This window comes from Streptomyces sp. NPDC092369 (assembly GCF_044755245.1).
GTDB lineage: Bacteria > Actinomycetota > Actinomycetes > Streptomycetales > Streptomycetaceae > Streptomyces.
Map to the genome: position 1 here is coordinate 115,343 of NZ_JBIVQP010000011.1, position 57,671 is coordinate 173,013.

Below are 57,671 nucleotides of genomic sequence, written 5' to 3' on the forward strand. Positions count from 1 at the left end.
ACCGCCGTGTGCGACACACCGGCCAGCCGGGCCACGTCCCGTGACGTCGGGCGCCCGGTGCCCGTGCTCCCGCTCTCCTCGGCACCACCCACGCCGTCCGCCGCCCTCACCCAGCCCGTCCCTGTCGATCACCGTCCACCCTATCGGCGGGGAGCGCCAGGGCACACGGGAGATCCTCCGGGCGTCGCGGGGTGGGCGTCGTGAACCAGCCCGGCTACCGCTCTGCCAGCCGGTCAGCCTACAAGGCGTTCCTCGGACCAGTTCCTCGTCGAGGTCGGTGAGCCGGTTGAAGCCGAACTGCCAGAGCCTCTGGTTGGGCGCGGCCGGGCCGAAGAACGGCGGGGACGGCGTGAGAACGGGAACAGCTCTTCTTCGGCTGGCAGTTCGCCACCAAGGCCGCGACGCCGACCGCGATCCCCGCGTACGCAGTCGACGTCTACGTCGACGCGATCACCGCGGATCCTCGCGCGCTGCGAGCGAGCTTCGCGAACTACCGGGCGCTGGACGAGACGATCGCGCAGAACGAGCAGCGCGGCAAGACCCGGCTGAGCCTGCCGGTGCTCGCCGTCGGCGGCGCCCTGTGGAGCGGCGAGAATGCCGCCCAGACGATGCGGCTGGTGGCCAACCGGTAGCGGCACGCCACACGGCTGAAAGGCGCACCGATGAATCTGTTACGAGCTCTCAGGACGGCGGCGTCTGATACTCGGAACGCCAGCCGACCGACAAGCCCCAGTGGATTCCGGTGCCGGCCGTGACCACGATCTTGACGTGCTTCCTGGCGCTGCGCAGGCCGATCTCGTTGTAGGTCTCAGAGGGGGCGGCCTCGCAGGGGATGGTGTAGGTGGACAATCCGCCGACGACTATTTTCGTTACCCCTTCACCGGCGCATTCGGTCGCCACCGCAACCGTCCCGCCCTCGATGCTGTCGATCACGGCCACCTCTTCCGACCCCGTCCTGTCCGCCAGGCGCACGAGGGCCTTGGTCGAGCCGGAGATGTCGGGGGGAGTTGACGGCAGAACGATGGCGGAGGGAGATCCGGAAGAGGTTGCGGAAGGTGGGGTTCTCCCAGGTGATTGCTGGCCGTTGTGTGCCGTGCAGCCGGCGCTGAGGGAGAGGCTCGCTGCCACGGCGATCGCCACGGCAGCGCGGGCCTTCAGCTGTCCCACGTGTACCAGCCCACCTTCCAGGGCGTGATGGAGGCTGACTTCATCCCCGACGGGGTCGTGTCCCCGGCGGGGGTCATGTCTGCCTCAAGGGATCGTAAGGGTCACCTCCCCAGCACTCAATGATCATCGCCCTAAGGGTGCGCAAAGAGGATTGGACGTGATGAGACGCTGACCTGCGGCAACCTGAAGCAGCGATGGGCAGGCAGCCCCGACCGCCTGCCCATCAGGTCGGGAGACAGCTCAGGTCCCCTCTCGCGCCCCGCTCGCGACGTCCTTGCGTGTCACCGCCAGATGGACGACCAGGCCGAGGATGACCGCGAGGAACAAGACGCTGGTGACGACGGTGCCCAGGCCCACTCCCCCGTCGCCGGTCGGCTGGGACAGGTAGTCGCCGATCGAGGCGCCGAGCGGGCGGGTGAGGATGTAGGCGATCCAGAAGCTCCACACCGCGTCCAGCCCAAGCGTGAAGTGCGCGAGCGCGACCGCGGCGATGGCCAGGCCGAACAACACCGCGGAGAGCCAGTAGCCGAGGTTCATACGCTCGGACACCAGGTCACCGGCCGCCGTACCGAGCGCGAAGGTGAACAGCACCGCCAGCCAGTAGAAGGACTCACGGCTCGTGGTGTCGATGCTGTGGATGGACAGGGTCCGCTCACGGCGGTACCAGACGACGAACACGATCGCGAGGAGGAGCGCGAACACCGTGGTGCTCGTCTCCAGCGGTACCCCCATGTTGTCGGTGAGGTTGTCGCTGATGAGAGTGCCGACCACGCTGATCAGGGCGACGGCGAGCCAGTAGACGCCCGCGCGGTAGGCGGTCGTACGGAACTGCACGACCAGGACGACGGCGAGCAGTGCACTCATCAGCACGGACACGCCCGTCAGGCCCAGGCCGGCCTTCTCGTTCAGGAGGTCGGCCGCCGTCTCGCCGACGGTCGTGCACAGGACCTTGATGATCCAGAAGTAGTCGGTGACCTCGGGGACCTTGTTCCACCGCAGGCGGGGAGAAGGCCGGGCGCCGGCCCTCGTGCCCGCTTCGGTGCCGGGTGTATCGGAGAGTTCATGGGTCATGGGGCGTGACGCTGCCAGGGGTTGCCTGAACGCATCCTGACTGCAACGCGGCGTACCGGACCTTCCACACCCACGGAGATCGCGAACGCCTCTGCCCCGGGGTCGCCCGGCACAACAACGAACTCCTGGCCTGACAGACGAGCTCACGCCGGAAGACCCGCACCCATCGAGGTCCGGGTCGCATGCGCCGAACAGGCCCTTGCCGGCCAGGACGACGCCGATCGCCGGCAAGCTGACAGGGAACTCGTCGGGACGTACTCCGGGCAGCGAGTGTGCGGAGCAACTCCGCTGCCGCGCACGCGGTTTCGGGGGCGTGCGGCCACTTCTGCGCTGAGGCTCCCTCCCGGGGGTACTCGCGCGGCATGACCGTCTATGGATTACACGCCTCGCACGAACAGGTGCCGCCCGCGGATCTGCTCGACGCCGTGGTGCACGCGGAACGTGCGGGCTTCACCGCCGCCATGTGCTCGGACCACTTCTCGCCGTGGAGCGTCCGTCAAGGGGAGTCCGGGTTCGCCTGGTCGTGGCTCGGCGCCGCCCTCCAGGCCACCGACCGGCTGCCGTTCGGTGTGGTGAACGCGCCCGGCCAGCGCTACCACCCCGCGATCGTCGCGCAGGCCGTCGCCAGTCTCGCGGCCATGTATCCGGCCAGGTTCTGGGTGGCGCTCGGCAGCGGTGAGGCCTCCAACGAGCACATCACAGGGGCGGGTTGGCCCCGCAAGGACGTCCGCACCGCGCGGCTGCGCGAGTGCGTCGACGTCATCCGGGCACTGCTGCGGGGCGAGGAGGTCAGCCACGACGGCCTGGTGACCGTTGACCGGGCTCGGCTGTGGACGCTGCCGCCGGACGTACCGCCGTTGATCGGAGCCGCGTGCAGCACGGCGACCGCGGCCTGGTGCGCCGAGTGGGCCGACGGCCTGATCACGGTCAACGCTCCGCGCCAACTGCTGCGCGAGATCGTGGACGCGTACCGGGACGCCGGCGGACGTGGGCCGCTGCATCTCCAGGTGCACCTGAGCTGGGCGCCAGGCGAGGACGAGGCCCGGGCGCTGGCGCACGACCAATGGCGCACCAACGTGCATGGACCCCCGGCCAGTTGGGATCTCGACACCGCGGAACTGTTCGACGTCGTCAGCGAGCACGTCACCCCCGAGCAGGTGGCGCGCTCGGTCAACATCTCCTCCGACCTGGGCCGGCACACCGCCTGGCTGCAGGAGTACGCGGAGCTCGGCTTCGACGCCGTGATGCTGCATCACGTGGGCCGCGAACAGGGCCCGTTCATCGACGCGTTCGGCGCCGAGGTACTGCCGCGACTCGACGTCACCCGCCCGCTTCCCGCCACGGTGAAGGAGTACCGATGCGTCTGACCCGTACGTCCGATCTGTGGTGGAAGAACGCGGTGGTGTACTGCCTGGACGTCGAGACGTACCAGGACGGCAACGGCGACGGGATCGGAGACTTCGCGGGCCTCACGCAGCGCATCGACCATCTGGAGCGTCTCGGCGTGACCTGCGTGTGGCTGATGCCCTTCTATCCGACGCGGGAGCGCGACGACGGGTACGACATCACGGACTTCTACGGTGTCGACCCCCGCCTGGGCACCCTCGGTGACTTCACCGAGTTCACCCGCACCGCCAAGGACCGCGGCATCCGTGTGATCGCCGACCTCGTCGTCAATCACACCTCCGAGGACCACCCCTGGTTCAAGGACGCCCGATCCGGCCGGGACTCCGCCCACCGCGACTGGTACGTCTGGGCGGACAAGCCCCCCGAGGACGGTCCCAAGGGTGTGGTCTTCCCCGATGCGGAGGACAGCCTGTGGGAGTACGACAAGGGCAGCGGCCAGTACTACCTGCACCGCTTCTACAAGCAGCAGCCCGACCTCAACGTCGCCAACCCCGAGGTCCGCGACGAGATAGCCCGCGTCATGGGGTTCTGGACACAGCTCGGGCTGTCCGGATTCCGGGTCGACGCCGTGCCCTTCCTGCTGGAGACGGACGGGCAGGCCGACGCCGGGGCACTGCCGGACCCGCACGACTACCTCGCCGACCTGCGCGCCTTCCTCGGCCGCCGCAACGGTGAGGCGGTGCTGCTCGGCGAGGTCAATCTGCCCTACGACGACACCGCCCGCTTCTTCGGCGACCCCGCCTCGGGCCGCGGCGACGAGCTCACCATGTGCTTCGACTTCATCGCCATGCAGCAGATGTACCTGTCGATGGCGCGCGAGGACGCCGGGCCGCTGGCCGCCGCGCTACGGGACCGCCCCGCGGCCCCGCGGGACGCCCACTGGGCCACGTTCGTGCGCAACCACGACGAACTCACCCTCGACAAGCTGAGCGACGCCGAACGGGCCGAGGTGTTCGCGTCCTTCGGCCCGGACAAGGACATGCAACTCTACGACCGGGGACTGCGCCGCAGGCTGCCGCCCATGGTCGAGGGCGACCGGCGCCGCATCGAACTCGCCTACAGCCTGCTGTTCACCCTGCCGGGTACCCCCGTGCTCTTCTACGGCGAGGAACTCGGCATGGGGGAGAACCTGGCCGCCGAAGGACGCCAAGCCGTACGGACGCCCATGCAATGGACCCCGGAGGCGGGCGCCGGCTTCTCCGATGCCCGCCCGGACGCCTTTCCCAATCCGCTGACCGACGGCGCGTTCGGACCCCAGAAGGTCAACGTGTACGAGCAGAGTCGCGACCCGGGCTCGCTGCTCAGCCGCATGCGGCTGTTCATCGAGCGCTACCGGGAGGCTCCCGAACTGGCCTGGGGCGACTACCGCCTCGTGGACACCGGGGAGCGAGCGGTCCTGGCGCACATCGCCCGCACCACCGACGGGACCGACGGGGCTGTCCTGGCGATGCACAATTTCGCGGGCGGGCCGGTCACCGTACGGCTGCGGCTGCCAGAGGCCGGGCCCGGCGGAAGGCTCATGGATCTGCTCGACGAAGGGCACGCCGGTCTCATCGTGGACGACGACGGCCTGCTCCGCGTCGAACTGCCCGCCTACGGTTATCGGTGGCTGCGCGTCGGCACTCCTGCCGACGACCCCGAAAGGGTCGCCTCCGACTGACGTCACGTCCGCCGGGAAAGCCTCCGGCCTTCATGTCCCGTTCGAACCGAGCTCGCAGGGCGACCGCCGCTCCTCCCCGCGTGTCCGCCGTGGAACGTTCCCCACTCCCCTATCGTCTACAGTTCAGTAGACCGTCTACAGAATTGTAGTCGCATGTCGGGAGCCGCCGTTCCGCCGCGTCCGACAGCCGGAAGAAGGACGAAGGGCACTGGATGATGACCGCAGCCGTACACCTGTCGTCACAGCTCGCCGTCAATGTGCTGGATGCGCGGTCACTGCTGTCCGCCTTCGGAGTGCTCGGCGTGGGTGTGGTGCTGTTCGCCGAGACCGGGCTGCTGATCGGCTTCTTCCTCCCCGGCGACTCACTGCTGTTCACGGCCGGTCTGCTGTGCACCGGCACCGCCGACCGCGGCCTGAAGTTGTCGCTCGCGCCGCTTCTGGTCGCCGCGGCGGTGGGAGCGCTGGCGGGCTCGCAGTGCGGATATCTCCTGGGACGCAGAGCGGGCGGCGCCCTGCTGGCCCGTAGCCGCTCGGCCCGCCTGCGCGAGGGGGCGAAACGCGCGGAGGAACTCCTGGAGGGCTACGGGTACGCCAAGGCGATCGTGCTGGCCCGCTTCGTGCCCGTGGTGCGCACAGTCCTCAATCCGATGGCGGGCGCCCTGGGAGTGCCGGTGCGGACGTTCACCCTCTGGCAGGTGGTCGGCGGGCTGGTGTGGAGCATGGGTCTGACGCTGGCGGGGTACGCCCTGGGCTCCTCCGTGCCGAACATCGACCGGTATCTGCTGCCGATCGTCGCGGTGATCGTGGCGCTGTCACTCATTCCGCTCGCCTCCGAGATGTACCGCTCACGCCGGGCCTCAAAGGCAGCGGCGAGGCAGAGGGAGACACCCGGATGATCCTCGCCTTCGACGGCTCGTCGGTCGACGGCTCGGCGTACACCGACATGGTGCATCTCGCCCAGGAGGCTCCGACCTGGCTGGACGACTCGGTGTCGGCCTGGTCGACGTACGGACTCGCCGTGTTCGGGATGCTCATGGCGATCGGCTGGTGGCGCGCCCGACGGGTCGGCGCTGTCGCGTCGGTGACAGCACTCGCCGTGCCGTTCGTCGTTGTCGTGGCCTACGGGGTGGATACCGCGCTGAAGGTGCTGGTGCGCGAGGACCGGCCCTGCCAGAGCCTGGGGGTGACCACGCTGGAGGCGTGTCCGGCACCCGGCGACTGGTCCTTCCCCAGCAACCACGCGGCCATCGCCGCCGCGGCCGCCGTCGCCCTGCTGTTCGTCTCCCGCCGGCTCGGAGCTGTCGCCGCGGTGGCCGCGGGTGCGATGGCTGCCGCGCGCGTCTGGGTCGGCGCGCACTATCCCCATGACGTGCTGGCGGGTGTCGTGGTGGGCGCCCTCGTTTCGCTCCTCGCCATGCCTGCGCTGCACCGGCATGCGGAGATGCCGGCTCTGAGACTCACGGCAACCCGTCTGCGTCCGCTGCTGGTGGTCGCCGTACGAGACGTGGTGACATCCCCAAACTGACCGGCGGCTACGGCCTCGGCGCATGGACGGCCTTCAACGTACCGACCATGACCGTGGTGGGCCGCGACGGCAGACCCTCGCGCAGCACAAGAGCGGAAGGAGGACCATGCGTCAGACCATCCTGGTCGTCGAGGACGATCACGGCCTGCGTGACGTCCTGATGCGCGGACTGCGCGACGAGGACTTCGACACCGTGCCCGCGCCGGACGGCGCCACCGCTCTGCGGCTGGCCGGGGCCGACATCTCCGCCGCCGTGCTCGACATCGGACTGCCCGACGCCGACGGGCGGGACGTGTGCCAGGCGATGCGTGCGAACGGGTTCCTCTCCCCCATCATCTTCCTGACCGCTCATCACCGGCTGCCCGACCGGCTGGCCGGGTTCTCCGCCGGAGGCGACGACTACCTGCCCAAGCCGTTCCATCTCGCCGAACTCGCCGCCCGCCTGCGGGCCGCCCTCAAACGGGCCGCGCCGCCATCTGCCGCCACAGCCGGAGACCTGTTCCTGGACGCCGTCCGGCACACGGCCGGCGTCCGAGGCACCCGGGTCGATCTGACACCCACCGAGTTCCGTCTCCTGGCCGCACTCATGACGGCCGACGGCGGTATCGTGCGCCGCCGCGAACTGGTCCGGGCGGCCTGGCCCGAGGGCGCCCAAGTCCATGACAACACCCTCGACCAGTACCTCACGCGGCTGCGCCGCAAGCTGCGCGAGGCGGGCAGCGACCGGACGATCGGCACGGCCCGCGGAATCGGCCACCGCCTGACATGAGCGGATTCCACCCACGGCCCGTCTCCCTCAGCCGGCTGGCGCCCCGCACACTGCGCGGCCGGCTCTCGCTCGTCGCCCTCACCACGGCCGCACTGCTGATGCTGGTCCTCACCGTCGCCTTCAACGTCGTGGCCGGCCACCGCCTCCAGCACCAGGCGGACGACGAACTGCGTACCCGCGCCGCGGCCGTCGCGACGACCATCGACACCAGCGGCAGGACGGTACGTGTCCTGGAGACCTCCCACGACGAACTCCTCGACACCAACGTGTGGATCTACGCCGGCCGGCACCTGTTGGAACAGCCTCCGAAAGCCGGCCACTTGACCCGGGTCGCCGACGCCCTCGCCGGGCAGGGCGGGCGACGGTGCGTCACCGCCGACGTCCGCGGCCCTCTCCGGCTGTGCTCGCAGCCAGTGCCCGGTGGCGGGAGCGAGGCCTCGGTGGTCACGGCGTTGGACCTCTCCCCCTACCGGAGTTCGGCCGACACGCTGCTCCTGGGATCGATCGCCCTGGACGTCGTGATGCTCGCCTGCACCTACGCCCTGACCCGGCTCGCGGTAGGTCGTGCGATGCGCCCCGTCCGCACGATGACCGACCAGGCCACCCAGTGGAGCGCCGTCACCTCCGAGGAACGCTTCGGCAACACGGGACACCCGGCCGAACTCGCAGGCCTCGGCACGTCGTTGGACGCGATTCTGGACCGTATCCGCACCCTGCTGCGCCACGAGCGGCAGCTCACCGGAGAACTCTCGCACGAGCTGCGTACGCCCCTGAGCCGCATCATCGCCGAACTCGACTGGTGGCAGAGCCGTCCGCGTAGCGACGCCCAGACCCGCGCCACCCACAAGGTCATCACGGATGCCGCCGAGTCCATGCGCACCATCTGCGACACCCTCCTGGACGACGCCCGGGGCGGCACACTCTCCGCACCGGGCACCTCGAAGGTCCTGCCCGCACTGCGGCGCCTCACCCAAGTCCTGGACACGCCCGACCACTTGACTGTCACCACCGACGGCCCGCAACTGGAGGCCGGAGTCCCGCCGGCCCTGCTCGAACGCATCGTCAGCCCGCTCCTGGCCAACGCGTCCCGCTACGCCCGCTCCGGCATCGCCGTACGCGCGTACCGCGCACGCGGTGGCGTACGGGTGGACATCGTCGACGACGGGCCCGGCGTACCGGCCCCCTTCGCAGGACAGCTCTTCGAACCCGGTCAACGCGCCGATCCCGGCGACGGACACCACGGAGCGGGCCTGGGACTGCCATTGGCGCGACGCCTCGCCCGCTCCGCCGGCGGCGACGTGATCTACGACCCCGCGCACACACCGGGGGCCCGGTTCGTGATCACTCTGCCTGCCGCCTGACGCCGAGCCCTCCCCCGTGTCACAGCACGACGTCGTGCCTGATGTCCTTGCGAGAGGCGGCCAGGTAGCCGACGAAGCCGAGAATGGCCACCGTCCAGGACAGCGTGACCGGCCCCAGACCCAGGTCGAGTCCGCCTCGACCACGGCCGACGGCCATCCAGTCGGCGACAGAGGCACCGAGCGGGCGAGTGATGACGTAGGCCGCCCAGAACGCGACCACCGCGTTCAGACCGCCCCATCGGTGAGCCGCGGCCGGAACCGCTATCGCCGCGGCGTACAGGATCGCGGAGCCCAGGTAGCCGAGGCCCATCGTGGCGGTGAGATCCCCGGCGGCGGTGCCCAGTGCGAACGTGGCCAGCACAGCGGCCCAGTAGAAGATCTCTCGGCGCCGGGTGCGGATGCTGTGGATCGACAGCGTGCCCTCGCTGCGGTACCAGAGGGCGAAGACGGCGGCCAGCGCGGCAATGAAGAACGGTGTCGACAGCGCGTACGGCACTCCGAGCCCGACGTGCAGGACGTCGGCGGCCATCGTGCCGAACACACTGACCATGACGATCGCCGTCCAGTAGATCCAGGCCAGGTACCGACGAGCGGCGAACTGCACCACCAGAGCGGCGACCAGACCGATGCCGCCGAGGCCCACAGCAGGGATCGGACCGAACACGTGGGCCAGATAGTCGGAGGCCGTCTCACCCATACCGGTCGTCAGCACCTTGATGATCCAGAAGTAGACGGTCACCTCCGGCACCTTGCTCGCCGCGTGCAGTCCATGGCGCAAAGGCCGGTTGTCCGTGAGGTGATCAGTCGTCATGTCACGCACGATGACACGACGTCCGACGGTTGCCCCAGACCCCTTTGCCAGAGCTTTGGCGCTTCTGGTGCCTGAGTTTTCCGAGGCGGGTCCGAGCCTGAACACAACCTGAACGCAATGGCAGATGTGCTGGTCAGCGGCGCGTTCCGGTGATATCCCCGGTCTGCCCGCACTGCCGGAGCGGAGGGGTCGCCGGGATCACCGGCGGTCCCGATCGGACGATGTGGAGGCGCACGAAAAGTGTCCCTCCACATCGTCGGGGGTGGCGGCGGTCAGTTCTTGCCGAGGAGCCGCCAGATCTGGTTCCTCTTGGTGCTCAGTACGCTCGCCGCGTCGCAGGTCCACTGGTGGACCAGCGCGCCGGCGGTGGTCGAGACGCCGGTGACGTCGACGCACTTGCCGCTGTGGACGGCGACCAGTTGGTAGTCGTGGCTGTTGCCGAGCGCGGTGACGGGGTTGAGGGTGAACTGCTGGTTGGTGGCGCCGTTGCAGGTGTACTGGATGACGGCGGCGCCGTCGGCGGTGGACGCCCCCGAGGCGTCCAGGCACTTGCCGCTCAGCTCGTTGACCACGGTGTAGGTGTTGGTCCTGCCGCTCACCGGCTTGAGGTCGAGCATCTGCTGGTAGCCGCCCTCGCAGTAGTACTGCTGGTACTGCGTGCCGTTGGCGGTACTGACACCCGTGTCGTCCAGGCACTGGCCGCTGTTCTGGCTGACGGCGACCGTGGAGACGGTGGTGTTGGACGGGGGCAGCAGGGTGACGGTGTAGCCGTCCTTGGCGTTCGTCCACGGCAGGCTCACCGAGGCGGCGTTGCCGCTGACCGTGAGGGTGGTGTCGGAGATCGTCTCAGGGCCGGTCACTGCTCCCCCGCTGTTGTACGGGATGCGCTGGACGACGGCACGGACCTGGCCGTTCGTCACGACGGACGTGGTGTTGAGCCCGGTCAGGTTGACGGTGACGGTGCCCGTGTTGCCGCTGCTGCCGAGCAACACCTTGGCGTTTCCCGCCGAGTTGTCCTTGGTGGCCAGGCCGTCGGTGCCGGTGCCGGGGGTGAGCTTGACGATGTTGCCGGTCTGCGAGCCGTAGTAGCGGTACATGAACCACTCGCCTAGCGGCAGGTACTGGCCCGCGCTGTTCTTGGTGAGCAGGTTGGCCTCGTTGTCGTGCAGCGCGGTGCCGGAAGCCCAGTTGCCGCGCAGTCCGTCGGCGCCGGCGCGCTCCAGGCGGCCGATGAACCAGGCGCCGCCGCCCGGGGACTGCATGGACAGGGTCGCGTACTCGTTGATCTGGTAGGCGCGGGTGTGGGTCAACCCGGCCGCCGCGAGGGTGGAGTCGGCGCGGCCGACGTCGGTGGCGGGGTCCCCGGGTTCGTCGTGCCAGCTGTAGATGTCGGGGGCGACGTTGTTCGCCTTGATGTAGGTCAGGTACGTCGTCCACCAGCTGTTGGAGGAGTTCGGCTGGCCGGCGATGCTGGGACCGACGATGAGCTGGGCGGGGAAGGCGGCGCGCACCTTGGCGTAGAACCGCGACCACATCTGGAGGTACTGCGTCTGTGACGCGCCCCAGAAGCCGCTGCCGTCGGGCTCGTTCCACAGGTCCCACTGGACCGTCATGTTGTTGGCCTTGACGTCACTGATGAGCTGGGTGACGAAGGCGTCGAACTGGGTCCAGTCGCCGTTGTCTCCGGGCCAGCCCTGAGTGGTGGTGCCGTCGGCGCCCCACAGGTCGTGCGGGAGGAGGACGAAGGTGCCGCCGAGGGCGGCGGTGCGCTTGTACTGAGCGAGAGTCGAGGCCCAGCGGGTCTGGTAGTCGGCGAGGCTGGTGGCGTAGCCGCCGTTGTTGAGCTGGGCGCCGCCGGCTCGCATGAAGTGCCACTTGATGTCGGTGAAGAAGTGGTCCTGCGGCAGCGAGCCGCCCGGGGTCATCCCGTAGATCATGCCGGAGGCGTGGTAGGTGGGGGCGCCGCCGGCGGTGGAGAAGTCGACGGTGACGGAGGTGTCGGCGGCCTGCGACGGGGTGGCGGGAAGGAGGGTTCCGGCCAGTGCGGCGAGCAGGGTGACGAGGGCCGCGGCCGCTCGGCGGCCGGGGTGGTGTCCGCGTGGTGTTCCGGGTGGCGCTGTGGGGTGCATGGCGGCTCCTGTGTGAGGGGGTGCTCCCTGGGCGGGGGCCGCCCAGGTCGTCTGTCAGCCGCCGATGGCCTCGACTGTCTCGGCCCGTCGCAGTTCGTGGGCCTCGGCGAGCAGGAGATAGCTGCTGGCGGTCCAGGTGTAGGCGCGGTCGCGCAGTCCCGCGCCGGTGAGGGCGTCGAAGTTCTCGGCGAAGCCCGACGTCTCGCACAGGGCGCGGAAGCGGGCGCTGATCTCGTCCGCGAGCCGGTCGTGTCCTGCGCGGCGCAGGCCGTCCTCGATCAGGACCGTGGACGGGGCCCAGATCGGGCCGCGCCAGTAGCCGTCGTCCAAGTAGTGCGGTGACGTGGGCAGTTCGGTGGCAAGGCCGTGCGCGGTGAGGTGGGCCTCGATGCGGCCCGCCAGGGCGGCACCGATGTGGTCGGGCAGGTGCTCGCCGAGCGCGACGGGCATCAGGTCGAGCAGGCTGGAGCTGGTCCAGGTGGCCCCGCTCTGTGCCGAGCGGGCGACGAACCGGTCACCGGTCCACAGCTCGTCGAGCAGCGCCGCCTGCGTCGCGTCGACTGTCCGGGTCCACTTGCGCGCGTCGTCCTTCCGCCCCAACTCCTCTGCCAGTTCGGCGAGTTCGCGGAGTTGGAGGACGAGGAAGGCGGACAGGTCGGCGCTGACGATCACGCGCTCGGGGTCGAAGGTGGTGGCGTTGTCCCAGCCGCTGTCGTTGCCGTGCTGGTAGTGCGGGAGGGCGGCACCGGGCGCGCGCCGCATGGTGAGCCAGAAGTCCGTCCAGCGGACCAGCCGGCCGTACACCTCGGTCAACTCCCGCTGCCCCAGCGGCTCGGGAAGCCGTCGGCGCAGGTGGCGCAGGGCCCACCCGTGGATGGGCGGCTTGACGAAGTTGTGCAGGATCTCCGAGTGCGCCACCGAGTCGGGCAGCGCACCGGTCTCGTCCTGGTGGTCGAAGGGCAGCGAGAACTGGTCCAGGGCGAGCCCGGGCGAACCGGGCGCCAGGGCAAGGGCGTTGAAGCAGTGGTCCCAGCTCCACACCTTGTCCATCCAGTGCTTGGACATCAGCACGGCGGGCCGGGTGACGAAGCCCCGCGGCCGGACCGTCGCCGACCAGAGCACGTAGGCGGCGAGTTCGGCGGCGGGAGTCTCGGAGGTACGCCAGGGCGCGACCGAGTCGGCGAAGGCTGCGAAGGCGGCACGCGCGGTGTCGACGACCTGGTCGAAGGGTGTCGAGGACCGGTAGGGGCGGCGCGCGGTCTCGTACTCCTCGACCGCGGCCTCCCAGACCGTGCCGGTCTCGGCGCCGATCGTGACACCTCGCGCGGCGCTGCCCAGACTCTGCGTGCCGGACGCCTCGGTCACGGTCCCCGACAGCACCGTGACGCGGTAGCGGCGGCCGGTCTCGTACGAGGTGAACACGTAGGCGCCCGTGCCGGGTTCGGGGTAGAAGTAGGTGCCGCTGAACGGGGTCAGCACGGTCGCCGCCGCGCCGATGTGCAGAGCCGGTCCGCTGCCGCGCAGGCGTACGGTGTCCGGTGATTCGTAGGCGAGATCGATACGGCCTGCGGCGCCGGTCCAGCTGAGCAGGCCCGGCGTCGCGTGCGGTGTGGTGGCGGCGCGCCTGCCGGTGGCCGGGTCGAGCGGGACGAGGCGCAGCACGGCGTGCATGCCGTTCTGGTGCGAGACGAGGTGCAGGTCTTCGGCGTACGTCTTCTCCGCCACCACGGGTGAGATGCCGAACCACGACCCGCTCGTGCTGAACGGGATGTCGTGGACGGAGAAGGCCGGGCCGGACAGGGCGGCGGTCATGCAGTGTGACTCGTTTCTGGGGCAGGGGTGATCGGCACGTGAGCAGGGGTGCTCGGCCGGCCGACTGACAGGCGGCTGGAAGGGGGACGGGGTGGCGGTGTCAGTCCTTGACGGCGCCGGCTGTCACACCGGCGGCGACGTAGCGCTGGGCGAGGACGAGGATCACCGCGGCGGGCAGCGAGGCCACGACGGCGGTCGCCATGATGGCGTTCCACTCCTGGTTGTTGTTGCCGATGTAGTGGTAGATGCCGAGGGTGATCGGCTCGTGGGCGCCGCCGTTGGCGAGGGTGCTGGCGAAGACGAAGTCGGACCAGGACCACAGGAACGCGAACAGCGACACCGTGACGACGGAGTTGCGGCTCATGGGCAGCACGATCGACCAGAAGGTGCGCACGGGCCCGGCCCCGTCCGTCTTCGCGGCCTGGAGGAGTTCGCCGGGGATGCCGGACATGAACGCGGTGAAGATCAGCACGGCGAACGGCACGGCGAGCGTCGAGTCGGCGACGATCAGGCCTGGCACCGATTGGAGCAGGCCGAGGCTGAGGTAGATGGCGTAGAAGCCCATCGCCATGATGATGCCGGGGATCATCTGGGCGACCAGGAAGAGGAAGCTGAGCACGCCGCCGCCGCGGGGGCGGAGTTTGGCCAGGGCGTAGCCGGCCGGTGCGGCCAGGGCCACCGTCAGTACGACCGTGCCCAGACCGATGACGAGGCTGGTGCCGAGGTAGGGCAACTGCTGGTCCAGGACGGCGCGGTAGCCCTCCAGGGTGCCGTGCAGGGGGATCAGGTCGGGCGGGCTCTTGCGCATGTCCTGGTCGCGGGTGAAGGACACGTTGAGCATCCAGTAGACCGGGAAGAGCATCACCGCGGTGAACAGGACGCCGAGGGCCGTCTGCCACCACGTGCGGCTGGTGCGCCGGTTCGCCACCGTGCCGTTCGTGACCGTCCTCTTCATGACCGTGCTCTTCATGACAGTGCCTGCTTCCGCTGGACCCTGACGTAGACCAGTCCGAACACCAGGGCGGCGACCACGAGCAGATTGCCGACGGCCGCTCCGGGGCCGAAGGCGGGCAGCATGTTGCCGAAGCCGAGCCGGTAGGACCAGGTGGCGAAGGTGGTGGAGGAGTCGGCGGGGCCGCCCTTGGTCATGATCCAGATGATGTCGAAGACCTTGAGTGTGTAGACCAGGCCGAGGAGGAGGGTGATCGCGGACACCGGGCGCAGCAGCGGGAAGGTGATCCGCCAGAACCGCTGCCAGGCGTTCGCCCCGTCGAGGGCGGCGGCCTCGTAGAGGCTCGCGGGGATGGACTGCAGCCCGCTGTGCAGCACCACCAGGTTGAACGGGACGCCGATCCAGATGTTCGCGATGATCACCGAAGTCAGCGACCAGCCCGGTGCGGTCAGCCAGTTGACCGGATCGACGCCGACAGCGTGCAGGGCCGAATTGACCACGCCGGAGTCGCTGTTGAGCATCCACGACCAGGTGGACGCCGACACGATCAGCGGCAGCAGCCACGGTACGAGGAAGAGGGCCCGCAGGGTCGCGGAGAGCCGGAAGCGCTGGTTGAAGAAGACCGCGAGGGCCAGGCCGATGGCGTATTGGAAGAACAGGCACACGGCCGTGAAGACCACGGTGTGCAGCAGGGCAGGGGCGAAGGTCGGATCGTCGATGACGGTGCGGTAGTTGGCCAGGCCCGTGAAGGGCGCGTCGCCCTGGACGAAGGACCGGACCGTGTAGTTGCGCAGGCTCAGGTCGATGTTGCGGTAGAGGGGATAGGCGTAGAAGAGGACGAGGTAGAGGGTGACCGGGGTGAGGAAGCCCCAGGCGGCCCACTGCTGGGAGGTGGGGCGGCGGCGTGCCCGTGGCGGTGCGGTGGGGGCCGCACCGCCGGCGTGGCGCACGGGCCGCCGGTGCGGCACTTTGGTCGTATGGCTCATCAACGGGCTCTGATCCCTGGCTACTTGACGGCGGACTGCGCCGCGGCCAGCGCGTCCTTCGGTGACTGCGAACCGCTGAGCGCGGACTGGACCGCCTTCCACAACTGCTCGGAGATCTTCGGGTACTTGGTGCCCAGGTCGTCACTGGTGCGCCCCTTGGCCGCCTTGACCGCGTCGACCCAGGGCTTCAACTCGGCGTTCGCCGCGACCTGTTTGCCCTGCACCTCGGAGGTGGGCGCCACGTAGGACAGCGTGGTGTCGGTGGTGAGGAGGTTGTCGGTACTGGTCAGGCAGGTCACGATCTTCTGGGAGGTGGCGTAGCGGTCGGTCTTGCTCTGGACGGGGATGGTGACGAACTCGCCGCCGGTCGGGGCGGACGCGCTGCCGCCGTCAGCGGCGGGGACGGGGACGACGCCGTAGTCGAAGCCTGCCTTCGCGGCGTTGGCGAGCTGCCAGGTGCCGTTCTCGCCGAACGCGTAGTCGCCGCCGGCGAACTCCTGCCAGCTGGTCGTCTGGGTGTTGTTGAGGACCGAGTTGGGGGCGTATCCGTTCTTCAGCCAGTCCTTCCACAACGTCAGCGCGGAGACGGCCTGTTCGGAGTCGAGCGCGGTCAGCTGGGCGCCCGATCCCCAGTACCAGGGCAGGAACTGGAAGGTGCCCTCCTCCGTGCCGATCGCGGAGAACGTGATGCCCTTCTTGCCGGCCTTCTTGACCTTCGCGAGCGCCGCGGTGAGCGACTTCCAGTCCTTGACCGAGGCGATGTCGACCCCGGCCTCCTTCAGCACCTTCTTGTTGTAGTAGAGGGCGAGGGTGTTGGCGCCGATCGGCGTGCCGTATGTCTTGCCGCCGGTCTGTCCGGCCGCGAGGAGGTTGGCGTCCACCTTCGAGGTGTCCAGCTTGTTGTCCTCGGTCGTGGTCAGGACGCCGGCCTCGGCCAGGGTCGACACCACCGGGTTGTCGACGATGAGGACGTCGGCGGAGTTGTCCTGCTGGGCGGCGAGCAGCGCCTTGTTCGACAGGTCGCTGGTGTCGAACGCGGTCCGCTTGATCTTCACCCCGGCCTTGGTGCCGCAGGTGTCGAGCAGCTTTGCCCAGTCGGAGGTCTTGTCGAACTGCGGGTAGGGGTCCCAGATCGTGTACGTGCCGCTGTCGGCGGCCTTGGTGCCGGCGCTGCCCGAGCCGGAGGAACAGGCGGTGGCGGTGCCGGCGACGGCGAGGACGGTCACGGTCGCTGCGGTGATTCGGAGCCGTCTGACGGAGCTGTGCATTGCGCGTTCCTTCGTTTTTGGCACGGGTGTGCCGCGGGAGGGTGACGAGGGGGGAAGCGGGCATGCCGGACAGCCACGGCGAGCGGTGAGGTCGGCTCGTACGGCGAGAGGGACGCGCGCCGTCCGTGGTCAGAAGGTGGTGCCGACGGCAGACGTCAGGAGGCGTCGACCGACGGTGTGGCGGTGGCGGGCCCCGTGCTGGCGCGGAGCGAGATGGGCGGCGTGAGCAGGTGGTGCCGGGGCGGTGCGTCGGGGTGGTCGAGACGTTCGACGAGGAGGTCGACGGCGTGGCGGCCCATCTCCTCCGCCGGTACGTCCGCCGCGGTGAGCTGCGGGGTCACCGTCTCCGCCCACCGGCTTGCCACGACTCCGGTGACGGAGAAATCGCGCGGTACGTGCCGGCCGGCCTGGGCGAGCCCCCGGTACAGGCCGCCGAGCGCTGCCTCGTTGAGGGTGACCAGGGCCGTGGTGGCCGGGTCGTCGTGCAGGATCTGTTCCAGGCAGGCCTGGCCGGACGCGGCGTCGTCCCCGCAGCGGTACGTGCGCACGGTCAGCCCGCGTTCGGCCGCGGCCTTCGTGAAGCCGTCCACGCCGCGGTGGGCGGACTCGTATCCGGCCCGCCACAGCTGCTCGGGGCGGTTGACGAAGGCGACCTTGCGGTGGCCGAGGTCGGCGAGGTGATGGACGCAGGCCGCCGCCAGCGCGGTGTGGTCCAGGCCGACCCACCAGGTGCCTTCGGGGTGCGCGGTGCGGCCGATGGCGACGGAGGGGAAGTCGAGGGCGGCGAGGTGATCGACCCGGTCGTCCTCCAGTCTGATCTCCATCAGGATCGCGCCGTCGACGCGCCGCTCCCCCAGCAGCCGCTGGAACGAGCGGTCGCTGTCGACACCGCTGGGAGACAGCAGTACGTCGTAGTCCCGGGCCGCGGCCGCCTCCACCACGCTGCCGATGAAGTCGAGCTGCATCCCGGTGTAATGGTTGCCGGCCGGCGGGAAGACCAGGCCGATCGTGCTGGTCCGGCCGTTGGCCAGGGCGCGCGCACTGGCGTTGGGCCGGTAGCCCAGTTCGTCGATGACCCGCTGGATCTTGCGGCGGGTGTCCTCCGACACGGAACGCTTGCCGCTCAGCGCATAGGACACGGTGCTCCGCGAGACACCGGCCCGTCGGGCGATCTCACCGATGTTCACGGGCACTCCTTGGAGGGATCGAACCGGTTCGATTCGGCGGAACCGACTGTCGAACCGGTTCGCGTGAAGTGAAGGTAGGAACAACCCCGGCGACTGTCAACACCTCTGGCAGCACTTCTCGTAACGGCCACGAAATCCCGTACTGCAGGCCGCAACTCCCTGTGCCGGAGGTATTGCTAGCGGATTTCCGCGGTGCTAGCTTCCCGACCCACCAGTATCGAACCGGTTCGACCACCGTCGCCGTACGTAGTCCCGGTCCCGACAGGGCGAGTTCGCGAACCGCGTCCCTCCGACCGGCAAGGAAGGGGAGCCGCCGCTGTCAGGGGCGGGGCGGGCGCGTGACGGTGTTGAGGTAGAAGGCGTCGATGCTCTGCACGGCACGCTCGAACTCGTCCAGGTTGACGGGCTTGCTCACGTAGGCGTTGGCATGGCTGCTGCAGGCACCGGCGACGTCGTCAGGAGCAGTCGAGGTGGTGAGCACGACTACGGGGATGGTCTGGAGGTCCTCGTCCGCCTTGAGGATCCGCAGGAGGTCACGTCCGTTCATCCGAGGCATGTTCAGGTCCAGGACGATCAGATCGGGGCGCGCGCTGGCGGCATTGCGCAGATGTTCCAGCGCGGCGACTCCGTCGGTGACCTGGACCAGGTTGCGGGCTCCGCGTTCGCTGAGGGCTTCCTCGATGAGCAGGGCATCGGCCATGTCGTCTTCGACGAGGAGAACGTCGAAGGGCCGTGCGGGGGTGGTCATCATCGGATGCTCCAGGGGTGCTTCGTGAGAGTGGTGGAAGAGACCCGGCCAACGGCGGCGCGCACCCTGCCGGGTCAGACCGCAGGCGGCCCCGATCTGCGGGTAACCGGCGCCCGCGCGGGCCGCGGACACAGCGGCGGCGCGTTGGAGACGTTCGGCGGCCTGCTGGAGTTGGTCCAACAGGTGCAGATGAGTCAACGCCTGCGTTGCGTCCCCCTCCCGAGAGGACGGGGCATCGCCCAGCAGTTGGAAGGCGAGACGCCGGGCAAGGCGGTCGACCACGGCGTCCGCGACGGCTGCCGTCTCCTCGGGGGTGGTCTGCAAAGCGAAGTCCTTGCCAGGCATGGCCCGACCCTAGGCCCAGGGCTGATCGTTCGACAACCGTTGTTGTCGAGCACCCTCTACAGTGACCGCTGCCCCCGTAAGTTGCAGGCGGCCATCACAGCGGAGGGGTACTCGGGATGAGCGGGAGCACGAGAGCACGTGCGGGGGCCTTCTCCACCTGGACGACCCGCCGGTGGCTGCGCGTCGGGGCGGTCGTTTCGCTGACGGCTCTGACTCTCCTGGGAGTGACGGGAGCATGGATGCTGCACCGCACGGCATCCATCAGCGCAAATCTCGTGAACGTGAAATCTCCGGCCCTGAGCACGGCGCTGCAACTCGAATCGGCGGTGCTCAACCAGGAGACCGGTATCCGCGGCTACGGCCTCACCGGCACCGCCGACTTCCTCACCCCCTACCGGCAGGGGCTCACCGACCAGGCGACCAGCACCGCACGCCTGACAAGGCTTCTCCACGGTGACGAGGCCGGCCTCATGGACCTCAAGGCAGTACGGGATGCCGCGGAGACCTGGCAGTCGAAGATCGCCCGCCCGATCGCCGCCGCACCAGCCGGAATTCCCTCACCCCTGGCCGCCGAACGCGCCGCGCAAGGAAAGAAGGACTTCGACGCGCTCCGTGCCGCCCTGGCCGGCCAACAGAAGCGGCTGCGTGCCGAGCGGGCACAGGCCGCAGCAGACCTCTCGTCCACGATGACACTGCGGAACTGGGTCTTCGCCGCGATCGCGGCCGTCATCGCGGCCCTGAGCGTGCTGGTCTTCGAAGGACTGCGCCGCGGCATCACCGCGCCCCTGGGGCAACTCGGGGCGGACGCCATCGCCATCGCCAACGGTGACTCCGGCCATCCCATTACCCCCACCGGGCCCGCGGACCTGCGCCGGCTCAGCGGCGAGATCGACTTCATGCGTCGGCGCCTGGTACGGGAGTTGGCGTTCGCCGAAGAGGCCCGGGTGAGGCTCCACGCACAGGCGGCCGACCTGCAACGCTCCAATGCCGAACTGGAGCAGTTCGCGTACGTCGCTTCCCACGACCTTCAGGAGCCGCTGCGCAAGGTCTCCAGCTTCACCCAGCTCCTCCAGCGCCGCTACGGCGGCCAACTCGACGCCCGAGCCGACCAGTACATCGACTACGCAGTCGACGGCGCGAACCGCATGCAGGTCCTCATCAGCGACCTCCTGGACTTCTCCCGCGTCGGCCGCGTCCACCACGAACTCCACGAAGTCGACCTCGCCACGGTGCTACGACAGACCCTGTCCTCCCTGAGCGTGAGCATCGAGGAGAGCGGGGCGACCATCACTCACGATCCGCTGCCTTCACTGATCGCCGACACCACGCAGATGGGCATGCTCTGGCAGAACCTGCTCGGCAACGCCGTCAAATTCCGCCGCCCCGACCAGCCACCCGAGATCCACATCTCAGCCGCCGAGGAAGGCCCGTTGTGGCGGTTCTCGGTGACCGACAACGGCATCGGCATCGGTCCGGAGTACATCGACAAGGTGTTCGTCATCTTCCAGCGGCTGCACACCAGGGACGCCTACGACGGCAGCGGCATCGGCCTGGCCATGTGCAAGAAGATCGTCGAATTCCACGGCGGCGCCATCTCCGTGGACCCGGATTACCGGGACGGCACCCGCATCACCTTCACCCTCGCCAGCAAGCCCCCCAAAGCGATAGACCCCGCGGCCATGCCTGAAGCCACTCGCGCCGACACCGGGCAAGGACCCTGACCCCTCAACCGCGCCAATTCGCTTCGCACGCACAGAGGTTGTCCGGTTGTGTACGCGCCCGCCGCCGTCCTCCGCAGGCGCTGCAGGCCCATGAACAACGGTCCGCCGACTCGCCCGCGGCCGACCGGCGACACCGCAGGGTCCCCAGCGGCTGTCCGACCGCGAACCGCTCGCCGAGGGGCTGTGCACGTAACCCGGCCCATCGCTGGTCGTCGTCCACGTCCCACCGCTCGACCAGCGCGTTCAGCGGCTCGTCTCGTACCTGGTCAGGACCACGCCTCCGGGAAACGTCCGTGTCTCCACCAGGTTCAGGTTCGTCCCGTTGTCCAGCGCGGCGAAGAACGGATTGCCGCCGCCCACCAGAACCGGATGGGTGACGATCGCGTACTCGTCGATCAGTCCGGCCCGCATCGCCGCCCCTGCGATCGCTGCGCCCCCGACCCTCATCGGCCCACCGTCCTCGGCCTTCAGCCGAGTGATCTCCTCAACCGCGTCGCCGGTGACCAGGCGAGTGTTCCAGTCGACCTTGTCGAGCGTCGAGGAGAACACCACCTTCGGGGTGTCGCGCCAGTTCCGCGCGAACTCGATCTGCGCTGGGGTGGCATCCGGCTGCTGGTCGCCGGTCGGCCAGTAGGAGCTCATGGTCTGCCACAGCTTGCGCCCGTACAGGAACAGGCTGATCGCCCGTTCCTCGTCGAGCCACCACTGGAACAGCTCGTCGCTCGGACTGCTCCAGCTGAGGTCGTCGCCGGGCGCGGCGACATAGCCGTCCAGGGACAGGTTCATGCCGTAGAGCAGTCTGCGCATGGCGCCGGCCTTCCGTCAGGTGGGGCTGGGAAGTCTAGACGGGCCTTGACGCCGCATCCGACTCGGCGCCTGGAGGGGCGGCGTTCACACGCCGTGGTCCAGCTCCAGCTCCCGCTTGAGGTTGCGCAGGGTCGTCTCGATGTTGCGAGCCTGGTACTCGGCGAACGTCTTGCCCGAGGTGGCGATCCGGTCGAAGACGTTGGCCACGAACGTCGGCCACGACCGCCGATCATCCGTCCAGGTCTCCGTCACCCGCGTGCCCTCACCGGCCGGCTCGAAGCGGTACTCCCAGGTGGCGATCGGGCCACGCAGACGCGGGCGGGTACGCCCGATGGCGTGGACACGGAAAGCGAAACTGCTGCCCGGATCGGCCGCCGTGACCGTGCATCGCGTCACCCAGCGGAACCCGCCGCGCTTGTTGCGCCCGACGAACGTGGTGCCCAGCGTGGCGTTCCCGTTCGGGCCCGTTACCGTGCCCAGGTTCTCCGGGCTCCACCGCCCCATGTCCCCAAGGCGGCTCACGGCCCGGTAGGCGGCCTCCGGCGGAACGCCGATGACGATGCTGTCGCTCACGGTGAACACTCGGGTCACTGCGTCGCCTCCTGCCGAGAACACGAAATTACCGCCGAGTAGGAATCATGGCATGCGCCCGACGAAGCCGAAGGAAGCGGGCAGCGGCGAAGGGTCAGGGGGACAGCGCGGACCATGCCTGCCACGCCGTGTGAAGGTCGGTGTGCCAGTGCAGGCGTCCGTCCTCGGCCGTGTGGGAGCGAAGCAGGTCCGGGGCCAGCAGGTGGATGGTGCGGGGGCCGTCCGGCCAGGGCGGTAGCGGCAGGAACTCGTCCATGGACAGCCACAGTTGCCGCAGGTCGAGTACGACGACCGTCGCCTCACCACAGCGAGCGGTCAGCTCCGCCCGCAGGACACCGCTCGAGACCGCGGTCAGCCGGCCCGCCGCCGCGCACCACACCTGAGTGCCCGAAACCGCGAGGACCCGGACACGGAAGAGTGCTGACATGTGCTCCGTCCTCTCTCGACTGGTCTCCACTGCTCTCGAGTGCGTAAAGCACTGGGGCATTGCTGAGGGGCGGGACTGTTGTCCCGCCCCTCATCTCCTCCCCGTCACAGGAGTCGTAGGGCCGGACACCACGTCGTCGGGTTTCCGGCCTGGCTGGAGGCCCGTCAGCTGGTGGGCATGAGGACGGTGTCGATGATGTAGACGTTGGCGTTGGCGGTCTTGACGTTGCCGCAGACGACCTTGGCGGAGTCGTTGACGGTGTACGACTCGCCCGAGCCGGCCGTGGTGACCTTGGCCTTCTCCAGGGTGTCGAAGGAGCCCTTCTCCAGGTCCTTGGGGGTGAGCTGCTGACCGACGACGTGGTAGGTGAGGATCTTGGTCAGCTGTGCCTTGTCGGCCAGGACCTTGTCGAGGGTGTCCTTCGGGATCTTGGCGAAGGCGTCGTTGGTGGGGGCGAACACCGTGATGTTCTGGGCGTTGTTGAGGGTGTCGACCAGACCGGCCTTCTTCACCGCCGCCACCAGCGTGGACAGGGCGGGGTTGTTGGAGGCGGCGGTGGCGACCGGGTCCTGGGCCATGCCGTCGAAGGAGCCGGAACCGCTCTTGGGGACGGCCGCGCAACCGGGGCCGAAGGGCTGGTCGGACGTCGTCGCACCGGCACCCGCCATGCTGTCGTCCGATGCGGACGCGGAGGCCTTGCTGGACGTGTCGGACTTCGCGGAGTCGGAGTCACTGCCGTTGTCGCCGCAGGCGCTGAGGGCGAACGGGAGGACGGCCGCGGCGGCGATGACGACGGCGGTACGACGGATACGGGTGTTCATGGTCAGTCTCCTGATGCGCACGCGGCGTGTGCCGCATGCAGACGGGGATGAGGAAGATCATTCGAGTTCAGGCGGACCGGCTGGAGGAAACCGTGAATTCCGCAGGGATTGCGGAGTGTTCGCGATTTCATCTCGTCCTCGGTCACATGGGGAATCCGGCCCAGATGGCCTGCCGGATTGGCCGTTTGCCCGATCGGATGAATCTTTTTCTCAGACCAATCCGCGGTAGGACCTGCTACGGATATATGAGAGTCCCGAATATGTGTCGGCCAGTTGCCCCGGTGAGGGGACTCCAAATCGCCAGGTCTCCCATGCAGATGACCAGTACCCAGCCATCAGAAATCTCAAGAGCCGTCCCAAATCCCCCGGCAGGTTTCTGCGCCGTGACATGAACGCGTGTCGCCGAACACCCTCTCTGCACGGCGCTGTTCGGGCCACCGCAGTCTCCGTCCCCACCGCAGACACACAATGATTCAGTCACCGGTAGCCGTCAGCGGGCGGCCTTCCGGTGACGGGTGAGGACAGCCGCGCCGACCCGTTCCACCGACAGGCACTCCAGTTCCGTATGAGGGCCGTCGGTGGGGAAGAGCCGCTCTCCCGTGCCCAGGACGCTGGGGAAGGTCAGCAGCCGGTACTCGTCGATCAGGTCCTCGGCCATGAGTTGGCGCACAAGGCTGAGGCTGCCGGTGATGACCACGTCGCGAGGTTCGCGCTTGACGGCGTCGACGAGGTCGCCCGCGAGGACCCGCGAGTTCGCCCACGCCTCGGTGTCCGCGTCGGAGAGCATGCGGGAGGCGACGAGTTTCGGGACCGCGTTCATGCGCTGGGCGAAGGGGTCTTCGCGTCCGGGCCACAGTCGCGAGAAGAGCTGCCAGGTCGCGCGCCCGAGCAGCAGGACCCCGTCGTCCAGGGTGCGGCCGAGCCGGAACTTGTCCCCGGCGACGGCTTCGGGGCCGTAGCGAAACGCCCAACCGCCCAGCGGCGTGCCCGCGGAGCCGTCGGGGTCGGACACGATCCCGTCCAGGGTGATGAACTCGATGACGATGACGCTCACGGTGAATCCTTCCGATCGGATGCTCACCGGTACATACCGGCGGAACCTCCCGGACTCATCGCTCCCGTGAGAAATCGTCGGAGAGAATCTGCCGCGGCACCTCGAAGGCGTCGAAGACGCGCGGGTCGGCGAAGACGACGTTGTGCCTGACCTGGCCGCCGGTGACGGTGAGGACCTGGAGGGTGTGCAGCCGGTGCCCGCCCGGCTCAGGCGCGTACGCCGCGAGCGTCGGCTGCCCGTTCGCCGTGAGTTCCCGTACGAGCCAGCCGGTTCCGCGCATGCGGAAGACGCGGGCCAGGAAGCGGCCGTAGTCGCCGCTGCCCCGATACCACAGCGGGACCGGCGGCATCTCCAGGACAGCGTCGTCGGCCAGCAGCCGCACCAGTGCGGGCACATCGGCTGCCTCGAACGCCCGCATGTACCGCTGGACCACCGCCCTCGCCTCGGGATCGTCCGGCTCGCGCACCTCTTCGAGATCGGCCGCACCCGCGGCGGCGGCCCGTGCGCGTTGCAGCGTGCTGTTGACCGCCGCGACGGTGGTCCCCAACTGCTCGGCGACCTCGGCCGCGCTGAACTCCAGCACGTCCCGCAGCACCAGCACGGCGCGCTGCCGCGCCGGGACGGCCTGGACCGCCGCCACCCACGCCAGGCGCAGGTCGGCCCGTGCCTGCACATCGAAACGCGCGTCGGGAAACGGCTCGATCCAAGGCACCTCGAGGGCCGGCGTCAACGGCGCCTCCGGATCGGTGCTCGGCGTGCCGAGCCCGGACGGCAGCGGGCGCCGGCCGCGCCCCTCCAGCGCGGTCAGACAAGCGTTGGTCGCGATCCGGTACAGCCACGTCCGCACCGAGGCGCGCGCCGGGTCGTACCGCTCCCGGGCCTTCCAGGCGCGAAGCAACGTCTCCTGAACCACGTCCTCGGCCTCGTGGAACGAGCCCAGCATCCGGTAGCAGAACGTCAGCAACTCACCCCGGAACGGCTCGAAGTCCATCAGCGCATCATGCCGCACGCCGATCTCGACCCGCCCAACCCGGGCACCTCACTCGCCGGTCTCGCCGTCGATGAGAACACCGTGACCGTTCACTTCCCACTACGGTCCACCGTGCGCTGGAAGTACGGGGGCGAGGCGACGTCCATCGAACGGACGCTGTCAGGCGGGACGGCGCCCCGCACCCGAGGCGTGTCGGCAGTTCCATGGGATCGACCGGCCGGCACGTATTGCAATCTAGAGGTTATTGCGAACCTTTCGCAATAGTGGCCCTCGGATATCGGGCCATCCCCCGCGTATTCGGCCAGCAGTTGCCGTCGTGTTCGACACCGCGCTTGTCGGTGTCATGCCGCTCCGGAGCGGCGGCGGACCAGGCCGAACGCCGACCCTGCGGCGAGCAGAACCGCGAGTGCCGCGTAGCCATGGGTGAGAGTGGTGAGCGTGGCGACTGCCGCGACCAGCAACGGGCCGCCCGCATCACCGAGTTCGCGACCCAGTTCGGCGGCGCCCATCGTCTGGCCGAGGCGCTCGGTGGGTGTGGAGGCAGCGAGTGCCGCGAAGCCGAGCGGCGTGATCAGACCGGTGCCGATGCCGATCAGGGCCGCGCCGGTCAGTACACCGGTCAGGCCGGGAAGCATGGCGCAGCCCAGTCCGGCAGCGGTCAGCAGCAGTCCGGCGGTGAGGCCGCTGCGGATCGTCAGCCGTCCGTCGTCCAGGGCGTGCCCGGCCCGGGGCTGGACGATCGCCGCGCACATGGCGAGTACGGACACCGCGGCGCCCGTGGCCACGGTGCCCAGACCCGCCGTACGGCCGGAGACCGGGAGGAAGCCCACACCGACCGAGAGGGCGGCGGTCGCCGCCGCCAGTGCGGCGGTCGGAGCGAGGAACGCCGGATCGGCCAGCCGCCTCGCAAGGTCAAGTACCGTCTGCCGCGCCTTGGGCAGCGGCGGTACGACGGGCACGGCGAGCGCGGCCCAGGCGGCGACCGCCGCGCCGAGCACCGCCAGGACGATGAACAGCAGTCGCAGGCTCTCGGCCCACACCAGGACGCCGCCGAGCAGCGGTCCCAGGGTGTAGCCGATCGACTTGTAGAAGCCGTAACTGCCAAACGCCCGCCCGTGTTTCGCGGCCGGATTGAGGCGGGCCACCAACGCGGAGGCGGAAGGGGAGAACGCGGAAGCGGAGGCACCCTGTCCGAGGCGCGCCGCCCACAGCCAGCCGGGGCTGTCCGCCACGGCGTACACCGCGGAGGCCACGGCAAAGGCGACCAGGCCGCCGAGCAGCACCGGACGGGCGCCGATGCGGTCGGCGAGCGTGCCGAAGACCGGCTTGAGCAGCACCTCGGCGCCGTCGTACAGGGCCAGCAGGCCGCCGAGCACCATGAGGGAGGTGACGGCGTCGTCGGAATATCCGCCCAGGTTGGCGGCGATGCCGTGCGCGCCGAAGGCGGTGGTGAACCCTGCCGCGTACAGCGGCCACATCTGCCGGGCCGGTGCGCCTTGGGAGGCTGCCGGCGTGGTCATCGATCCTGCCCCTTTGTCTCGTGCAGGGCGCGGAAGACCTGCTCGGCGTAGTCGTCGCGGACGGTGACGCACTGCTTGAGGCGTGCCGCGGCCTCGGCGGTCTCCGGGGCGCCGAACACGTGGCGGTCGGTGAGGTCGCGGTGCCGGCGGCGCAGCCGTTCCAGGGACTGTTCCTCTTCCTCCCGCTCCCGCCAGACCGCGACCCGGTGCCGCGAGGGGCCTGCGGGGAGCTTGATCACGAGGGCCGGCCGGCGACTCCCCGGTTCGGCGTTCTTCTTCGTCACGCTGCGGAAAGTAGCAGGCGTTGCATTCATCGGCGCAGGTGACCGGATCGAGCGTCGGGCGCCAGGGGCTATTCGCCGGTGGTGCCGTCGATGGCCTCGCGGAGGATGTCCGCGTGGCCGACATGGCGGGCGTACTCCTCGATCACGTGCTCCAGGACGAACCGCACGTCGGTGTCGCCGAATTCCGGGTTCGGCACGATGCGCGCGAGGTCGACGGTCACCTTCGCGAACACCTGCCGCGACTCCTCGCACGCCTTCAGGTAGTCCGCGTAGACGTCCCTGGCCGGCGTGGCGTCCGACTCGTCGTACCACTCACCACCGTCAGCGGTCGTGTAGGTCCGATACGGGGAGAAACGAGGCCTCGTGCCGGCCAGCGTCCGTTGGAACCAGGCGCGTTCAACTCCCTGCAGATGACGCATGAGCCCCAGCGGGGTCAACGCCGACGATCCCACGGGGCATATCCGCAGTTGTGCGTCCGAGAGGCCCTCGCACTTCCACAGGAAGGTCGCTCGGTGGTAGTCGAGATTCGAGGCGATAACCTCCAACCACGGGCCCGACAGCGCACGTTCGGGCCGGACGATCTTCTGGACGACAGAGTCGCTCACGCTGGGGTCTCCCTACGGGGCATCAGGCTTTGCCTAGTTCGTGCGTGCCGACGAGCCGAGGATCGGGCGACGCCTGTACCAGCGTCTCTCTTCTCTGACACGCGCACCCAAGAAGACCTGGCGTCGTATCGGAACTCATCGCTCGGCAGCGGACTCGGCATGATTCGGCGTGGCACCCGAGACCGTCACCCGCAATCGGTCCAGGCCGAACCGCTCCCGCAGCATCGCGGCGGCTGCCGTGCTGCACGACCTGATCCGTACCGGACGGCTCTTGCTGAAAGGAGCCGTCCGGTGTCGGACACGGACGGGTCGTGGAATCCATGACGGAACAGGAGACCCGTCGGCTACGACGGGCACGCTTCGAAGGACTGGCGCATGTGGTGACGGAACCGCTGCACCGGTATCTGTTGCGACGAAAGGCCCCTGACATGGTCGAGGACGTCCTGTCCGAGACGATGCTGGTGCTGTGGCGTCGCGTCGACCATGTACCCGGGCTCAGGAACGGGTCCCTGCCCGATCGCGATGAAGTGCTCCCTTGGTGTTACGGGGTGGCGCGGGGCTGCCTGGCCAACGCCCGCCGTGCGCACGGACGCAGGGTCCGTCTCGTGGAGCGGCTGATGAGTGTTCAGCAGGCACCTGCGTCCGCAGTCGCCGATCACAGCGACCTGCATGCCGCGCTGGACGCACTCGGGGAACTGGATCGCGAGGTGATACGGCTGTGGGCGTGGGAGGAGTTGGCGCCGCGGCAGATCGCGGAGGCGACCGGAATGACGTCCAACGCGGTGAGCATGCGGCTGCACCGGGCGAAAAAGAAAATCGCCGACCAGCTCCAGGCGCGGCGAAAGAACGCCGAACTCGCCGGACACAAGATGAGTGAAGGAAGGAGCGGTCAGTGAATGACAACGAGTTGCTGACCCTACTGAGGGATGCGGATCCCGTACTCACCTCACGAGCTCCGCTGCCGGACATCAATCGTCTTGTGGAGGCTGCCATGAAGACCAACTCCGTAGCAACGTCGGAAAACACCGACCTCAACACCGCGAATTCCACCTCGAAGTTCACCGCGGGAAGGGGCCGCCAGCGGTTCTTCGGGATCGCGGCGGCTGCCGTGCTGCTCCTCGGGGGTGGCGTCTCCGCGGGAGTCGCGGCAAAGGCCGGAGACGGTCACGCGAGCGAAGCCGTCAAGCAGCTGAATCTCACCGTCACCGGAAACGGCAACGGAAAGTGCCAGGCGCCTGTTCCCGACCAACTGGCGGGCTACCCGACGCTTTTCTACGGGACGGTCACCTCCGTGAAGGGGCCCCTTATCACCCTCCACGTCGATCATTGGCTGCGCGGCGGTGGCCCGCGCACCATCGTGGTGAGCAATGACCCGGACTTCCCGGAGAACCTGACCTTCACGGTCGGCGAGCATTACATCGTGGCCGCCGAAAGCGACGGCTCCATTCCTTCCTGCGGTGCGAACTGGGTCTCGGACGAGACCTGGGAGCAGTTCAGCGACGCATTCGGAAAGTAGCGACACGCTTCGACCGCCCGGTCCCGGACACCACGACGATCTCGTCGTGGTGTCCGCCGCGCCCGCGCCGGGTGCGGATCGCCTCGTACGCGGAAGAGGCTTCCGTGGTCATGGCCGCGGGTTCCTCTTTCGGTCTCGGGGCCGCTCACAGCGAGCGGGCGACAAGTTCCTTCATGACCTCGTTGGCCCCGCCGTAGATGCGCTGGATCCGGCCGTCGGTGAACAGCCGGGCGATCGGGTACTCGGCCATGTAGCCGTAGCCGCCGTGCAGTTGGAGGCAGCGGTCCACCACCTCGGTCTGTCGGTCGGTGATCCAGTACTTGGCCATCGAGGCGGTGGCGGCGTCCAGCTCTCCGTTCAGGTGGCGCTGGACGCAGTCGTCGAGGAAGACCCGGGCCACCCGCGCGGTCGTGGCACAGTCCGCCAACTCGAAGCGGGTGTTCTGCAGTTCGAACAGTGCTCGCCCGAAGGCCTGCCGTTCCTTGGTGTAAGCGACCGTGGTGTCCACGGCGGCCTCCAGCCACGCCAGTCCGATCGCGGCGATCAGCAGCCGTTCCTGCGGCAGTTGCTCCATCAGCTGCACGAAGCCGAGGCCTTCGCGGGAGCCGAGCAGGTTCGTCGCGGGGACGCGCAGCTCGTCGAAGAACAGCTCCGCGGTGTCGGTGCTGTGCTGGCCGATCTTCTTCAGTACCCGGCCGCGTTGAAAGCCTGGCGTCTCCTCGTCCACTTCGGCGGCCAGCAGCGAGATGCCGCGGGCGCCCTGGTCCGGGTCGGTCTTGGCCGCGATGAGCACCAGGCCGGCGTTGTGACCGTTGGTGATGAATGTCTTCGCGCCGCTGATCAGGTACTCGTCGCCCGCGCGGACCGCCCGGGTCTGGATGCCCTGGAGGTCGGATCCGGTGCCCGGTTCGGTCATGGCGATCGCGCCGAGCAGTTCGCCGCTCGCCATCCTGGGCAGCCAGCGGCGCTTGTGCTCCTCGGCGGCAAAGGCGTTGACGTAGTGGGCCACGATGCCCGAGTGGACGATCATGGGCATGGCTCCGGCGCCTGATCTCATCTGCTCCTCGATCAGCACGGTCTCATGAGCGATCGTCCCTCCTCCGCCGCCGTACTCCTCCGGGATCGACGCGCACAGCAGGCCCAGCTCACCCGCCCGCCGCCACAGCTCCTTCGCGGGGAATCCCTGTCGGGCGAACTCCTCCTCGCGCGGCGCCGCCTCCTTGGTGAAGAAGGTGCGGGCCAGGTCGCGTACGGCGTCCAGCTCGTCGGTCAGCCATGGGGACCGGTATGCCGTCGTGGTCATGCGACATCCTCGCAATCTTCACAGTGCCCTAATGACGATTAACATCATGCACTAAACCCCTTGTTGTCAAGGCTAGAAATGGATGACAATCAACCTAGCGATGATTAACAGGAGAGGGTTGGGATGTCCGCCTACCAGCAGATTCGTTATGAGCTGACCGGCCGAGTGGCGACCATCACGCTCGACCGCCCCGCGGCACGCAACGGCTACACCCTTCGCATGGCGCAGGAGCTGCGGGACGCCTTCGCGCACGCCGACGCCGACGAGGAGGTGCGGGTCGTCGTCCTCACCGGTGCCGGACGGGACTTCTGTGTCGGCGCCGACCTCTCAGGAGGCGGCTTCGACGTCGACGCAGAGGGCGAGAACGATCTGCCGCCTCTGGAACTGGAGCCCGCCGGCAGTGTCTCCGCCCGCATGTTCGCGATGAACAAGCCCGTGATCGCCGCGCTCAACGGCGCCTCGGTGGGGGCGGGCGCGACCGTGCCACTGGCCGCCGACTTCCGGCTGGCGGCTCACGACAGCAGGTTCGGCTTCCCGTTCACCCGGCGCGGTATCGCCCCCGAGGGCGGATCCACCTGGTTCCTGCCCCGCCTGGTGGGGCTGTCCACCGCCCTGGACTGGACGCTCACCGGACGGGTGTTCGGTGCGGAGGAGGCGCTGCGCTCGGGACTGCTGCACAGCGTTCACGAGCCCGAGGCGCTTGTCGACGCGGCTTACGCACTCGCGCACGAGATCGCGGAGCACACCGCTCCGGTGGCCGTCGCGATCACCCGGCAGATGATCTATCGTGTGTCGGCGCTCGACTCACCCGACCAAGCCCACCGACTGGAGACCCAACTGGTGTCCGCACTGACTCTCAGCGCAGACGCCGTGGAAGGTGTCACCTCGTTCCTGGAACGCCGGCCGCCGAAGTTCCCGGGCCGGATCGACGACGGCCTTCCGAGCTTCCTGCCATGGGCGGGTGACAAGTGAGCCCACCCGCCGGCGCCGTCCCCCGGCCGGGAAAGCCGACGCGACGCGACCAGTTGGGGGCGATCGCCGCCGGGCTCTTCGCGCGCGACGGCTACCACAACGTCTCCGTCCAGGACATCGCCGCGGCCGCCGGGCTCAGCGGACCGGCGCTCTACCGCCACTTCCGGGGAAAGCAAGCGGTGCTCGCCCATGTCCTGCGCGCCGGCCTCGACGAGGCAAGGCGGACGCTGGACGGCTGCACCGGGAGCGACACCGGCCAGGAACTAGCCGAGGCCTACGCGCAGTTGGCCGCTTTCGTAGTCGCATGGCCGGAGTTCGGCATCCTCTGGCGACGCGAGCGCCGGCACCTCGCGCCGGACGACGCCATCGAGGTGAGGAAGCGCGCCGTGGGAATCGGCGCGCCATTGATCCGCGCGCTACGCGACCAGCGCCCCGAGTTGGAGCCCTCCGAGGCGTCTCTGCTCACCTGGGGGGCGCTCAGCGTCCTGGGGAGCGTCTCCGACCACCGCGTCCGGCTGCCGCGAACGGCCTTCGAGGAAGTCCTCACGGCAATCGCCCTCAACACCCTGGCGACCGACCTGACCACTGCCTCCGCACCGCGGCAGGCCCCGGCGACCAGCCCGTCCCTGCTGCTGGACGCCCGGCGTGAACAACTGCTCGCCGTGTCGGCCCGGCTCTTCCGGGAGCACGGTTTCCACGCGGTGACCATGGAGCACATCGGCGCCGCGGCGGGCATGGCCGGGCCCAGCATCTACACCCACTTCGCGGGGAAGATCGACCTGCTCCAGACCGCCGCGAGCCGAATCCGGGAACGCCTGCGGCAGAACGTCACAGCCGCACAGGCGGCCGGGCTGCCCGCGAGCGACACTCTCGACCTGCTGGTCGTCTCCTACGTCGAGACGGTGCTGGACTACCGGGAACTGGTCGCCGCCTACTTCGCCGAAGGCCACAACCTGCCCGAGCGCGACCGCACGGAGCTGCGGCGCTTCCAGCGGGCTGTCGCCGCGTACTGGGCGGAGGTGACGCAGGCGGCAGCGCCTAGCCCGGACCCGCGGGAGGTTCAGGTCCGCGTCCATGCCGCGTTCGCCGTCGTCAACGACCTGGCGCAGACCGGCCAGTTCACCTCACGCCCGGCCTTGGCAGGGGAGCTTCGCGCCCTCATGCACGCGGTCCTCACCAAGGGATAGCGCCGGCCCGCAGCAGCACAGGCACCGGGTTCCGTATGCCGTGCGACAGAGGCCGCTCAGGCGCCGCGGGTGATCGCGCCGTGCATGGTCGCGCCGTACGTGCGTGTCTTGGTGTGCAGGGCGAACTGTGCGTCGTCGTACTGCTCCTTGAGCGTTGCGACGAGGTCTGCGACCGTCGTGCTCCGTTTGACGACGCCGATGCCCTGGCCTGAGCCCCAGACGTCCCTCCACGCCTTCGGCTTCGCGGTGTCGCTCGTGCCGAAGTCCATGGCGGACGGACCCGACTCGGAGAGGTTGTCCGGGTCGAGTCCGGCGGCGGAGATGCTGCCGCGCAGGTAGTTGCCGTGGACGCCGGTGAACAGGTTGCTGTAGACGATGTCCTTGGCGGCACTGTCGACGATCATCTGCTTGTACGCGGTCGAATTGTTCGCCTCATTGGTGGAGAGGAATGCGGAGCCCACGTACGCGAGGTCCGCGCCCGCGGCCAGCGCGGCCAGGATGGAGCGGCCGTGGGCGATCGCGCCCGACATCAGCAGCGGACCGTCGAACCATTCCCGGATTTCCTGCACGAGGGCGAAGGGTGAGTGTGTGCCGGCGTGGCCGCCGGCCCCGGCGGCCACGCCGATCACACCGTCGGCGCCCTTCTCGATGGCCTTGTGCGCGAACTCGTTGCTGATGACGTCGTGGAGCACGACGCCTCCGTAGGAGTGCACCGCGTCGTTGATCTCCGGCCGTGCGCCGAGCGACGTGATGACGATCGGCACCTGGTGCTTCACGATCACGTCCATGTCGCGCTCGAGGCGGTCGTTGGAGCGGTGCACGATCTGGTTCACCGCGAACGGGGCGACGACGGCGTGCGGGTGCGCGGCCGCGTAGGACGCGTTCTCCTCTGTGATGCGCTCGATCCAGTCGGACAGGAGCGAGGCGGGCCGCGCGTTGAGGGCCGGGAACGAGCCGATGACCCCGGCCTGGCACTGGGCCATGACCAGCTCGGGGCCGGAGGCGATGAACAGCGGCGCGCCCACGACGGGAACCGTGAGGGGCAGCGCGAGAACAGGGGGCAACGGCATGAGGAGTCCTTCAGCGGATTGGGGATCGGCCCTGTGGCGGGCGCGGCTCGGTTCAAAGGCCGCCCCGCACAGAGTCCTGCGTGCGGGGTCCGGTACGGATCAGGCCCTGCCGGTGGCAACGGTGTGCTCGGTGTACATCGCCTCGATCTTCGCGGCGTAGTGCTCGTGGATGGGCCCGCGGCGCGTCTTGCGGGTGTGGGTGACGAACTCGCTGCCGGGCTGCCAGTCGTCGGTGAGCACGATGTGGGCGCGGACCTGTTCGGGCCGGGACAGGACCGAGTTGGCCGCGGCCAATCCCGTCTCGATCGCCGCCAGGACCACGGGATGCCGGCACAGTTCGCCAGGTCCGCCGTCCAGGCCGTGCCGTGCCGCGAAGGCGGTGACCGCCTCGGGATCGGGCACCAGCAGCGCGGCCACGAAGGGGCGAGCGTCGCCGATCACGACCGCGTGCGCGAGCAGCGGAGAGTGGGAGAGGACGGCTCCCTCGATGACGGAGGGCGACAGGTTCTTGCCGCCCGTGCTGATCATCAGGTCCTTCTTGCGGTCCACCAGGGTGATCGCGCCGGTCGGGTCGATGGTGGCGACATCCCCGGTCCGCAGCCAGCCCTCGGCGGTGAACGCGGCGGCGGTCTTCTCGGGGGCGCCCCGGTAGCCGCGCATGACGATCTCACCGCGCACCAGCAACTCGCCGTCCGCGGCGATCGAAGCTTCCACGCCGGGCAGCGGGCGGCCCACCGAGGCCACCGGGGCCTCACCGGGAGGCGAGTAGGTCGCCATGCCCGACAGCTCGGACATGCCCAGGCCATTGCTCACCGGGATGCCCAGGCCACGCAGGTTCAGCAGCAGACTCGCCGCGATCGGCGCCGCGCCCGAGGCCGCCACCCGCAATCGGTCCAGGCCGAACCGCTCCCGCAGCGGTGCCAGCTCTCTGGAGTCCAACGCCGCCCAGCGGTCGGCGAGTTCGGCGGTGAGCCGGCCGCGCTCGACGGCCTCGGCGTAGCGCAGGCCGAGACCGGGAGCCTCGGACAGTGCCTGTCGGCGTACCTCGTCGGGCTCGCTGTCCGCCGCCCGCTCCAGTGCCGCCCGGAGGCCGTTGTAGAGGCGTTGCCAGATCTGCGGCACCGCTCCGAAGACCTGGGGGTGGACGTCGGCGAGGGCGGCGGCGATGTCACGGGGCTTGTCGACGGTCGTCAGTTCCGTTCCCGCGGTCATCTGCGTGTAGTGCGAGGACCAGCGGTCGGCCATATGAGCGGACGGCAGGAAGGAGATCATCCGGTCGCCGGCGGTGATTCCGAGCCGCTCGTTGGCGGCCGCGCACTGGGCGATTTCGGCCCGGTGCGTGATCTCGACGCCCTTGGGCTGCCCGGTCGTACCGGAGGTGTAGATCAGCGTGAGCACGTCGTCCGGCTGCACGGAGTGCCAGATCGCCTCGAAGTCGAACCCCTCGGCCTCGCGGGAGGAGACGTCGTCCAGCGACAGGGTCCCGGGGAAGGCGCCGTCGACGGTGACGACCGTCGCGTCCACCGCGCGAGCAGGATGGTCGAGCACGGGCAGGAAGCACTCCTCCGTGATCACCAGTCTGGTCCGCGAGTCCGTGAGCAGGTGGGCGACCTGCTGGGGAGAGGAGGTGTTGTAGACCGAGAACGGGATTGCCCCGAGATGGAGGACGGCGGTGTCGGCGACATGGAATTCGGGCCGGTTGCGCAGCATGAGCGCGACCGTGTCGCCGCGGCGTACGCCGAGGGCCGTCAGCCCCTCGGCGAGCGCCCGGACGCGGTCGGCGTACTCCGACCAGAGCAGCGTCGTCGTGTCACCGACGGTACGCAGGGCGACCTGGCCTGCCTGGAGTGCGGCGGTCCGCTGGAACGCCTCACAGAACGTCCGGGGTTTGGTCGGCATCACCGGGCAGCTCCTTCGCTGTCGGGAAGATCGGGCTTGCTCGTGTGGACGCCGAGCGAGGCGGCGGGGCACGGCCGTGAGACACCGGCGGACTTCTTCGCGGAGTGGTACGGCAGGCCTGCTCTCCGCGACTCCGGCTGTCACGGGGCACACGCCGGGCGGCGGACATGGCAACACTGTCACCTCATTATTGGTGACCCGTCAATAGCTGCCGGGCGATTTCACTCCAGTTTATTGGCGGGTCGTCAATAAGACGCTCGGGTGACGACGCCCCAGTTCGGCACCCCACACCCGCAGTCGTCGTCACCGCAGCCAACCCGATGCCGATCAACTCCTTCACCCGCCCCCTGCCCAGGTCGCCCCGCGGAATCCCCTGACGCCGGAGGCGACGCCCGGCGCGCTGCGGCTTCCGCTGACGGTCGTCGACGGGGACCGTGAAAAGATGCGGCCGTGACAGCCTCTTCCTCCGCCGAAGGCCGGCCACGGATCCGAATGGAGCCGGAAGCCCGCCGCGGCCAGATCATCGCCTGCGCACGCCGCGCCTTCGGCGAGAAGCCCTACGGCGCGGTCTCACTGGCGGACATCGCACGCGAGGCGGGTGTCACCCGGGGCCTGGTCAACCACTACTTCGGCGGCAAGCGAGAGCTGTACCTGGAAGTGCTGCGCGAGATGGTCGCGGTGCCCGACTACGTACTGGAGCGGCTGCCCAAGGGCACCCTCCAGGAGCGGGTGAACGGCGTCGTCGACCGCTTCCTCAGCGTCGTCGACCGCAACCGCGGCATGTGGCTCGTCACCGTCGACGCGCTGTCGCACGGCCATGACCCCGACGTCGACGCCGTCATGCGGGAGGCGGAGGAGGTGACCGTCGACCAGACCCTGCGCGCGCTCGGCATCGACCCGGACACGGACGAGGCGCTGCGGGGCATGTGCCGGGCGTTCGCCGCGATGACACGGTCCGCGACCAACGAGTGGCTCAACCGCGGCACCCTGAGCCGGGAGCAGACGTTCACTCTCCTGGAGCGCACCCTCCTGCTGATCATCACGGAGTTCGGGCCGGAGAGCCGCGCGAAGTGACGGTGCGCGGGCCGGTGTGATCCCGCAGTTTTCGACGTACCCCCTGCGTACAGGACTTCCCGACACGCGGAGCCCCGCACTCTCGGCTACCCCCGCCGACCTCTCACGCCTCCTATTGTCGGGTCGCCAATAACGTGTTACGTTCCCGAATACGATCCCGGCGGCACCGCGCAGCCGGCGTGATCGCCTCGTACATCACCGCCGGGAAGGCGTACGGCATCGGGTCACTGCCCGCTTTCACGCACACCAAGGACGGTCGGGTGACCGCCGACGACCCGACCAAGGTCTCCTCAGGCGCCGTTCCGTAGCGGAGGACTCAAACAGCCGTTCGCCGACCCGACCATCACCGCAAAGCGAGGAACGACATGACCACGCCGACCAGCCTGCCGACGATGCAGGAGACGACGTACGACGTCGACGGAAAGAAGATCTTCGTTGCGGAGACGGGCGACGGCCCGCCGGTGGTGATGCTGCACGGCGGCGGCCCGGGCGCCTCCGGCGTCTCCAACTACACGCGCAACATCGCCGAGTTGGCCGAGAGGTACCGGGTCATCGTGCCCGACATGCCCGGCTACGGCCGCAGCAGCAAGGGCGTCGACAGCGCCGACCCCGTCGGGTACCTGTCCCGCCACATCCGCGGCCTGCTCGACGAACTCGGCCTGGACAAGGCCCACTTGGTCGGCAACTCCTACGGCGGCGCCTGTGCCCTGCGCCTGGCCCTGGACACTCCCCACCGGGTCGACCGCATGCTGCTGATGGGGCCGGCCGGCGTCGGCACCACCCGCACCGTGCCCACCCGCGGCGCCAGGAGCCTGCTCACCTACTACACCGGCGAGGGACCGTCCCGGCTGAAGCTGGAGACGTTCATCCGCAACTACCTCGTCTTCAACGCCGCCAGTGTCCCGGACTCCGCCATCGAAGACCGTTACCAGGCCAGCATCGACCCCGAGGTCATCGCTTCGCCCCCCACCAAGCTTCCCTCCGGGCCGGGCGCACTGCGCATCCTGTGGAAGTCGGACTTCACCCGCGACCCGCGCCTGAGCCGGCTGTCCGTGCCCACCCTCGTGCTGTGGGGTGCCGAGGACAAGGTCAACCGCCCCTCCGGTGCTCGCATGCTGGCCGACCGCATGCCCAACTGCGATCTGTACATGGTGGCCAACACCGGGCACTGGGTGCAGTTCGAGCAGCCCGACCTGTTCAACCGCCTCTGCTCCGACTTCCTTGGAGGCCACCGATGAACACGTATGAGAGGCACGACGCCCCGTCGGTCTTCGGAGCCGTCCACCTCGGCTACATGATCATCGAGACCAACCGCTTCGCCGACTGGCAGCGGTTCGGCACCGACGCCATCGGCATGCATCACGACGCGCTCTCCCGCGACCTGATGCGCTTCCGCCTCGATGACCAGGAGTGCCGCTTCCTGCTGCGGCGCGGCCCCGCCGAAGACGTCGTCACCACCGGCTGGCACATCGACGACCACGCCTCCTTCGAACAGATCGAGGCCCGCATCCGTGCCCACGGCGTGCCCCTCGTCGTCGGAACCGACGAGGAAGCCGCCCTGCGCGGTGTCGAACGCCTGCTGCGCTTTCCCGGCCCCAAAGGCATCACCCAGGAGATCTACACCACCCCGGTGAAGTCCGCGGAGCCCCTACGGATGCTCGCCTCCGGCTTCGTCACCGGCGATGCCGGCATCGGACACATCGCCCTGACCTCCACCAGGCCGACGCAGATCCGCAGCTACTTCAACACCGTCTTCGACGCCCGCCTGACCGACTACATCGACGAGACCATGAGCGGCCTCAAAGTCAAGATCCGCTTCCTTCGCGTCAACGAACGCCATCACACCATCGCGGTGGGCAACGCCCGCCGCCTGCCGATCGACCCGATCCGCACCCGTGTGCAGCACCTCAACGTCCAGGCCGCCACTCTCGACGACGTCGCCCAGAGCTACCAGCGCGTCCACGAAATGGGCTTCGGCTCACTGACCGTCGGCCAGCACACCAACGACCGTGAACTCTCCTACTACGCCCGCACCCCCTCCGGCTTCGACTGGGAAGTCGGCTGGAACCCCGTCGTCGTCGACGAAGCGACGTGGGAACCCAGCACCCATCAGGGCATCAGCGTCTGGGGACACCTCCCGGTCGGCGAGACCATCCTCGACAAACTCGCCCAGTTCCGGACCGGCGCCCTCTCCCTCGCCCATCCCGAGAACACCGTCCCCGCCCTGAGCGGTACCGGCATCGCCGACGACTGACGCTCTCGGCGGGGAAACCGGGCAGTAGCAGTACATGACGTCCTCACCGCGTTTCACGCTGGCCTCGATCACACTTGATGCACCGAACGCCCACGACTTGGCTCGGTTCTACCGAAGCCTGCTGGGGTGGCCGATGCAGAAGGAGGAGCCGGGCTGGAGCGAGATCGCACCACCTGACGGCGGTACCGGGCTGTCGTTCCAGACAGAGCCGCTCTTCACCCCTCCGCGGTGGCCGTCCGAGCTGTCCGGGCAGCAGATGATGATGCACATGGACATCGAGGTGAGCGATCTTTCATCGGCCGTCGACCATGCTGTTGCCCTGGGAGCGACCGTGGCCGACTTCCAGCCTCAGGCCGAGGTACGCGTCCTGTTCGACCCTGCGGGCCACCCGTTCTGTTTGTTCACGCGCTCCGAGCCCACCCTCTGACCGGACCCCGACCGCGGAGGGCAGCCGAGCCCGGCAAAGGTGCGCTTCAGATGGGTCGGATGCGCTGCCTGGGGTAGCCGGACCATGGAAACCGATCAATCGATTTCCATGCCCCAGGTAAGGACGAGCCGTGCCGCGAGCGCGTGAAGAAACCCGTTTCAGACATCCGCGGCACGAGCGCCGAGGAGAGGCCCGACTACCAGGCGTGGCAGCGACACTCGTCGCCATCGCGCTGTACCTCCTCCTGCCCCAGCGACTCCTCATCGCACCCCGCTATGTCCTGCCCGCCCTGGAGTGCCTGCTGCTCATACCCCTCATCGCGATCAACCCACGCCGGCTGACGCGCCAGACGCGGGCGTTCCGCGTCCTGTCGCTGACGCTTGTAGCCGTGATCGGGGCGAGCAATCTCGCCGCGCTGGGCACTCTGGTCCATGAGCTGGTGTCCGCCGAAGTGAAGGACGGCCGGGCGCTGTTGGTGGCCTCGCTGCAGATCTGGCTCACCAACATCATCGTCTTCGGCCTGGCCTATTGGGAGTTGGACCGTGGCGGCCCCGTCAGCCGGACCCAAGTACCCCGCGCGGAGCTGCCGCTGGCGGACTTCCGCTTCTCGCAGGACGAGAACGCAGGCGCCGTCCAAGAGGTCTCCGACGGCTCCAGCAAGACATCCGACTGGGTGCCCACGCTGATGGACTACCTCTACGTGTCGGTGACCAACTCCACGGCGTTCAGCCCTACGGACACCATGCCCCTCTCCTCACGCGCCAAGTTCCTGATGAGCGTGGAGAGTGTCGCCGCTCTCCTGACGTCGCTCCTCGTGATCGCCCGCGCGGTCAGCATCCTCCACTGACTTCTTCGACCGACGACCACCGCGATGCAGCGGCGGCGAGAGGGTCAGAGCCGGGTGGCCGTGCGGATGAGTCCCGCAAGGGCGAGGGAGCGGCTGTGCGCGGGCCAGGCGATGTGGGTCACGACGGGGGGTGCGTCGGTCAGGGGGACGGCGGTGTGCTCGGCCCACAGCCAGGCGCGGGCGGACTCGGGGAAGACGGCCACGGTGCGTCCGAGGGCGATCAGCTGGGCCAGTTGGGTCTGGTCGTGGATCTCGGGGCCCGGGCCGGGTGGGTACGAGCCGTCCCGGGACCACCGGGCGAGCGGGAGATCGGGGATGTCCGTGACGTCGGAGAGGGACAGTGTCCTGTGCGCGGCGAGGGGGTGCCCGGCGGGCAGGATGGCGATCTGCCCCTCGGTCATCAGCTCCTCGCTGTCGAACCCGGCGAGGGAGTTGAACGGCGCGTGCATGAGCGCCACGTCGGCGCGGCCGTCGCGCAGCATCTCTCCCTGTTCGCATGTGCCGCTCGGCAGTACCTCGATCTCGGCGGCGTCGGGTTCGGCCGCGTAGGTGTCCAGAAGTTTCTGCAGCAGTTCGTGGGACGCGGCGGCCTTCACCGCCAGCACCAGTCGGTTGCGGGGACCGCCCGGGTTGTCGGCGCCACCGGCGCGGCGGGTGCGGCGAGCGGCGGCGGTGGTCGCGTCGAGAGCCGCGCGACCCTCGTGCAGCAGCGTCTCTCCGGCGCCGGTGAGGGCGACACCGCGGCGGTCGCGTTCCAGCAGACGGACGCCGAGGCGCCGCTCCAACTGCTGGATCGCCCGGGACAGCGGTGGCTGGGCCATGCCCAGGCGCTCGGCGGCTCGGCCGAAGTGCAGTTCCTCGGCGACGGCGATGAAGTACCTCAACTCACGGGTCTCCAAGGCGTCCATGGTCGCAGCATATCCCGGTGATACCCGGCGGGTATGACAGGGCACGGTGCCGGTATTGGATGCGCGGTCCGTCGGCGAGCGACCATCGACGGCATGAGCGAGAAAAAGATCGGTCCGGCGGCAGCCGCGAACAACGGAGGCTGTTGATGAACGGCACTCCACGTGGCAAGCGACCCTCTCCAGTCCCCGGTTCGGCAGGAAAGACACAGTCATGAACACATCCCCCGCGTCACTGCCCGGCGGCACCTGGACCATGGGCGATCTGACCGTCACCCGCTTCGGCTACGGCGCCATGCAGCTGGCCGGCCCCGGCGTCATGGGGCCGCCCGCCGACCACGACGGCGCCCTCGCCGTCCTGCGCGAGACCGCCGCCCTCGGGATAACCCACATCGACACCGCCGGCGCCTACGGACCACGCGTCACCAACCGGCTGATCCGTGAAGCGCTGCACCCTTTTCCCGCATCGCTGCACATCGTGACCAAGGTCGGCGCGGTCCGCGATCGGCAGGGCGGCTGGATCCCCGCCCGGCAGCCCGAGGACCTGCGCCGCGCCGTCCGCGAGAACCTCGAGGACCTCGGCCTCGATGCCCTCGACCTCGTCAACCTCCGGCTCGGCGACGCCCAGGGCCCCCGACCCGGCTCGCCCGCGGAGCCCTTCAAGACCCTCGTCGAACTCCAGCGGCAGGGCCTGATCCGGCATCTCGGAGTGAGCAACGCGACGGCGGAACAGGTCGCCGAGGCGCAGTCGATCGCGCCGATCGTGTGCGTGCAGAACATGTACAACCTCGCCTACCGCCAGGACGACGCGCTGATCGACGATCTCGCCGACCGGGGCATCGCGTACGTGCCCTTCTTCCCGCTCGGCGGCTTCACTCCGCTCCAGTCCACGGCACTTTCGGCCGTGGCCGCCCGGCTGAATGCGACCCCGATGTCGGTCGCCCTGGCGTGGCTGCTGCGACGATCGCCGAACATCCTGCTCATCGCCGGCACCTCGTCGGTGACGCACCTGCGCGAGAACGTCGCGGGCGCGGGACTCCCGCTCTCCGAGGAGGACCTCGCCGAATTGGACAAGATCGGCCGCTAGTCAGGACGCAACCCGGCCCCCGACAAGGAGAAGGGGCAGACGCGGGTCCGTCGGCGTGGAACCTGCGCACCTCATTGCGTGTGCGCGGACCCCACTTGGCGAGGAGGGCAGAGAGTTCGCGTGCATCCACGTGGCGGTCGAGAGCCTCCGGGGACGCCCACTCCGCAAGCACCGTGACGCTTTCGGTCGCCGCGTCCTCCACACAGAACGAGATCATCACGTTCCCGGGATTCGCCGCAGCAAGGGGGTACGACGTCGCCCGCGCCTCGGCGACGAACGTCTCGACGTCGGTGACCGGTCGTCAGACGGTCGGGAACGGGCGGCCCGACAGGTACGTCCATGGAGAGATCCTGGATCCTCCGGCTAGTGGAGGCTCGCGTACCCCGGTGCGACATCCCGTCAGTTCTCCGTCACCGACCGGCCGGGCACGGCCTTGTCCGTGGCGCGGTCGGCGCGACGACCTCGGTCGCCTCGGGGCTCCCGTGTCTATCCGCGGTCGGCGGAGCGCAGCGGGTCCTCGCGTTCGCCGCGGCTGACCAGGCCCGTCTCGTAGGCGATGACGACGGCCTGGGCGCGGTCGCGCAGGGCGAGTTTGGCGAGGATGCGGGAGACGTGGGTCTTCACGGTCGCCTCCGACAGGTGGAGCCGGTCGGCGAGTTCGGCGTTGCTCAGGCCCTGGGCGAGGCGGCGCAGGACCTCCAACTCGCGTGGTGTGAGGGCAGCGAGGTCGCGATGGAGGGCGGTCGTGTCGGGGGTTTTGCGCGCGAACCGCTCGACGAGGCGGCGGGTGATGACGGGGGCGAGCAGCGCGTCACCTGCCCTTACCGTGCGGACGGCGGCGACGAGATGTTCAGGCGTGACGTCCTTGAGGAGGAAGCCGCTGGCCCCGGCGGACAGCGCCGCGTACACGTAGTGGTCGAGGTCGAACGTGGTCAGCATGACGACCCGCGGTTGGTCAGCGCCGCCGGCGAGGATGCGCCGCGTGGCCTCCAGGCCGTCCATCTCCGGCATCCGGATGTCCATCAGCACCACGTCGGGCCGGGTGTGCCGGACCGCTTCGACGGCCTCGACACCGTTGGTCGCCTCGGCGGCCACATCGATGCCGTCGGCGGTGAGGATCATCCGGAAACCGGTGCGTACCAGCGCCTGGTCGTCGGCGACCACGACACGCAGCGGTTCGGTCACGCTTCCTCCAAGGGAATCAGTGCATGGACGCCGTAACCGCCGAGCGGGCCCGGGCCGGTTCGCAGGGTGCCGCCGTAGACGGCCAGTCGCTCGCGGAGGCCGATGAGCCCATGACCGTTGCCGGTCGCCGCGGACGGGCTCGGGCTGCCACCGGAGTCGGTGACCTCCACCCGTAGATCGTCGCCACCGTACTCGACCTTCACCCTCGCGGTCGCCCCGGCCGCGTGTTTGACCGTGTTGGTCAACGCCTCCTGCACCACGCGGTATGCGGCGAGTTCCACTCCGGCCGACACAGGGCGCGGTGCCCCGCAGACGTCCAGCTCCACCGACACTCCGGCGCTCCGCATCCGCGCGACCAGCGTGTCCAGCTGGTCGAGTCCCGGTTGTGGCTCGAGCTCTTCGGGGTCGGCCGACTCGGATCCGTCCGCGTTCATCGTGAGCAGCCCCATGACGTGGCGCAGCTCGCTCATCGCGGACCGGCCGCCCGCCTCCACCGCGAGCAGCGCATCGGACGCCTGGTCGGGGGCCGCTCTCATGACCTTGCGGGCGGCTCCGGCCTGGATGACCATCATGCTGACGTTGTGCGTCACCACGTCGTGCAACTCGCGGGCGATCCTGGCGCGTTCGTGCTCGACCGCCCGGCGCAGCGCCTCCGCCTGTTCACGTTCCACGGCGGACAGCCGCGCACTGCTCTCGTCCGCCCGAAGCTTCCATGCCCGCAGCCCGTTGGCCGCCACGACGAGCGGCACCGCGATCAGCAGGGGAACGTACTGCGTGGGCACGGTGGGTGCCCCCGGATCCCCGACCGTGGCGACCAGGAGGACCGCGCCGGGCAGACTGGCCAGCGTCGCCACCCGGTAGGGGCTGTAGGCGGCGGCGCTGTAGGCGGCGATCACGCATGCGTAGAACGTGAGCCGCGCCGCGTCACCGGGCGTGAACAGGGTCGCGCCCATGACGATCCACAGCACGGCCAGTGGATAACGGCGGCGCAGCGCCAAGGGCGCGGAGGCCAGAAGGGCCAGGCCCAGCAGGGCGACCCAGTCGACCGCCCCGGTCGGGTACCCGACCGGAACGGGACGGTCCTGCCGGCTGTCCCATCCGTGCAGGTTGTCGAGGACGTACTGGGCCGCGGCGACGCCGAGGCACAGCGCGAGTGCCGCGTCGAAGGCCTTGTTCCGCCGGGTGGGGCTCGGGGTGGGGCCGCTGGGGCGCGTCAGCGCCCTGGCTCCCTGTCGCACGCGGTCCATCACCGGGCCATTGTCACCGATGGCCCGGATCGCCGGCATCCACACAGAGGGTCTGGCGGATACACCGGTCGACTACATCTCAAGGATGACACCGACCGGCATCAGCCCAACGCGGTACGGGAATTACCCCTGCCGACCGTCGTGCTCCCCCGGGCCGCACGCCTAGCGTCACACCCATCAGATGTGAGCAACGAGGGAGCGTCCATGACCACACCGGTGATCGAACTGCGCGACGTGAGCCGCCGCTACGATGCCGGGCCACCGGCCCTGCAGAACGCGTCGATGACCGTGCAGGCCGGTGAAGCCGTCGCGATCCTGGGTCCCTCCGGCAGCGGCAAGTCCACCATGCTCAACCTGATCGCGGGCCTGGACCGGCCCGACACCGGAACCGTCACGGTGGACGGCGTACGCGTGGACCAGCTCGGCGAGGCCGGTTCCGCCCGTTACCGACGCTCGAAGATCGGCATGGTCTTCCAGTTCTTCAACCTGCTCGACGATCTGACCGTCGCCGACAACGTCGTCCTGCCCGCGCAACTGGCCGGAATGGGACGGCGCGAGGCGAACCGCCGGGCGGCGGACCTGCTGGAGTCGCTCGGTATCGCCCGGCACGGCGGCGCCTTCCCGGGCCGGTTGTCCGGCGGGCAGCGTCAACGCGTCGCGGTGGCAAGGGCCTTGATGAACCGCCCGCCGCTTCTCCTGGCGGACGAGCCGACCGGCGCGCTGGACTCCGCGTCCGGCGAGGACGTGAGCGAACTGCTCAGGGAGCTCAACGCCGAGGGGCAGACGATCGTCATCGTCACCCACGACCTGTCCCTGGCGCAGTCCTGCACGAAGCGCACCGTGCAGCTCGTCGACGGCCGGATCACCGCCGATGTGAACGCCGGGGTCGCCCGATGAGCGCCCTGGGCCGCGTCGTCCGCTCGGGAGTGGCGCGCCGCCGGGTGCAGACGCTGGTGATCGGACTGGCCGTCATGATGGCGGTGACCGCGTCGGTTCTCGGCGGTTCCCTGCTGGTGGCGTCCGACGCGCCGTTCGACAAGGCCTTCGTCCGGCAGCACGGTTCGCATCTCACCGCGCAGTTCAAGGCTGACAGGGCGACGAGCGCGCAGCTGGCCGCGTCCGCGGACGCCCCGGGCGTCGACGCCGCGTCGGGCCCGTACCCCACCACGACGATCAATCCACAGGTCAACGGCATGTCCGTCGCACCGTTGTCGGTCGTGGGCCGTGCGAAGCCCGGCGGGGACGTCGACAAGATCTCGCTGACCGAGGGCCGTTGGGTCGAGGGCCCCGGCGAGATCGTCCTGTCGGCCGATTCCGGCCTCATGGCACGGATGGGCCTGGAGCTCCAGTTCTCGGACCTGCCCGGCAGTCCGACGCTGAAGGTGGTCGGCATGGCCCGTACGGTCAGCCGTACCGCCGATGCCTGGGTGGTGCCGTCCGAGGTCACCGCGTTGACGCCGACCGGTGCGACCGGTGGCTACCAGATGCTCTACCGCTTCACCAAGGCGGACACCGCCGCGGCGATCGGCAAGGGGCGGGCCGCGGTCACGGCGGCCGCTCCCGCGGGGTCGATGGCGGGTTCGCAGTCCTGGCTCGCCCTCAAGAAGGTCTCCGCGCGCGACACGTCGCTGTTCGTGCCCTTCCTCGTCGCGTTCGGCGTCCTGGGCCTGGTCATGTCGGTGCTGATCGTCGGGAACGTGGTCGCCGGCACGGTGGGCACGGGGCTGCGGCGGATCGGCGTCCTCAAGGCCATCGGATTCACCCCGGCCCAGGTCGTACGCGCCTATGTGGGCCAGGCCCTGCTCCCGGCGGCGATCGGGACCGCGGCCGGCGTCGTGATCGGAAACCTCCTGGCCGTACCGGTGCTGTCCGAGACCGCGGACGCGTACGGCACCACGGGCCTGACCGTAGAACCTTGGGTCGACATCGCAGTGGTCGCCGGGGCGTTGGGCGTGGTGGCAGTCGCCGCCTGTCTGAGCGCCTGGCGTGCCGGCCGACTGCGGACCGTCGACGCACTGGCCGTCGGGCGAACCCCCGCGCCCGGCCGAGGGCGCCGGGCGGCCCATGTGGCCGCCCGGCTGCCCCTCCCCCGTCCCGTCAGCCTCGGCCTGGCCCGTCCGTTCGCCCGCCCCGCCCGTACGGCCTCGATGATCGCGGCGGTCCTGTTCGGCGCCACGGCCGTCACCTTCGCCACCGGTCTGGCGTCCTCGCTCAGCGAGGTGGTGACCGCGAGGGACCACAACGCCGCCGATGTCACCATCGGCGTCGTCGGCCCGCAGGCCGGCCCCGGCGGCCTTCCCGGCGGGAGCCAGGCGACACCCGACGCCGCCGCCGTCGACGCGGCGATCGAGGCGCAGCCCGGGACCGCGAAGCACTACGGAAGCGCCACGACCGAGGCCACCGTCTCGGGCGTGACCGGGTACACCAACGTCGTCGCGTTCGACGGCGACGCCTCCTGGGGCGGCTACACGATGGTCTCGGGACACTGGATGAGCAAGACGGGCGAGGCCGTCGTACCGACACCGTTCATGACCGCCACCGACACGAAGGTCGGGGACACCGTCACGCTCAACGCACACGGCAAATCGGTCACGGTCAAGATCGTGGGCGAGGTCCTCGACACCCGCAACGGCGGCATGCAGGTCTACACCGACGCCGCGACACTCGAGAACGTCGAACCGGGCCTGCAGGCCACCAGCCAGTACATCGCGGTGAAGTCCGGGACCTCACTGAGCAGTTACGTCTCGGAACTGAACCAGAAGCTGCAGCCGCTGGGTGTCAGTTCGACCAGCGCCAAGAACGAGAGCGAGAGCGACACCGTCGTCATCCTCAACTCGCTGACCGCGATCCTCACTCTGATGCTGGTCGCCGTGGCGGGACTGGGTGTCCTCAACGGTGTCGTCCTCGACACCCACGAACGCATCCGTGACCTCGGTATCCACAAGGCACTCGGCATGACACCCCGTCAGACCATCTCGTTGGTCGTCACGTCGGTCGTCATCGCCGGACTCATCGGCGGTGCGCTGGGGGTGCCGCTCGGTATGGCCCTGCACGGCGCGGTGATGCCGGCCATGGGGCGCAGCGCCGGCCTGAACCTGCCCGACTCCGTCATCGCCATCTACCACGCTCCGGAACTGGTCCTGCTCGGCCTCGGCGGTCTGCTCATCGCCGTCCTCGGCTCCCTGATGCCGGCCGGCTGGGCCGCCCGGACCCGTACCGCCACGGCCCTGCGCGCCGAGTAGAGCCCCCGTGGAAGCGCCCACGCGGAAGGTCCCGTCCGATCGTCACGATCGGACGGGACCCCGTCACCCGGACCAGCGCCTCCCCTTGTTCAGCGAGCCGTCGGGGTCACTCCCCCGCAGTCCGACGCGAACGCAGCCACGCGGAGACGGCGTCCCAGGCCAGCCCCAGCACTTCGGGCCGCGCCATGTCGGAGTGCTCGCAAGGCAGTCCGACGGAGGAGACCGCGCCACTGAGATACGGCTCCCACAGCGCCGTCGGGGAGAAGTCCGCCGGCTTTCCCTCCTCCGCGACGAGGAGCAGCGTGTCGCCGTCGAACCGGCCGAACTCGTGCTCGGCCCTGATCTCCGTGTTGTTGCGGTAGATCCGCGCCATGAGCATGAGCTCCTCGTCCGAGAAACCCCCGAGCAGATGGCCCAGTTCGGCACGGATCCTGCTCACCAGTCCGGCATCGACACCGTGCGCCGACACGGCGGGCCCGGCCGGTACCGCCGAAGCGTCATCGGCAGGAGCGCCGGCCGCCGGAAGCGGAGGATAGGCATCCATGAGGATCAGCGACACCTCCTCGCCCTCGGCCCGCAACCGCACCGCGATCTCGTGCGCGGGAGTACCACCGAACGACCATCCGACGAGGTGGTACGGCCCCGACTCCTGCACGCTGCGCAGCTGTTGGACGTACTCCGCCGCCATCTCCGCCACGGAGCCCGCCACTTCACTCGTGCCGTCGAGACCACGCGCCTGGAGTCCGTACAGCGGATGCCCCTCCGGGATGTACCTGGCGAAGGGCAGATAGCACCAACTCAGGCCGCCACCGGGGTGGATGAAGAAGAAGGCCGGATCGCCGCCCGTGGTCCGGATCGGCAGGAGCCCGCCGAGCGCGTCCTGGACGGACGACAGGTTCAGGGTGCCCATCAGCCGGGCGGGAGTCGGGTTCGCGATCAGCTCCCGCATCGAGACCGACACACCCCGGGCACGCAGCCGCTCCATCAGGGTGACCGCCAGCAGCGAGTGTCCGCCCAGCGCGAAGAAGTCGTCGTCCACACCGACCGAGGGCACGCCCAGCACTTCGGCGTACGCCTCGCACACCACCTCCTCGAGCACCCCGGCGGGTCCACGGCCACGCGCCTCCCCGGCGGCCGACCCCGGCAGGTGCTGAGGCGCGGGCAGCGCCCTGCGGTCGAGTTTCCCGTTCACCGTCAGCGGCAGCACGTCGAGCACCACTACCGCGGACGGCACCATGTACGGCGGCAGCCACTCCGCCGCGAACTCCCGCACGGCTCCGGCGAGGACGGCCGGCTCGACGGTTTCGCCACCGGACGGGACGACGTACGCGACCAGCCGCTTGTCACCCGGCGTGTCCTCCCGCACGACGACCGCGGCCTGACTCAACTGCGCCTGCGTGGCGAGCACCGCCTCGATCTCGCCCGGCTCGATCCGGAAGCCACGGATCTTCACCTGGTCGTCCGCCCGCCCCGCGAACAGCAGTTGGCCGTCGGCCGTCCAGCGGGCCCGGTCCCCGGTCCGGTACAACCGGGAGCCGTCCGTGGCGTACGGGTCCGCCACGAACCGTTCCGCGGTCAGGCCCGCACGGCCGACATAACCGCGAGCCAGTCCCGCGCCCGCGACATACAGCTCACCGGCAACCCCCACCGAGACCGGCTCCAGGCGCTCGTCCAGCACGTACACCCGCGTGTTCACCACCGGCGCACCGATGGCCACCACCTCCGCCTCCGTGTCGCAGCGCCACAGCGTGGCGTCCACGGTGGTCTCCGTCGGGCCGTACGAGTTGAACATCACCCTGTCCCTGGACCAGCGCGCCATCACCTCCGGCGGGCACGCCTCCCCCGCCACCACGAGCACCGTCTCCGAGTCGAGCGACTCCTCGTCGAGTGTCGCCAGCACGGCCGGAGGCAGAGTCGCGTGGGTCACACCCCGCTCCGACAGGTAGCGCGGCAGGGCGGTTCCGAGCCGCCGGTCGGCCGGTACGACGACCAGCGCGGCCCCGGTCAGCAGGGCCATCATCCACTCCCAGCCGAACGTGTCGAACGCCGCCGACGCGAACTGCGCCACCCGTGCCCCGGGGCTCACCCCCAGATTCCGCACATGGCCCTCGATCAGACTCGCCACGCCCACGTGGGAGACGAGCACGCCCTTCGGCCGGCCCGTAGAACCCGAGGTGTAGATCACGTACGCGGGGTTCTCGGACCGCAGAACACCGCGCTCCGCGACGCTCAACGTCGCGGAGTCGAGCGCCGCGACCTCCCGGGCCAAAGCCGGGTCGTCGACCACCACCCGTGAGACACCGTCAGGCACGACCTCGTGCAGCGCCGCCGAGGTCAGCACGATCCCCACCCCCGCGTCCCGCACCACATAGGCCAGCCGTTCGGCCGGGTACTCCGGATCCAACGGCACATACGCGCCACCGGCCTTCAGCACTCCCAGCAGCGCCACCAACAGGCCGGCACCCCGTTCCAGGCAGACCCCGACCAGCGACTCCGGGCCGACGCCGAGACCGACCAGATACCGTGCCAGCCGGTTCGCGCGGGCGTCCAGCTCCGCGTACGACAGTTCGACGTCCTCGGCCACCACGGCGACCGCGTCGGCGGCGCGCGCCACCTGCGCCTCGAACAGCTCCGTGATCGTCCCCTGGCCGAGCTCCGCCTCCGTGTCGTTCCACACGGTGAGCACCTCGCGCCGCTGCTCCGGGTCGAGCACGCCGACGGCCCCGATCGCGCTGCCGGGATCGTGCAGCAGGGCGGTGACCAGATGGTCGAGGCAGGTGTGCAGCAGCTTGGCGATACGCTCCGCGTCCGCGGTGGCCACGGCGTCCACGGTCAGCCCGAACCCGCTTCCCTCGTCGTCGACGGCCACGGTCACCGGGTAATTGGTCGCCTGCCTGCTGTGCATCGTCCTGATGCCCTCGAAGGCACCGGCGCCGCCCTCCCGCGCCGCCGGCGGTGAAGTCCGCTCGTTGTGCCGGTAGTTGAAGAGGGACGTGAACAGCGGGCTGCCGCCGGGTACTTGGGCGGCCTGCTGCGCCAATGCCAGCGGCGCGTGCTCGTGCACCAGCAGCTCCGCCAGTTGGTCCCGCAGGCCGGACAGGGAGTCCTTCACGCCCGTGGAGTCCACCCGGACCCGTACCGGCAGCGTGTTGAGGAACAGACCCGGGACGCGGTCCGACCCGGTACCGGCGTTCATCCGGCCGAACAGTACGGTGCCGAACACCACGTCGTCCCGACCACTGATCGCGGCCAGCACCCGCGCCCAGGCCAGGTGGAACACGGTGGCGGTGCTCATCCCCAGCGAGCGGGCCACCTCCCGTACCTGGGTGCCCAGTTCGGCGTCGACGGCCAGCCGGGCGCGGGTCACACCACTTCCGTCGCCGTGAATGTCGGCGAGTCCGTACGGTGCGGTCGTCTCCTCGACGTCTCCGAGCAGTTCGGCGAAGTACCGCTCGTGCTCCTCCCTCGGCACCCCCAGCCGGGCCTGCGCCACGAAGTTCCGGAACGGCAACGGCTCCGGCAGGGAAGCCTCCTCACCCGAGAGGAACGCGCGCAGTTCGGCCAGCAGGACGTCCTGAGTGGTGTGGTCCTGGACCAGGTGATGAATACGCAGCAGCACCAGCCACCGGTCACTGCCAGGATCGGCCGCCACCTGCACCCGGATCAACGGAGCCCGGGTCAGATCCATCCTGGCACCACCCAGAGCCAGCATCTGCGATACGGCCTCGCCATTCTCCGCATCGAGCACGACCTCCTCGACCGGCAACTCCACTTCCCGCAGCACGACTTGGACGGGCTCGCGCAGGCCCTCCCACACGATCGCCGTGCGGTAGATGTCGTGCCGGTCCACCACTCGCTGCAACGCACCCAGGAACGCGTCCAGCCGCTCCCGCGAGTCGAGCCCGAGGACGCGGGGGGAGGCGTACACGTCGTGTCCGGTGTCCGCCTGGAGCAGATAGTGGAAGAAGATGCCTTCCTGGAGCGGGGCGAGGGGATAGACGTCAGCGATGTTGCCCGCGCCACCAGGGACCTGCCCGGTGAGGCGCACGATCTCGCCCTCATCCAACTCGACCAGAGAGAGCATGTCCGGAGTGATCTCGACCGCACCCTCCACGAGACGGTTCGGCGGAACCACCACCGTCTCCGGAGCAGCCACCACGGCCAACCCCGCCACCGTCGGCGTCTGGAACAACGCCCGCACCGAGATCGACACCCCCCGCTCACGCAACCGCTCCACCAACGACACCGCCAACAGCGAATGACCACCCAACTCGAAGAAGTCATCCTCCACACCCACCGACGGCAGCCCGAGAACCTCGGCAAACGCCTGGCACAGGATCTCCTCCTGCACACTCACCGGCCCCCGCCCGGTGCCCGTGGCAGCGGCACGGTCGGGGGCGGGCAACACCCCGCGATCCAGCTTCCCGTTGCCGGTCAGCGGGAGAGCGTCCATCACCACGACGGCCGAGGGCACCATGTGCTCCGGCAGCCGGGTTCCGGTGAACTCGCGCAGCGTGCGGGCGAGGTCAGCCGGATCGGTGTCCTCGTCGGAGGGCACGACGTAGGCGATCAGACGTACATCACCCGGCACGTCTTCGCGGGCCACGACCGCCGCCTGGGCCACCAGCGGATGCGCAGCCAGGACGGTCTGCACCTCGCCCGGCTCCACCCGGAACCCCCGGATCTTCACCTGCTCATCCACACGGCCGGCGAAGACGACCTGACCCTCGGAGGTCCACCGGACGCGGTCGCCCGTGCGGTACATCCGCTCGCCTACGCCGCCATAGGGGCAGGCCACGAACCGCTCCGCCGTCAGACCAGCCCGGCCCACATACCCCCGCGCCAACTGCGCGCCCGCAATGTACAGCTCCCCCACCACACCCGGAGCGACCGGCTGCAAACCCTCGTCCAGGACGTAGAACCGGGTATTGGCCACCGGAGAACCCACCGGAACCACTCCCGATGCGGCCATCTCCGCCGTCAGACGAGTCGTCGCCACACCGATCGTCGCCTCGGTGGGGCCGTAATGATTGAACACCCCCCGATCACCCGCGCCCGCCAGCAGCTCACCCACCAACTGCGCGGAAGCCGCCTCACCACCCAGGACAAGAGACTTGGCGGGCAGTACCGCGGCCGCACCCAGCGCGGCGACATGCGAGGGGACGGCCTTGAGGAAATCGATCCGATGCTCGGCCAGATACGACGACACCGCTACCGGATCCGTGACCGCGTCCTCGTCAAGAATGTGGAGTTCACCACCAGAGGCCAGAGCGGCGAACACCACCGTGTTGCCCAGGTCCGTGGCCTGCGCCTGCAACACCGCGAACCGGCCCGGCCCCTCGAAGCCCACCCGCGCCGGCACCGACCCGACATAGTTCGCCAGCGCCCCGTGCGTGACCGCAACACCCTTCGGCCGCCCCGTCGAACCCGACGTATAGATCACATACGCCACCTGCCCAGGCACCACACCCGGGACCTCCGGAACCGTCACCGGAAGCGCCGCCAGCTGCATCGCTACCAGGGGACCATCCACCGCCACCAGCCGCTGCCGGCCCGCCGGAAGATCCTCCAACACCTCCTCGGACGTCAACGTCAGGACAGCACCGCTGTCGGCCAGCATGAACGCGATCCGCTCCGCCGGCTGACCCGGATCCAACGGCAAATACGCCGCCCCCGCCCGCCACACACCCACAATCGCCGCAACCATGTCCACACCCCGCGGCAGGCACAACCCCACCACCGACTCCGCACCCGCACCCTGCGCCCGCAAGAAATGCGCCAACCGATTCGCCCGCGCATCCAACTCCCCATACGACACCGACACTCCGCCGGACATCACCGCGATGGCATCCGGCGTCCGCACCACCTGCCCACCGAACAACTCAACAACCCCAACAGGCGCCACCCCGCCCGCCGTCTCATTCCACACCTCAAGAACCCGACGACGCTCAACCGCACCCAGCACATCCACCGAGGAAATCGGTGCCTGCGGGTCCTCGGCGAGGGCTGACAGCACTCGTACGAGGGAGCCGACGAATCGTTCGACCGTGTCGGCCTCGAACAGATCCGCCGCGCCCGTGACCATGCCGCCGAGACCGGCCGCGCTGCCTTGGTCGTCGAAGTTCTCCCCCACGAACACGGTGAGATCGAACTTCGCGCCGACGTCGGCCATCGGAGCCGGGCCGGATTGAGTCTCCGCCTTCTTCTTTGTCCTGCTCTTGGACCTCGCTTCGGGCACCTCGACGGTGTCCTGGAAGGTCAGCATGACCTGGAACAGCGGCTGGCGGGCGAGCGACCGGGCAGGGGCCAGTTCCTCGACCAGGCGCTCGAACGGAACGTCCTGGTGCGCGAAGGCACGTAGCCCCTTCTCCCTCACCTGCTCAAGGAGTTCAGCGAAGGTCGGGTCCCCGGACAGATCGCTCCGGATCACCAACGTATTGACGAAGCAGCCCACCAGATCGTCCAGGGCTTCGTCCGTCCGCCCGGCGATCGCGCTCCCGATCGGGATGTCGGAGCCGGCACCAAGCCGGTTCAGCGTCGCGGCCAGGCCCGCCTGGAACAGCATGAACAGGGTTACGCCCCGCTGCCGTGCCAGTTCCCGCAGCCGCTGGTGCGACTCGGCCGGCAGGCTCCACTTCACGCCGTGGCCCCGGTGGGAGGGCACCGCCGGGCGCGGCCGGTCGAAGGGAAGCCCCAACTCCTCGGGCGCACCTGCAAGTTCGTCATGCCAGTATGCGACCTGCTGGGACAGGACGCTCTCAGGGTCCTTCTCGTCGCCGAGCAACTCCCGCTGCCACAACGTGTAGTCCGCGTACTGCACCGGCAGAGGAGCCCACTGCGGCGAAAGGCCCGCGCGGCGTGCCTCGTAGGCCGTGGACACGTCCCGGGCCAACGGGCCGTTCGACCAGCCGTCACTGGCGATGTGGTGCACCACCAGGACGAGCACATGCTCGTCCGCGCCCTCCGTGCCCTCCGCGAACAGCCATGCCTGGATGGGCACTTCGTTCGCGAGGTCGAACTCGTAGGCCGTAGCCGCGGCGACCGCGGTCGTCATGTCCGTCGGCTTCTCTGAGTCGGCCAGGTCGACGATGTGCAGATCCCAGGACAGTTCCGAGGGGTCGAGAATGCGCTGGTACGGCTCGCCGTCGGAGGTCGCGAGGATCGTGCGCAGCACCTCGTGCCGCGCGAGCACGTCACGCAGGGCCGCGGCCAGCGCCGCCCGGTCCACCTGACCGTTCAGGCGGAGCACGGTCGGCATGTTGTACGTAGGGCTCGGGCCCTCCAACTGCGCGATGAACCACAGCCTGCGCTGTGCGTACGACAGGGGAACCCGCGCCGGCCGCTCCCCGGCCACCAACGCGGTCCGGCTCCCAACGGCGCCGCCGAGCCGAGTGGCCAGGCCGGCCGGTGTCGGCGCCTCGAACAAGGCCCGGAGCGGCACCTCCGTGCCCAGCACCGTCCGCACCCGGCTGATGAGCCGGGTGGCCAGCAGCGAGTGCCCTCCGAGGGCGAAGAAGTCGTCGTGCACACCGACGCTGTCGAGCCCGAGCACCTCGCCGAACGCGGCGCACAGGAGTTCTTCCTGCACGGTGGCAGGCCCTCGGCCCGCGCTCTGCGCGTACTCCGGGATGGGCAGCGCCTTACGGTCCACCTTCCGGTTCACCGTCAACGGCAACGCGTCGAGGACGACGATCGCCGACGGCACCATGTAGTGCGGCAGCCGTGCGGCCGTGAAATCCCTTGCTCCCACTCGCAGTTCTTCGGCATCCGTGGTGTCGCTCGTCCGCACCACGTAGGCGACCAGACGTAGGTCACCCGGCAGGTCCTCGCGCGCGATCACCGCCGCCTGGGTGATCTCAGGGTGGGCCTCGAGTACCGCCTGCACCTCGCCCGGCTCGACCCGGAATCCGCGGATCTTCACCTGCTCGTCCGCACGCCCCGCGAACACCAACTGCCCATCCGCAGTCCACCGAGCCCGGTCTCCGGACCGGTACATCCGGCCTCCCGTCGGCCCGAACGGGCACGCGACGAACCTTTCCGCTGTGAGGGCGCTGCGGCCGATGTACCCGCGGGCCACTTGGTCGCCGGCGATGTACAGCTCGCCAACCGCCCCCACCGGCACGGGGGCGAGATGTTCGTCAAGCACGAACAGCATGGTGTTGGCGATCGGCGCGCCCATCGGTACCACCGGGCCCGGCTCGTCGCCCACCGGACCGGCCGCGACGATCACCGTCGACTCGGTCGGGCCGTAAGAGTTGATCAGGCGACGGCCTTCGTTCCACACCTCCGCTTGGGCCGCCGACAACGGTTCGGCGCCCACCCGCAAGGTGGACACGTCGACCAAGTCCGCCGGTTCCAGTACCGCCAGCAGGGACGGCACCACGCTGGCCGTCCGCACACCCGACTCCCGTATCAGCCGACCCAGTTGCTGGGGATCGGCACGATCGGCGGCCCCGGCCACAACAAGAGTGCCCCCGGCCGTCAGGGTCGCGGCCACGTCCAGCACCGAGGCGTCGAAACTGAACGAAGCGAACTGCAGAACCCGCACTCCTGGACCAGCGCCCAGCACCGGGCGCAGCGCGGCGGCGACGTTCCTCATTCCACCGTGCGTGGCCTGGACGCCCTTGGGTCGCCCCGTCGAACCCGACGTGTAGATCACGTATGCCGCCTGGTCGCCGGCGAGGTGAATGCCGGGTGCCGTCGACGGCGCCTGCGCGAGGGCGGTGATGGTCTCGATGTCGTCGAGATTCAGTGCGGGGACGGTCAGGTGCCGGGTGAGTTCGGACAGTCCCACGACTGCGGTCGCACCACTGTCGGCGAGCATGAACTCCAGCCGCTCGACCGGGTATTCGGGATCCAGCGGAACGTAGGCCGCACCCGCCTTCCACACACCCAGGATCGCCGCAACGATGTCGACACCCCTGGGCAGGCACAACCCCACGACTGACTCGGGACCGATACCCCGCGCCCGAAGGACATGCGCCAGCCGGTTTGCCCGGACGTCCAGGTCCCCGTACGACAGCTCCACATCCTCGAACACCACCGCAACAGCACCAGGATCAGCCGCCGCACGCTGGGCGAACTGCTCCGGCACCAAAACATCCGGCACCACGGCCGCAGTGTCGTTCCACTCCTCGACCACCAGACGACGCTCATCCTCGTCCAGGATGTCGACCGCGCTCAGCGGAAGGGTCGGGTCGGTGACGAGGGTTTCCAGGACGCGTCCCCAGCGGTCCGCCAGCCGTTCGACGGAGTCCGCGTCGAACAGATCGGCTGCGGCTACAACGGAGCCGCGCAGCCCACTCGGAGCGCCTTGCTCGTCGTACAACTCAGTGGCCGTCACCTCCATGTCGAACTTCACCGATGCCGCACCGGAAGCCCCTGCACCCGCCGGCAGTCCACCGCTCTGCACGCCGGGCAGGTCCAACGCGGCACGT

47 protein-coding genes (2 of these 47 running past the window's edge) are annotated in these 57,671 nt (G+C 69.4%); 20 read left to right on the forward strand and 27 right to left on the reverse strand.

The features are described from left to right. From ACIQI8_RS43625 to ACIQI8_RS43635, 3 genes are all read right to left on the reverse strand, one after another. Positions 1 to 92, reverse strand: partial view of a LacI family DNA-binding transcriptional regulator gene (locus ACIQI8_RS43625; protein WP_402364471.1) — the 5' end (the start) only. Its footprint begins 973 nt before the window's first position; the window shows 92 of its 1,065 coding nt (coding positions 1-92); its start codon is at positions 90 to 92; the stop codon falls past the left edge of the window. A 589-nt stretch (positions 93 to 681) separates the two neighbouring features. Then, positions 682 to 1,167 carry a hypothetical protein gene (locus ACIQI8_RS43630; RefSeq protein ID WP_402364340.1) on the reverse strand — a complete coding sequence of 162 codons (486 nt, stop codon included), beginning with the start codon at positions 1,165 to 1,167 and terminating at the stop codon, positions 682 to 684. A 240-nt stretch (positions 1,168 to 1,407) separates the two neighbouring features. Next, positions 1,408 to 2,238 carry a hypothetical protein gene (locus tag ACIQI8_RS43635; RefSeq protein WP_402364343.1) on the reverse strand — a complete coding sequence of 277 codons (831 nt, stop codon included), beginning with the start codon at positions 2,236 to 2,238 and terminating at the stop codon, positions 1,408 to 1,410. A 362-nt stretch (positions 2,239 to 2,600) separates the two neighbouring features. On the opposite strand from ACIQI8_RS43635, the gene ACIQI8_RS43640 reads away from it, so the two are divergent. The 6 genes from ACIQI8_RS43640 to ACIQI8_RS43665 all read left to right on the forward strand — a co-directional run bounded on the left by ACIQI8_RS43640 (position 2,601) and on the right by ACIQI8_RS43665 (position 8,960). After that, positions 2,601 to 3,605: a TIGR03885 family FMN-dependent LLM class oxidoreductase gene (locus ACIQI8_RS43640; protein WP_402364346.1), complete on the forward strand. Its 1,005-nt coding sequence runs from the start codon at positions 2,601 to 2,603 to the stop codon at positions 3,603 to 3,605. Further along, positions 3,596 to 5,305 (forward strand): alpha-amylase family protein, encoded by a 1,710-nt coding sequence (locus tag ACIQI8_RS43645; protein ID WP_402364349.1) that lies wholly within the window; start codon positions 3,596 to 3,598, stop codon positions 5,303 to 5,305. The genes ACIQI8_RS43640 and ACIQI8_RS43645 overlap by 10 nt, the downstream gene beginning before the upstream one ends. A gap of 215 nt (positions 5,306 to 5,520) precedes the next feature. After that, complete coding sequence (locus ACIQI8_RS43650; RefSeq protein WP_402364473.1) at positions 5,521 to 6,201, forward strand: DedA family protein; 681 nt, start codon at positions 5,521 to 5,523, stop codon at positions 6,199 to 6,201. Further along, a complete protein-coding gene (locus tag ACIQI8_RS43655; protein WP_402364352.1) occupies positions 6,198 to 6,830 on the forward strand; it encodes a phosphatase PAP2 family protein in 633 nt (210 codons plus the stop codon). Before ACIQI8_RS43650 ends, ACIQI8_RS43655 begins: the two co-directional genes overlap by 4 nt. Before the next feature lie 106 nt (positions 6,831 to 6,936). After that, positions 6,937 to 7,599: a response regulator transcription factor gene (locus ACIQI8_RS43660; protein WP_402364355.1), complete on the forward strand. Its 663-nt coding sequence runs from the start codon at positions 6,937 to 6,939 to the stop codon at positions 7,597 to 7,599. Beyond that, positions 7,596 to 8,960, forward strand: a complete 1,365-nt coding sequence (locus ACIQI8_RS43665) for a sensor histidine kinase (RefSeq protein WP_402364358.1) — start codon at positions 7,596 to 7,598, stop codon at positions 8,958 to 8,960. The genes ACIQI8_RS43660 and ACIQI8_RS43665 overlap by 4 nt, the downstream gene beginning before the upstream one ends. Positions 8,961 to 8,979: 19 nt before the next feature. On the opposite strand, the gene ACIQI8_RS43670 is transcribed toward ACIQI8_RS43665, so the two are convergent. The 8 genes from ACIQI8_RS43670 to ACIQI8_RS43705 all read right to left on the reverse strand — a co-directional run bounded on the left by ACIQI8_RS43670 (position 8,980) and on the right by ACIQI8_RS43705 (position 19,198). Then, on the reverse strand, positions 8,980 to 9,771 hold the full coding sequence (locus tag ACIQI8_RS43670) for a hypothetical protein (protein WP_402364361.1): 792 nt from the start codon (positions 9,769 to 9,771) through the stop codon (positions 8,980 to 8,982). Between the two features lie 272 nt (positions 9,772 to 10,043). Then, complete coding sequence (locus tag ACIQI8_RS43675; RefSeq protein WP_402364364.1) at positions 10,044 to 11,900, reverse strand: RICIN domain-containing protein; 1,857 nt, start codon at positions 11,898 to 11,900, stop codon at positions 10,044 to 10,046. Positions 11,901 to 11,954: 54 nt separating this feature from the next. Continuing rightward, a complete protein-coding gene (locus tag ACIQI8_RS43680; protein WP_402364367.1) occupies positions 11,955 to 13,712 on the reverse strand; it encodes an amylo-alpha-1,6-glucosidase in 1,758 nt (585 codons plus the stop codon). A 100-nt stretch (positions 13,713 to 13,812) separates the two neighbouring features. Continuing rightward, a complete protein-coding gene (locus tag ACIQI8_RS43685) occupies positions 13,813 to 14,667 on the reverse strand; it encodes a carbohydrate ABC transporter permease (RefSeq protein ID WP_402364475.1) in 855 nt (284 codons plus the stop codon). An 11-nt stretch (positions 14,668 to 14,678) separates the two neighbouring features. Further along, a complete protein-coding gene (locus ACIQI8_RS43690; RefSeq protein ID WP_402364369.1) occupies positions 14,679 to 15,650 on the reverse strand; it encodes a carbohydrate ABC transporter permease in 972 nt (323 codons plus the stop codon). A gap of 20 nt (positions 15,651 to 15,670) precedes the next feature. Then, complete coding sequence (locus tag ACIQI8_RS43695) at positions 15,671 to 16,918, reverse strand: extracellular solute-binding protein (RefSeq protein ID WP_402364372.1); 1,248 nt, start codon at positions 16,916 to 16,918, stop codon at positions 15,671 to 15,673. A gap of 155 nt (positions 16,919 to 17,073) precedes the next feature. Then, positions 17,074 to 18,105 carry a LacI family DNA-binding transcriptional regulator gene (locus ACIQI8_RS43700; RefSeq protein ID WP_402364375.1) on the reverse strand — a complete coding sequence of 344 codons (1,032 nt, stop codon included), beginning with the start codon at positions 18,103 to 18,105 and terminating at the stop codon, positions 17,074 to 17,076. A gap of 319 nt (positions 18,106 to 18,424) precedes the next feature. Beyond that, positions 18,425 to 19,198, reverse strand: a complete 774-nt coding sequence (locus tag ACIQI8_RS43705; protein WP_402364378.1) for a response regulator — start codon at positions 19,196 to 19,198, stop codon at positions 18,425 to 18,427. A gap of 116 nt (positions 19,199 to 19,314) precedes the next feature. Between ACIQI8_RS43705 and ACIQI8_RS43710 the strand changes: the two genes are divergently transcribed. Further along, positions 19,315 to 20,919: a CHASE3 domain-containing protein gene (locus ACIQI8_RS43710; RefSeq protein WP_402364381.1), complete on the forward strand. Its 1,605-nt coding sequence runs from the start codon at positions 19,315 to 19,317 to the stop codon at positions 20,917 to 20,919. A gap of 243 nt (positions 20,920 to 21,162) precedes the next feature. Here the strand turns inward: ACIQI8_RS43710 and ACIQI8_RS43715 are convergent, their stop codons facing one another. The 9 genes from ACIQI8_RS43715 to ACIQI8_RS43755 form a co-directional block, all read right to left on the reverse strand. Next, positions 21,163 to 21,726, reverse strand: a complete 564-nt coding sequence (locus tag ACIQI8_RS43715) for a dihydrofolate reductase family protein (protein ID WP_402364384.1) — start codon at positions 21,724 to 21,726, stop codon at positions 21,163 to 21,165. A gap of 84 nt (positions 21,727 to 21,810) precedes the next feature. Then, positions 21,811 to 22,317: an SRPBCC family protein gene (locus ACIQI8_RS43720; protein WP_402364387.1), complete on the reverse strand. Its 507-nt coding sequence runs from the start codon at positions 22,315 to 22,317 to the stop codon at positions 21,811 to 21,813. 94 nt (positions 22,318 to 22,411) lie between these two features. Beyond that, positions 22,412 to 22,744, reverse strand: coding sequence for a hypothetical protein (locus ACIQI8_RS43725; RefSeq protein ID WP_402364390.1), 333 nt, complete (start codon positions 22,742 to 22,744; stop codon positions 22,412 to 22,414). A 164-nt stretch (positions 22,745 to 22,908) separates the two neighbouring features. Further along, complete coding sequence (locus ACIQI8_RS43730) at positions 22,909 to 23,565, reverse strand: fasciclin domain-containing protein (protein ID WP_402364393.1); 657 nt, start codon at positions 23,563 to 23,565, stop codon at positions 22,909 to 22,911. Between the two features lie 490 nt (positions 23,566 to 24,055). Continuing rightward, on the reverse strand, positions 24,056 to 24,619 hold the full coding sequence (locus ACIQI8_RS43735) for a dihydrofolate reductase family protein (protein ID WP_402364396.1): 564 nt from the start codon (positions 24,617 to 24,619) through the stop codon (positions 24,056 to 24,058). Positions 24,620 to 24,674: 55 nt separating this feature from the next. Beyond that, positions 24,675 to 25,628 carry an RNA polymerase subunit sigma-70 gene (locus tag ACIQI8_RS43740; RefSeq protein WP_402364399.1) on the reverse strand — a complete coding sequence of 318 codons (954 nt, stop codon included), beginning with the start codon at positions 25,626 to 25,628 and terminating at the stop codon, positions 24,675 to 24,677. 323 nt (positions 25,629 to 25,951) lie between these two features. Beyond that, the gene (locus tag ACIQI8_RS43745; RefSeq protein WP_402364402.1) at positions 25,952 to 27,130 is read right to left on the reverse strand and encodes an MFS transporter; all 1,179 of its coding nucleotides are present in this window, start codon (positions 27,128 to 27,130) and stop codon (positions 25,952 to 25,954) included. Then, positions 27,127 to 27,414, reverse strand: coding sequence for a Chromate resistance protein ChrB (locus ACIQI8_RS43750; protein ID WP_402364405.1), 288 nt, complete (start codon positions 27,412 to 27,414; stop codon positions 27,127 to 27,129). The genes ACIQI8_RS43745 and ACIQI8_RS43750 overlap by 4 nt, the downstream gene beginning before the upstream one ends. A gap of 68 nt (positions 27,415 to 27,482) precedes the next feature. Then, positions 27,483 to 28,019, reverse strand: a complete 537-nt coding sequence (locus ACIQI8_RS43755; protein ID WP_402364408.1) for a DinB family protein — start codon at positions 28,017 to 28,019, stop codon at positions 27,483 to 27,485. A gap of 320 nt (positions 28,020 to 28,339) precedes the next feature. On the opposite strand from ACIQI8_RS43755, the gene ACIQI8_RS43760 reads away from it, so the two are divergent. Together ACIQI8_RS43760 and ACIQI8_RS43765 are read left to right on the forward strand one after the other, a co-directional pair. Further along, positions 28,340 to 28,915, forward strand: coding sequence for an RNA polymerase sigma factor (locus ACIQI8_RS43760; protein WP_402364478.1), 576 nt, complete (start codon positions 28,340 to 28,342; stop codon positions 28,913 to 28,915). Beyond that, complete coding sequence (locus ACIQI8_RS43765; protein WP_402364411.1) at positions 28,912 to 29,535, forward strand: hypothetical protein; 624 nt, start codon at positions 28,912 to 28,914, stop codon at positions 29,533 to 29,535. Before ACIQI8_RS43760 ends, ACIQI8_RS43765 begins: the two co-directional genes overlap by 4 nt. Before the next feature lie 145 nt (positions 29,536 to 29,680). Here ACIQI8_RS43765 and ACIQI8_RS43770 read toward each other — a convergent pair whose 3' ends face one another. Further along, the gene (locus ACIQI8_RS43770) at positions 29,681 to 30,838 is read right to left on the reverse strand and encodes an acyl-CoA dehydrogenase family protein (RefSeq protein WP_402364413.1); all 1,158 of its coding nucleotides are present in this window, start codon (positions 30,836 to 30,838) and stop codon (positions 29,681 to 29,683) included. Positions 30,839 to 30,961: 123 nt separating this feature from the next. Between ACIQI8_RS43770 and ACIQI8_RS43775 the strand changes: the two genes are divergently transcribed. Together ACIQI8_RS43775 and ACIQI8_RS43780 are read left to right on the forward strand one after the other, a co-directional pair. Further along, positions 30,962 to 31,810 carry an enoyl-CoA hydratase-related protein gene (locus tag ACIQI8_RS43775; RefSeq protein WP_402364416.1) on the forward strand — a complete coding sequence of 283 codons (849 nt, stop codon included), beginning with the start codon at positions 30,962 to 30,964 and terminating at the stop codon, positions 31,808 to 31,810. Further along, entirely contained in the window at positions 31,807 to 32,997 is a 1,191-nt protein-coding gene (locus ACIQI8_RS43780) for a TetR/AcrR family transcriptional regulator (RefSeq protein ID WP_402364419.1), read from the forward strand. Before ACIQI8_RS43775 ends, ACIQI8_RS43780 begins: the two co-directional genes overlap by 4 nt. Positions 32,998 to 33,053: 56 nt before the next feature. On the opposite strand, the gene ACIQI8_RS43785 is transcribed toward ACIQI8_RS43780, so the two are convergent. After that, entirely contained in the window at positions 33,054 to 34,067 is a 1,014-nt protein-coding gene (locus ACIQI8_RS43785) for an NAD(P)H-dependent flavin oxidoreductase (RefSeq protein WP_402364422.1), read from the reverse strand. 99 nt (positions 34,068 to 34,166) lie between these two features. After that, on the reverse strand, positions 34,167 to 35,966 hold the full coding sequence (locus ACIQI8_RS43790; protein WP_402364425.1) for an AMP-dependent synthetase/ligase: 1,800 nt from the start codon (positions 35,964 to 35,966) through the stop codon (positions 34,167 to 34,169). 492 nt (positions 35,967 to 36,458) lie between these two features. Between ACIQI8_RS43790 and ACIQI8_RS43795 the strand changes: the two genes are divergently transcribed. The 6 genes from ACIQI8_RS43795 to ACIQI8_RS43820 all read left to right on the forward strand — a co-directional run bounded on the left by ACIQI8_RS43795 (position 36,459) and on the right by ACIQI8_RS43820 (position 40,568). Beyond that, complete coding sequence (locus tag ACIQI8_RS43795) at positions 36,459 to 37,040, forward strand: TetR/AcrR family transcriptional regulator (protein WP_402364428.1); 582 nt, start codon at positions 36,459 to 36,461, stop codon at positions 37,038 to 37,040. A 179-nt stretch (positions 37,041 to 37,219) separates the two neighbouring features. After that, on the forward strand, positions 37,220 to 37,348 hold the full coding sequence (locus ACIQI8_RS43800; protein ID WP_402364431.1) for a hypothetical protein: 129 nt from the start codon (positions 37,220 to 37,222) through the stop codon (positions 37,346 to 37,348). A 57-nt stretch (positions 37,349 to 37,405) separates the two neighbouring features. Next, a complete protein-coding gene (locus ACIQI8_RS43805; RefSeq protein WP_402364434.1) occupies positions 37,406 to 38,278 on the forward strand; it encodes an alpha/beta fold hydrolase in 873 nt (290 codons plus the stop codon). Further along, positions 38,275 to 39,294, forward strand: a complete 1,020-nt coding sequence (locus ACIQI8_RS43810) for a VOC family protein (protein WP_402364437.1) — start codon at positions 38,275 to 38,277, stop codon at positions 39,292 to 39,294. The genes ACIQI8_RS43805 and ACIQI8_RS43810 overlap by 4 nt, the downstream gene beginning before the upstream one ends. Before the next feature lie 34 nt (positions 39,295 to 39,328). Beyond that, positions 39,329 to 39,721, forward strand: coding sequence for a VOC family protein (locus ACIQI8_RS43815; RefSeq protein WP_402364440.1), 393 nt, complete (start codon positions 39,329 to 39,331; stop codon positions 39,719 to 39,721). A gap of 205 nt (positions 39,722 to 39,926) precedes the next feature. After that, positions 39,927 to 40,568, forward strand: coding sequence for a hypothetical protein (locus ACIQI8_RS43820; protein WP_402364443.1), 642 nt, complete (start codon positions 39,927 to 39,929; stop codon positions 40,566 to 40,568). Positions 40,569 to 40,612: 44 nt separating this feature from the next. On the opposite strand, the gene ACIQI8_RS43825 is transcribed toward ACIQI8_RS43820, so the two are convergent. Beyond that, positions 40,613 to 41,476 (reverse strand): LysR family transcriptional regulator, encoded by an 864-nt coding sequence (locus tag ACIQI8_RS43825; RefSeq protein ID WP_402364446.1) that lies wholly within the window; start codon positions 41,474 to 41,476, stop codon positions 40,613 to 40,615. Between the two features lie 211 nt (positions 41,477 to 41,687). On the opposite strand from ACIQI8_RS43825, the gene ACIQI8_RS43830 reads away from it, so the two are divergent. Further along, positions 41,688 to 42,560 (forward strand): oxidoreductase, encoded by an 873-nt coding sequence (locus ACIQI8_RS43830; protein WP_402364448.1) that lies wholly within the window; start codon positions 41,688 to 41,690, stop codon positions 42,558 to 42,560. 486 nt (positions 42,561 to 43,046) lie between these two features. Here the strand turns inward: ACIQI8_RS43830 and ACIQI8_RS43835 are convergent, their stop codons facing one another. After that, complete coding sequence (locus tag ACIQI8_RS43835) at positions 43,047 to 43,745, reverse strand: response regulator (protein WP_402364451.1); 699 nt, start codon at positions 43,743 to 43,745, stop codon at positions 43,047 to 43,049. Further along, positions 43,742 to 44,992, reverse strand: a complete 1,251-nt coding sequence (locus ACIQI8_RS43840; protein ID WP_402364454.1) for a sensor histidine kinase — start codon at positions 44,990 to 44,992, stop codon at positions 43,742 to 43,744. The genes ACIQI8_RS43835 and ACIQI8_RS43840 overlap by 4 nt, the downstream gene beginning before the upstream one ends. A 204-nt stretch (positions 44,993 to 45,196) precedes the next feature. Between ACIQI8_RS43840 and ACIQI8_RS43845 the strand changes: the two genes are divergently transcribed. Continuing rightward, positions 45,197 to 45,889, forward strand: coding sequence for an ABC transporter ATP-binding protein (locus ACIQI8_RS43845; RefSeq protein WP_402364456.1), 693 nt, complete (start codon positions 45,197 to 45,199; stop codon positions 45,887 to 45,889). Beyond that, positions 45,886 to 48,234: an ABC transporter permease gene (locus ACIQI8_RS43850; RefSeq protein ID WP_402364459.1), complete on the forward strand. Its 2,349-nt coding sequence runs from the start codon at positions 45,886 to 45,888 to the stop codon at positions 48,232 to 48,234. The genes ACIQI8_RS43845 and ACIQI8_RS43850 overlap by 4 nt, the downstream gene beginning before the upstream one ends. 106 nt (positions 48,235 to 48,340) lie before the next feature. Here the strand turns inward: ACIQI8_RS43850 and ACIQI8_RS43855 are convergent, their stop codons facing one another. Next, positions 48,341 to 57,671 carry the final stretch of a non-ribosomal peptide synthase/polyketide synthase gene (locus ACIQI8_RS43855; RefSeq protein WP_402364462.1) on the reverse strand. It continues 13,823 nt past the right edge of the window, so only the last 9,331 of its 23,154 coding nucleotides appear in the window; its start codon lies beyond the right edge, outside the window; it ends in the stop codon at positions 48,341 to 48,343.

What these genes read in the sequence shown, in the direction of transcription:
- ACIQI8_RS43810 (WP_402364437.1), top strand. Translation starts at nt 38,275, where the DNA reads ATGAACACGTATGAGAGGCACGACGCCCCGTCGGTCTTCGGAGCCGTC.
- ACIQI8_RS43660 (WP_402364355.1), top strand. Translation starts at nt 6,937, where the DNA reads ATGCGTCAGACCATCCTGGTCGTCGAGGACGATCACGGCCTGCGTGAC.
- ACIQI8_RS43840 (WP_402364454.1), bottom strand. Translation starts at nt 44,992, where the DNA reads ATGGACCGCGTGCGACAGGGAGCCAGGGCGCTGACGCGCCCCAGCGGC.
- ACIQI8_RS43730 (WP_402364393.1), bottom strand. Translation starts at nt 23,565, where the DNA reads ATGAACACCCGTATCCGTCGTACCGCCGTCGTCATCGCCGCCGCGGCC.
- ACIQI8_RS43815 (WP_402364440.1), top strand. Translation starts at nt 39,329, where the DNA reads ATGACGTCCTCACCGCGTTTCACGCTGGCCTCGATCACACTTGATGCA.
- ACIQI8_RS43685 (WP_402364475.1), bottom strand. Translation starts at nt 14,667, where the DNA reads ATGAAGAGGACGGTCACGAACGGCACGGTGGCGAACCGGCGCACCAGC.
- ACIQI8_RS43715 (WP_402364384.1), bottom strand. Translation starts at nt 21,726, where the DNA reads ATGCGCAGACTGCTCTACGGCATGAACCTGTCCCTGGACGGCTATGTC.
- ACIQI8_RS43760 (WP_402364478.1), top strand. Translation starts at nt 28,340, where the DNA reads ATGACGGAACAGGAGACCCGTCGGCTACGACGGGCACGCTTCGAAGGA.
- ACIQI8_RS43795 (WP_402364428.1), top strand. Translation starts at nt 36,459, where the DNA reads ATGGAGCCGGAAGCCCGCCGCGGCCAGATCATCGCCTGCGCACGCCGC.
- ACIQI8_RS43845 (WP_402364456.1), top strand. Translation starts at nt 45,197, where the DNA reads ATGACCACACCGGTGATCGAACTGCGCGACGTGAGCCGCCGCTACGAT.
- ACIQI8_RS43850 (WP_402364459.1), top strand. Translation starts at nt 45,886, where the DNA reads ATGAGCGCCCTGGGCCGCGTCGTCCGCTCGGGAGTGGCGCGCCGCCGG.
- ACIQI8_RS43640 (WP_402364346.1), top strand. Translation starts at nt 2,601, where the DNA reads ATGACCGTCTATGGATTACACGCCTCGCACGAACAGGTGCCGCCCGCG.
- ACIQI8_RS43675 (WP_402364364.1), bottom strand. Translation starts at nt 11,900, where the DNA reads ATGCACCCCACAGCGCCACCCGGAACACCACGCGGACACCACCCCGGC.
- ACIQI8_RS43690 (WP_402364369.1), bottom strand. Translation starts at nt 15,650, where the DNA reads ATGAGCCATACGACCAAAGTGCCGCACCGGCGGCCCGTGCGCCACGCC.
- ACIQI8_RS43650 (WP_402364473.1), top strand. Translation starts at nt 5,521, where the DNA reads ATGACCGCAGCCGTACACCTGTCGTCACAGCTCGCCGTCAATGTGCTG.
- ACIQI8_RS43745 (WP_402364402.1), bottom strand. Translation starts at nt 27,130, where the DNA reads ATGACCACGCCGGCAGCCTCCCAAGGCGCACCGGCCCGGCAGATGTGG.
- ACIQI8_RS43790 (WP_402364425.1), bottom strand. Translation starts at nt 35,966, where the DNA reads ATGCCGACCAAACCCCGGACGTTCTGTGAGGCGTTCCAGCGGACCGCC.
- ACIQI8_RS43655 (WP_402364352.1), top strand. Translation starts at nt 6,198, where the DNA reads ATGATCCTCGCCTTCGACGGCTCGTCGGTCGACGGCTCGGCGTACACC.
- ACIQI8_RS43825 (WP_402364446.1), bottom strand. Translation starts at nt 41,476, where the DNA reads ATGGACGCCTTGGAGACCCGTGAGTTGAGGTACTTCATCGCCGTCGCC.
- ACIQI8_RS43665 (WP_402364358.1), top strand. Translation starts at nt 7,596, where the DNA reads ATGAGCGGATTCCACCCACGGCCCGTCTCCCTCAGCCGGCTGGCGCCC.
- ACIQI8_RS43695 (WP_402364372.1), bottom strand. Translation starts at nt 16,918, where the DNA reads ATGCACAGCTCCGTCAGACGGCTCCGAATCACCGCAGCGACCGTGACC.
- ACIQI8_RS43710 (WP_402364381.1), top strand. Translation starts at nt 19,315, where the DNA reads ATGAGCGGGAGCACGAGAGCACGTGCGGGGGCCTTCTCCACCTGGACG.
- ACIQI8_RS43805 (WP_402364434.1), top strand. Translation starts at nt 37,406, where the DNA reads ATGACCACGCCGACCAGCCTGCCGACGATGCAGGAGACGACGTACGAC.
- ACIQI8_RS43775 (WP_402364416.1), top strand. Translation starts at nt 30,962, where the DNA reads ATGTCCGCCTACCAGCAGATTCGTTATGAGCTGACCGGCCGAGTGGCG.
- ACIQI8_RS43670 (WP_402364361.1), bottom strand. Translation starts at nt 9,771, where the DNA reads ATGACGACTGATCACCTCACGGACAACCGGCCTTTGCGCCATGGACTG.
- ACIQI8_RS43635 (WP_402364343.1), bottom strand. Translation starts at nt 2,238, where the DNA reads ATGACCCATGAACTCTCCGATACACCCGGCACCGAAGCGGGCACGAGG.
- ACIQI8_RS43785 (WP_402364422.1), bottom strand. Translation starts at nt 34,067, where the DNA reads ATGCCGTTGCCCCCTGTTCTCGCGCTGCCCCTCACGGTTCCCGTCGTG.
- ACIQI8_RS43645 (WP_402364349.1), top strand. Translation starts at nt 3,596, where the DNA reads ATGCGTCTGACCCGTACGTCCGATCTGTGGTGGAAGAACGCGGTGGTG.
- ACIQI8_RS43705 (WP_402364378.1), bottom strand. Translation starts at nt 19,198, where the DNA reads ATGCCTGGCAAGGACTTCGCTTTGCAGACCACCCCCGAGGAGACGGCA.
- ACIQI8_RS43680 (WP_402364367.1), bottom strand. Translation starts at nt 13,712, where the DNA reads ATGACCGCCGCCCTGTCCGGCCCGGCCTTCTCCGTCCACGACATCCCG.
- ACIQI8_RS43725 (WP_402364390.1), bottom strand. Translation starts at nt 22,744, where the DNA reads ATGTCAGCACTCTTCCGTGTCCGGGTCCTCGCGGTTTCGGGCACTCAG.
- ACIQI8_RS43830 (WP_402364448.1), top strand. Translation starts at nt 41,688, where the DNA reads ATGAACACATCCCCCGCGTCACTGCCCGGCGGCACCTGGACCATGGGC.
- ACIQI8_RS43770 (WP_402364413.1), bottom strand. Translation starts at nt 30,838, where the DNA reads ATGACCACGACGGCATACCGGTCCCCATGGCTGACCGACGAGCTGGAC.